The organism is Propionibacterium sp. (assembly GCF_047719395.1).
Lineage (GTDB): Bacteria > Actinomycetota > Actinomycetes > Propionibacteriales > Propionibacteriaceae > Propionibacterium.
Map to the genome: position 1 here is coordinate 1 of NZ_JBDNTB010000008.1, position 57,671 is coordinate 57,671.

Annotated in this window: 47 protein-coding genes and 1 pseudogene (1 of these 48 running past the window's edge); 39 read left to right on the forward strand and 9 right to left on the reverse strand. The window is 66.2% G+C overall.

All coding sequences use genetic code 11. The annotated features are described in order from the left end of the window. Positions 1-56: 56 nt before the first annotated feature. Positions 57-572 (forward strand): aldehyde dehydrogenase family protein, encoded by a 516-nt coding sequence (locus ABF648_RS02280; RefSeq protein ID WP_415630674.1) that lies wholly within the window; start codon positions 57-59, stop codon positions 570-572. Positions 573-667: 95 nt separating this feature from the next. Here ABF648_RS02280 and ABF648_RS02285 read toward each other — a convergent pair whose 3' ends face one another. Further along, positions 668-1,897: an MFS transporter gene (locus tag ABF648_RS02285; protein ID WP_415630675.1), complete on the reverse strand. Its 1,230-nt coding sequence runs from the start codon at positions 1,895-1,897 to the stop codon at positions 668-670. A gap of 295 nt (positions 1,898-2,192) precedes the next feature. Here ABF648_RS02285 and ABF648_RS02290 point away from each other — a divergent pair, with 295 nt between their 5' ends. From ABF648_RS02290 to ABF648_RS02315, 6 genes are all read left to right on the forward strand, one after another. Continuing rightward, on the forward strand, positions 2,193-2,609 hold the full coding sequence (locus ABF648_RS02290; protein WP_415630676.1) for a gamma-glutamylcyclotransferase: 417 nt from the start codon (positions 2,193-2,195) through the stop codon (positions 2,607-2,609). A 106-nt stretch (positions 2,610-2,715) separates the two neighbouring features. After that, on the forward strand, positions 2,716-3,804 hold the full coding sequence (locus tag ABF648_RS02295; RefSeq protein ID WP_415630677.1) for a glycosyltransferase family 1 protein: 1,089 nt from the start codon (positions 2,716-2,718) through the stop codon (positions 3,802-3,804). Between the two features lie 48 nt (positions 3,805-3,852). Continuing rightward, positions 3,853-5,694, forward strand: a complete 1,842-nt coding sequence (gene aspS, locus ABF648_RS02300; protein WP_415630678.1) for an aspartate--tRNA ligase — start codon at positions 3,853-3,855, stop codon at positions 5,692-5,694. A gap of 237 nt (positions 5,695-5,931) precedes the next feature. Next, positions 5,932-6,735, forward strand: coding sequence for a tyrosine-protein phosphatase (locus tag ABF648_RS02305; protein ID WP_415630679.1), 804 nt, complete (start codon positions 5,932-5,934; stop codon positions 6,733-6,735). A 54-nt stretch (positions 6,736-6,789) separates the two neighbouring features. Next, positions 6,790-8,166 (forward strand): replication-associated recombination protein A, encoded by a 1,377-nt coding sequence (locus ABF648_RS02310; protein ID WP_415630680.1) that lies wholly within the window; start codon positions 6,790-6,792, stop codon positions 8,164-8,166. 201 nt (positions 8,167-8,367) lie between these two features. Beyond that, positions 8,368-9,360 (forward strand): lactate/malate family dehydrogenase, encoded by a 993-nt coding sequence (locus ABF648_RS02315; RefSeq protein ID WP_415630681.1) that lies wholly within the window; start codon positions 8,368-8,370, stop codon positions 9,358-9,360. A 49-nt stretch (positions 9,361-9,409) separates the two neighbouring features. Here ABF648_RS02315 and ABF648_RS02320 read toward each other — a convergent pair whose 3' ends face one another. Then, entirely contained in the window at positions 9,410-10,366 is a 957-nt protein-coding gene (locus ABF648_RS02320) for a YihY/virulence factor BrkB family protein (protein WP_415630682.1), read from the reverse strand. A gap of 194 nt (positions 10,367-10,560) precedes the next feature. On the opposite strand from ABF648_RS02320, the gene alaS reads away from it, so the two are divergent. The 22 genes from alaS (at position 10,561) to ABF648_RS02430 (ending at position 36,427) form a co-directional block, all read left to right on the forward strand. Further along, positions 10,561-13,245 (forward strand): alanine--tRNA ligase, encoded by a 2,685-nt coding sequence (gene alaS, locus ABF648_RS02325; RefSeq protein WP_415630683.1) that lies wholly within the window; start codon positions 10,561-10,563, stop codon positions 13,243-13,245. Between the two features lie 58 nt (positions 13,246-13,303). Continuing rightward, positions 13,304-13,756, forward strand: coding sequence for a Holliday junction resolvase RuvX (gene ruvX, locus ABF648_RS02330; RefSeq protein WP_415630723.1), 453 nt, complete (start codon positions 13,304-13,306; stop codon positions 13,754-13,756). Between the two features lie 3 nt (positions 13,757-13,759). Continuing rightward, positions 13,760-14,989, forward strand: coding sequence for an endolytic transglycosylase MltG (gene mltG / locus ABF648_RS02335; protein WP_415630684.1), 1,230 nt, complete (start codon positions 13,760-13,762; stop codon positions 14,987-14,989). 32 nt (positions 14,990-15,021) lie between these two features. After that, positions 15,022-16,218: a chorismate synthase gene (gene aroC / locus ABF648_RS02340; protein WP_415630685.1), complete on the forward strand. Its 1,197-nt coding sequence runs from the start codon at positions 15,022-15,024 to the stop codon at positions 16,216-16,218. Then, the gene (locus ABF648_RS02345) at positions 16,215-16,823 is read left to right on the forward strand and encodes a shikimate kinase (protein WP_415630686.1); all 609 of its coding nucleotides are present in this window, start codon (positions 16,215-16,217) and stop codon (positions 16,821-16,823) included. The genes aroC and ABF648_RS02345 overlap by 4 nt, the downstream gene beginning before the upstream one ends. Then, positions 16,820-17,929 carry a 3-dehydroquinate synthase gene (gene aroB / locus ABF648_RS02350; RefSeq protein WP_415630687.1) on the forward strand — a complete coding sequence of 370 codons (1,110 nt, stop codon included), beginning with the start codon at positions 16,820-16,822 and terminating at the stop codon, positions 17,927-17,929. Before ABF648_RS02345 ends, aroB begins: the two co-directional genes overlap by 4 nt. 102 nt (positions 17,930-18,031) lie before the next feature. After that, the gene (locus ABF648_RS02355; protein WP_415630688.1) at positions 18,032-18,721 is read left to right on the forward strand and encodes an FMN-binding negative transcriptional regulator; all 690 of its coding nucleotides are present in this window, start codon (positions 18,032-18,034) and stop codon (positions 18,719-18,721) included. Positions 18,722-18,873: 152 nt separating this feature from the next. Beyond that, complete coding sequence (gene efp, locus ABF648_RS02360; RefSeq protein WP_415630689.1) at positions 18,874-19,431, forward strand: elongation factor P; 558 nt, start codon at positions 18,874-18,876, stop codon at positions 19,429-19,431. Continuing rightward, the gene (nusB, locus tag ABF648_RS02365) at positions 19,428-19,934 is read left to right on the forward strand and encodes a transcription antitermination factor NusB (protein ID WP_415630690.1); all 507 of its coding nucleotides are present in this window, start codon (positions 19,428-19,430) and stop codon (positions 19,932-19,934) included. The genes efp and nusB overlap by 4 nt, the downstream gene beginning before the upstream one ends. A 147-nt stretch (positions 19,935-20,081) precedes the next feature. Then, on the forward strand, positions 20,082-21,266 hold the full coding sequence (gene carA / locus ABF648_RS02370; RefSeq protein WP_415630691.1) for a glutamine-hydrolyzing carbamoyl-phosphate synthase small subunit: 1,185 nt from the start codon (positions 20,082-20,084) through the stop codon (positions 21,264-21,266). Continuing rightward, positions 21,266-24,610, forward strand: coding sequence for a carbamoyl-phosphate synthase large subunit (gene carB, locus ABF648_RS02375; protein WP_415630692.1), 3,345 nt, complete (start codon positions 21,266-21,268; stop codon positions 24,608-24,610). Before carA ends, carB begins: the two co-directional genes overlap by 1 nt. Before the next feature lie 43 nt (positions 24,611-24,653). Beyond that, positions 24,654-25,757 carry a quinone-dependent dihydroorotate dehydrogenase gene (locus ABF648_RS02380; RefSeq protein WP_415630693.1) on the forward strand — a complete coding sequence of 368 codons (1,104 nt, stop codon included), beginning with the start codon at positions 24,654-24,656 and terminating at the stop codon, positions 25,755-25,757. Continuing rightward, the gene (gene pyrF / locus ABF648_RS02385; protein ID WP_415630694.1) at positions 25,754-26,581 is read left to right on the forward strand and encodes an orotidine-5'-phosphate decarboxylase; all 828 of its coding nucleotides are present in this window, start codon (positions 25,754-25,756) and stop codon (positions 26,579-26,581) included. Before ABF648_RS02380 ends, pyrF begins: the two co-directional genes overlap by 4 nt. Before the next feature lie 219 nt (positions 26,582-26,800). Further along, on the forward strand, positions 26,801-27,112 hold the full coding sequence (gene mihF, locus ABF648_RS02390) for an integration host factor, actinobacterial type (RefSeq protein WP_415630695.1): 312 nt from the start codon (positions 26,801-26,803) through the stop codon (positions 27,110-27,112). A 4-nt stretch (positions 27,113-27,116) separates the two neighbouring features. Continuing rightward, on the forward strand, positions 27,117-27,773 hold the full coding sequence (gmk, locus tag ABF648_RS02395) for a guanylate kinase (RefSeq protein ID WP_415630696.1): 657 nt from the start codon (positions 27,117-27,119) through the stop codon (positions 27,771-27,773). 161 nt (positions 27,774-27,934) lie between these two features. Continuing rightward, a complete protein-coding gene (gene rpoZ, locus ABF648_RS02400) occupies positions 27,935-28,276 on the forward strand; it encodes a DNA-directed RNA polymerase subunit omega (RefSeq protein ID WP_415630697.1) in 342 nt (113 codons plus the stop codon). 80 nt (positions 28,277-28,356) lie between these two features. Beyond that, complete coding sequence (metK, locus tag ABF648_RS02405; RefSeq protein WP_415630698.1) at positions 28,357-29,547, forward strand: methionine adenosyltransferase; 1,191 nt, start codon at positions 28,357-28,359, stop codon at positions 29,545-29,547. Positions 29,548-29,719: 172 nt separating this feature from the next. Continuing rightward, positions 29,720-31,816 (forward strand): primosomal protein N', encoded by a 2,097-nt coding sequence (locus tag ABF648_RS02410; protein WP_415630699.1) that lies wholly within the window; start codon positions 29,720-29,722, stop codon positions 31,814-31,816. A 66-nt stretch (positions 31,817-31,882) separates the two neighbouring features. Continuing rightward, complete coding sequence (gene fmt / locus ABF648_RS02415) at positions 31,883-32,827, forward strand: methionyl-tRNA formyltransferase (RefSeq protein WP_415630700.1); 945 nt, start codon at positions 31,883-31,885, stop codon at positions 32,825-32,827. Then, the gene (locus ABF648_RS02420) at positions 32,824-34,233 is read left to right on the forward strand and encodes an RsmB/NOP family class I SAM-dependent RNA methyltransferase (RefSeq protein WP_415630701.1); all 1,410 of its coding nucleotides are present in this window, start codon (positions 32,824-32,826) and stop codon (positions 34,231-34,233) included. The genes fmt and ABF648_RS02420 overlap by 4 nt, the downstream gene beginning before the upstream one ends. Positions 34,234-34,314: 81 nt before the next feature. After that, complete coding sequence (rpe, locus tag ABF648_RS02425) at positions 34,315-34,995, forward strand: ribulose-phosphate 3-epimerase (protein ID WP_415630702.1); 681 nt, start codon at positions 34,315-34,317, stop codon at positions 34,993-34,995. Positions 34,996-35,095: 100 nt separating this feature from the next. After that, positions 35,096-36,427, forward strand: coding sequence for an aminopeptidase C (locus ABF648_RS02430; RefSeq protein WP_415630703.1), 1,332 nt, complete (start codon positions 35,096-35,098; stop codon positions 36,425-36,427). A 13-nt stretch (positions 36,428-36,440) separates the two neighbouring features. Here ABF648_RS02430 and ABF648_RS02435 read toward each other — a convergent pair whose 3' ends face one another. Continuing rightward, a complete protein-coding gene (locus ABF648_RS02435; RefSeq protein ID WP_415630704.1) occupies positions 36,441-37,271 on the reverse strand; it encodes a PAC2 family protein in 831 nt (276 codons plus the stop codon). Between the two features lie 259 nt (positions 37,272-37,530). Here ABF648_RS02435 and metH point away from each other — a divergent pair, with 259 nt between their 5' ends. The 9 genes and pseudogenes from metH (at position 37,531) to ABF648_RS02480 (ending at position 51,383) form a co-directional block, all read left to right on the forward strand. Next, a complete protein-coding gene (metH, locus tag ABF648_RS02440; protein ID WP_415630705.1) occupies positions 37,531-41,025 on the forward strand; it encodes a methionine synthase in 3,495 nt (1,164 codons plus the stop codon). Positions 41,026-41,158: 133 nt separating this feature from the next. Then, a pseudogene (locus ABF648_RS02445) lies at positions 41,159-42,112 on the forward strand (tRNA (adenine-N1)-methyltransferase); the annotation flags it as partial. Between the two features lie 53 nt (positions 42,113-42,165). Then, positions 42,166-43,032: a proteasome subunit beta gene (prcB, locus tag ABF648_RS02450; RefSeq protein WP_415630706.1), complete on the forward strand. Its 867-nt coding sequence runs from the start codon at positions 42,166-42,168 to the stop codon at positions 43,030-43,032. Continuing rightward, complete coding sequence (gene prcA / locus ABF648_RS02455) at positions 43,029-43,715, forward strand: proteasome subunit alpha (protein ID WP_415630707.1); 687 nt, start codon at positions 43,029-43,031, stop codon at positions 43,713-43,715. The genes prcB and prcA overlap by 4 nt, the downstream gene beginning before the upstream one ends. Position 43,716: 1 nt before the next feature. Continuing rightward, entirely contained in the window at positions 43,717-44,847 is a 1,131-nt protein-coding gene (locus ABF648_RS02460) for a prephenate dehydrogenase (RefSeq protein WP_415630708.1), read from the forward strand. Between the two features lie 58 nt (positions 44,848-44,905). After that, complete coding sequence (gene cmk / locus ABF648_RS02465) at positions 44,906-45,577, forward strand: (d)CMP kinase (RefSeq protein ID WP_415630709.1); 672 nt, start codon at positions 44,906-44,908, stop codon at positions 45,575-45,577. A 47-nt stretch (positions 45,578-45,624) separates the two neighbouring features. Next, positions 45,625-46,974, forward strand: a complete 1,350-nt coding sequence (der, locus tag ABF648_RS02470; RefSeq protein ID WP_415630710.1) for a ribosome biogenesis GTPase Der — start codon at positions 45,625-45,627, stop codon at positions 46,972-46,974. A gap of 132 nt (positions 46,975-47,106) precedes the next feature. Further along, complete coding sequence (locus tag ABF648_RS02475) at positions 47,107-48,612, forward strand: MFS transporter (protein WP_415630711.1); 1,506 nt, start codon at positions 47,107-47,109, stop codon at positions 48,610-48,612. 35 nt (positions 48,613-48,647) lie between these two features. Then, positions 48,648-51,383 carry a cation-translocating P-type ATPase gene (locus tag ABF648_RS02480; RefSeq protein ID WP_415630712.1) on the forward strand — a complete coding sequence of 912 codons (2,736 nt, stop codon included), beginning with the start codon at positions 48,648-48,650 and terminating at the stop codon, positions 51,381-51,383. Between the two features lie 30 nt (positions 51,384-51,413). Here ABF648_RS02480 and ABF648_RS02485 read toward each other — a convergent pair whose 3' ends face one another. From ABF648_RS02485 to ABF648_RS02505, 5 genes are all read right to left on the reverse strand, one after another. After that, positions 51,414-52,514, reverse strand: coding sequence for an ATP-binding cassette domain-containing protein (locus ABF648_RS02485; RefSeq protein ID WP_415630713.1), 1,101 nt, complete (start codon positions 52,512-52,514; stop codon positions 51,414-51,416). Continuing rightward, positions 52,511-53,203, reverse strand: coding sequence for a GTP-binding protein (locus ABF648_RS02490; RefSeq protein WP_415630714.1), 693 nt, complete (start codon positions 53,201-53,203; stop codon positions 52,511-52,513). The genes ABF648_RS02485 and ABF648_RS02490 overlap by 4 nt, the downstream gene beginning before the upstream one ends. Position 53,204: 1 nt before the next feature. Next, on the reverse strand, positions 53,205-54,224 hold the full coding sequence (locus ABF648_RS02495; RefSeq protein WP_415630724.1) for an ABC transporter substrate-binding protein: 1,020 nt from the start codon (positions 54,222-54,224) through the stop codon (positions 53,205-53,207). 485 nt (positions 54,225-54,709) lie between these two features. Continuing rightward, positions 54,710-55,201, reverse strand: coding sequence for an SRPBCC domain-containing protein (locus ABF648_RS02500; protein ID WP_415630715.1), 492 nt, complete (start codon positions 55,199-55,201; stop codon positions 54,710-54,712). A gap of 122 nt (positions 55,202-55,323) precedes the next feature. Beyond that, the gene (locus tag ABF648_RS02505) at positions 55,324-56,289 is read right to left on the reverse strand and encodes a metallophosphoesterase (protein ID WP_415630716.1); all 966 of its coding nucleotides are present in this window, start codon (positions 56,287-56,289) and stop codon (positions 55,324-55,326) included. Positions 56,290-56,415: 126 nt separating this feature from the next. On the opposite strand from ABF648_RS02505, the gene ABF648_RS02510 reads away from it, so the two are divergent. Beyond that, positions 56,416-57,222 carry an HAD-IIB family hydrolase gene (locus ABF648_RS02510; RefSeq protein ID WP_415630717.1) on the forward strand — a complete coding sequence of 269 codons (807 nt, stop codon included), beginning with the start codon at positions 56,416-56,418 and terminating at the stop codon, positions 57,220-57,222. A gap of 27 nt (positions 57,223-57,249) precedes the next feature. Here the strand turns inward: ABF648_RS02510 and ABF648_RS02515 are convergent, their stop codons facing one another. Further along, on the reverse strand, positions 57,250-57,671 hold the 3' end of the coding sequence (locus ABF648_RS02515) for a LysR family transcriptional regulator (RefSeq protein WP_415630718.1). Its footprint extends 475 nt past the window's final position; 422 of the gene's 897 nt are visible here — the last part of the coding sequence; its start codon lies off the right edge, out of view — the gene reads right to left on this strand; its stop codon occupies positions 57,250-57,252.

The following is a 57,671-nucleotide window of genomic DNA, read 5'->3' on the forward strand; positions in this document are numbered from 1 at the left end:
TCCCCCTCCCCCCGCCGTCCCACGTGACGCGGGTTCCCGAACTTGGCTAGCCGGGGGTGGCGGGGGGGGGGGGGGGGGGGGGGGGGGGCGCGGCGCGCCCCGACCTCGGTCCGTTGTTCTACGAACCGACCATTCTCACCGGCGTCACGCCGGACATGACGCTGTGCAGCCATGAGACCTTCGGCCCGGTTGTTTCGGTGTACCCCTACAAGGACGTCGAGGGCGCCATCGAGATGGCCAATGATTCGCCGTACGGTCTCAACGCCAGCGTGTGGGGACGCAACGGCATGCGCGCCCGGGCAGTCGCCGCGCGCGTCCACGCCGGTTCGGTCAACGTGAACGAGGCCTTCGCAGCCACCTGGGGCAGCATCGATGCGCCGATGGGTGGCGTGGGGGACTCCGGCCTGGGACGCCGGCACGGCTCGGACGGCATCCTCAAGTACACCGAGGCACAGACCATCGCCCAGCAACGGCTGCACAATCTCGGTCTTCCTACTGGTTCCCCGGCCCAGCCCTGGACACGGACGGTGACCCGTGGACTGAAACTGCTCAGAGCGTTCACCGCCCGATAGGGCTGGGGCTTCAGGCGCAAACCGTGCGGTTTCGGTCATGACACCGGTTGCACGGCGTCAGCCGACCCACCCGAACCATCCTGATGGACCGGAGATCAGTGCTGCTCCTGGTGCCTGTCCGGCAGACAGGTCGTGAGCGCCCAGATTCCTGCGAACACGGCCAGGCCCGCGACCATGGTCACCAGCCCCGGCCAGCCGAGATGCAACCAGGCAATGCCACCGAGAAAGCCGAACAGGCTGGAGCCGATGTAGTACCAGGAGTTGTACAACGACGCCGATTGGGAGCGGTTGCGGGTTGCCCTCGCCCCTGCCCATCCCGAGGCGATGGAATGCGCCCCGAAGAAACCGGCGGTGAAGATCACCAGGCCGATGATGATCACCGGAAGTGACATCGACAATGTCACCAGTATTCCGATGATCATCAGCCCGGTGGAGCCGAGCAGTACAGGACCTCGTCCCCACCTGCTTGCCAAGTCGCCGGCAACTCGGGAAGTCACCGTTCCGGCCAGATATGCCAAGAAGAGCAGACTGGTGAGCCCTACAGGCATGTGGAAAGGGGCCCTTTCCAGACGGAATGCCAAGTAGTTGTAGGTGGCGACAAAACCTCCCATCAGCAGAAATCCCTGGCCGTACAACACGAGCAGCCCGGGATTTCGCATGTGGCCGCCAATGGCGTGCGCCACCTGTCCCACTGACACCGGGCGCGGCGTGAAACCCCGCGGCGGCGGAGTGATGAAGAAGAACACCGATGTCGCGATCGCCGCGATGATCGCGACCGTGAAGGTGCCGATCCGCCAATTGAATTCATCGGCGATGGGCGCAGCGACCAGCCTGCCGAGCAGTCCGCCGAGTGAAGTTCCGGAAACATAGGTGCCGGCTGCCACGGCTGCATGGGCCATATGGATCTCTTCGCTGAGATAGGTGACCGCGACGCCGGGAATGCCGCCGAGGGCCGCACCCTCCAGGACACGGATGACCATGAGAAAACCGAACGACTGGCTCCAGGGCATGATCAGCCCGAAGACAGTGGCGGCGACCAGTGCGATCCGCATCGCGCGGATCCGCCCGATCCGGTCGGCCACCAGCGACCAGGGCAGCGCTGCCAGCGCCAGGCCGAAGGTGGCCGCCGAGACAACTAGGCTCGACTGAGAAGCATTGATGCGCAGATCTGTGGCGAGCCGGGGAAGAATTCCCTGCGGCGAGTAGAGCTGCGCGAAGGTGGCGATGCCAGCACCCAACAGGGCCACAAGGATGCGCCGGTACTCCCTGGATCCCTTGCGATGCCCCATCCATGCGAGCTGGTCCGGCTGACTGGGCGTGATCAATCCTCCTCCGCGCAATTGCGTCTCGACAGTAGGGCGGGTTCGGTGCGCGGGCAATGCCGCTTCTTCGGGCGTCTCCCCGAACGGCTCGACTCGGTCCCGCATGCAAGTGCGACACGACGTGATCCATGGACGGGCCCGGACTGAACGCCGCCGACAGATCTGGGCGTGTTCAACGTGTTCTCACCTGCGTTGGCCGAGCGCGCGCCCGTGGTGGTAGCTTTGCCGGTCGGCCCGGTGGGGATTGCACGAACCTGTGTGCAATTGCGTCGAAATCGGAGCTGCGACAACACGCGAAGTGAAGGAAGACGTAGTGAAGCTGAGGATGTTCGTCGACGGGCAAGCCACCACCGGCGGCTCGATGAATCAGATTTTGCTGGACAGCGGGGCGGTTCTGGTTGCAAAGACGCAGACTGCGCCCAAATATCGGTTCTACTCTGTTCGCGACGAATTCCCGGGTCTCTACTACGTCGGTGACGGCGGTTTCGCCGTGCCCGGTGAGCTCTATGAAATGACCTACGAGCTCCTCAGGGACGTCCAGCTGCCAGACGAGCCCAGTGAATTGGAATTGTGTCTCATCGAAATGGCCGATGGGTCTGCCAGCCTCTGCATGCGGATGCGCGACGAGGCCCTGTCGCTTCCGGGTGTCAAGGACATCAGCGACCAGGGCGGATGGCACGCCTATCTGGAGAAGGCAGGGCTTCCGCTCACCTGACGCGGACGGTCTCGTCCCGGCTGACAAGCTGTGATGTGCTCGATATTGTGGCCCCAACAGACGCCTGCGGAGTTGGTTCGCAGGCGCCGGGGACAACGGAGTTCACATGACAATTGCCATCAAGTACGGGGCGCTCGTGGACGAGCCGCTCGTCGACGACAACGGGACTTTGGCTATCCATGGCGGAGCGGGTGCCATCGTCGAGCGGCTGCTCAAGATCTTCCCCGGAGCCTGCCTCGTCGGCTTCGAGCAGGAACACTGCACCGATGTGGAGATCAAACGTCTGGTCGACCTGGACGCCGAGAACGATCTCGTCATCAATCTCGACGTGATGGATTCGGTGGGGGTCTTCCAGACGCTGCACCGTCGAGGTGCCGAGCCATTGATCATGAACCTGCAGTGGCTGCCCCCGCGGCACTATCACCACCGAGTCAATTTCGCTGCCATGGGCCTGAGCTATGCGCTCTTCCCCACCCTGTGTTCGGGAGAGAGAACGGCCACCGAGGTGGCAGAGGTGGCGCACCGCTGGGCCATAGCCCCCCTGGCCAACGAGGCCAAGATCGCCTGGTTCCAGCCCGGCATCCGGGACGACCTGCTGCAACCGCGCAAACCGGCAGAGCTGCCGGTGGTGCTGTACCCGACCATCCATGTCAGTGCTGACAAGCAGCCAAAGGTCTTCATGTCGATCATGAGCAGGGTGGCCGCGAACGTGCCGCTGCAGATGGAGGCGCACCTGGGGCCGCGCGACCTGGTCACCCTGCAGGCGGTGAAGATGTCCTCGCCGCGCTGGGCGAAGGTGGGCCCGCTGTCGGCAGAACGAGACACTTACTGGGAGTCGCTGGCCCATGTGACCGCGTTCCTGTCCACCTCCCAGCAGGAGGCCTACGGCCTTGAATACTTGGAGGCCCTGCTCGCAGGGGCCGTCGGCGTGCTGCCGAAAGCCCCCTGGGCCACAGCACTTCTTCCGCCCGAGTACCCCTATCTCTATGACTCGGAGCGCGAAGCGGCCGAGATGCTGGAGCAGATTCTGCGCGATCCGCCGGCCGCCCAGGCCAAACTCGATGCCTGCGCCGATGGTTCGATCACACAATGGATTCTCAGCCACCATGCCCGTGCCACCGGCAACGATGCCATCGTGCAGCAGATCGAGAGCTGGTTCCCGAACCAGGCTTTGACGCAGTCCGTGAAACAATGACCTTCGGTCCGAGCACTGTCGATGCCCGGACAAGAAGGGAATAGCACTGTGATCCGAACCCACGAAGCCGGAACGCTGCGGGCGTCCGACGAAGGCAAGACTGTGACCCTGGCGGGATGGGTGGCCCACCGCCGAGATCATGGTGGAGTTGCCTTCATCGATCTGCGGGATGCCAGCGGCATCGCACAAGTGGTGATCCGCGACGAGGTGCTTGCCTCCTCCGGCGCCCACGATCTGCGCAATGAGTTCTGCATCGCCGTGACCGGAGTGGTCGAGCCGCGCCCGGAGGGCAACGCGAACCCTGACATGGCGACCGGTGAGATCGAGGTCAACATCAGCGAGTTGGACGTGCTCAACCGCGCTGCCCCGCTGCCCTTCCCGGTGGACGAGCACACCACGGTCGGTGAGGATGCCCGGCTGAAGTACCGCTACCTCGACCTGCGCCGTCCCCGGATGCACAATGCCCTGGTGCTGCGGTCCAAGGTGAGCACCGCAGCCCGCAAGGTGCTGGACGCACACAACTTCGTCGAGATCGAAACCCCGACGCTGACCCGGTCGACGCCAGAAGGTGCCCGTGACTTCCTGGTACCGGCCCGGCTGTCGCCGGGCAGCTGGTACGCCCTTCCGCAGAGCCCCCAGCTGTTCAAGCAGTTGCTCATGGTGGCCGGCATGGAGCGCTACTACCAGATCGCCCGCTGCTACCGCGACGAGGACTTCCGCGCCGATCGCCAGCCCGAGTTCACCCAGCTCGATGTGGAGATGAGCTTCGTCGACCAGGATGATGTCATCGCACTCGGCGAGGAACTGATGTCGGCCTGCTGGAAGCTCATCGGCGTCGACCTGCCGCTTCCTCTGCCACGCATCAGCTGGCAGGACGCCATGGACCACTACGGCTCCGACAAGCCCGATCTGCGCTTCGAACTGCAGATCACCGAGGTCACAGAGTTCTTCGCCAACACCCCCTTCCGGGTCTTCCAGAATCCCTATGTCGGGGCCGTCGTCATGCCCGGCGGGGCGTCCCTGCCGCGCCGCCAGTTCGACGCCTGGCAGGAATGGGCCAAGCAGCGCGGTGCGAAGGGTCTGGCCTACATCACCCTCGGCGAGGACGGCACACCTGCCGGGCCGGTCGCCAAGAACATCTCCGACACCGAGCGCGCCGGAATCGCCGAGCTGGTCGGGGCGAAGCCGGGAGATGCGATCTTCTTCGCCGCCGGTGCCCGCACCGCATCTCAGGAGCTGCTCGGCGCAGCACGTCTGGAGATCGGGCGTCGCTGCAATCTGTACGACCCCAAGGGCTGGGCCTTCTGCTGGGTGGTGGACGCTCCGCTGTTCAAGCCCACCAGCGAGGCTGTCGCCGAGGGTGACGTGGCCGTCGGAGCAGGCGCCTGGACCGCCGTGCACCACGCCTTCACCTCGCCGAAGCCGGACTGCATGGACACCTTCGACACCGACCCGGGTTCGGCGCTGGCGTACGCCTACGACTTCGTCTGCAATGGCAACGAGGTGGGCGGCGGGTCCATCCGTATCCACCGCCGTGACATCCAGGAGCGCGTCTTCAATGTGATGGGCATCGGCCCCGAGGAAGCCCAGCGCAAGTTCGGCTTCCTGCTCGACGCCTTCAAATTCGGCGCCCCGCCGCACGGCGGCATCGCCTTCGGCTGGGACCGGCTCGTCATGCTGCTCGGTGGTTTCGACTCGATCCGAGATGTCATCGCCTTCCCGAAGACCGGCAACGGCTTCGACCCGCTCACCTCGGCACCTGCCCCCATAACCAAGGCGCAGCGCCGCGAGGCCGGTGTGGACTTCAAGCCCGCACCCAAGAAGAAGGACGGCGAAGCCAAGAACTCGAAGTCCGGCTCCTCCAAGGACAGCGTCCCGGCCAAGAACTGAGGAGCAAGCCGAGTCATTCCCCAGGCTTTCGCCGAGATGGACTGCGATGCTGGCTGTGCCGTGTACCGGTCAGGATCGCAGTCCATCTGCACATCGGCGCACACCGGCGCGGATGTGGGGTGAAAGTGCTGGTGGGATGGTGCCCGGCCCTGCTCCAGGAGTCGTCAGGTGACCAGAGCTGTGTCCGCGACGCGAGTGCGGCTTGGGGCCTGCTGGCAGATTCCGTAGGCTGGCGCCATGTATGCGGAGCCGTACACCCCCCACTGGATCGATCTCGAGGGCGTCTGCAACCTGCGCGGTCTCTGCGGACTGCCCGCGGCGGGTGGCCGCACGATCGCGCCGCGCACCCTGCTGCGAAGCGACAATCTGTCGGACCTGACGCCCGGCTCGACCGTCATCCTGCGCGACGAATACGGGCTCACCGATGTCGTCGACCTGCGTACCGACATGGAGATCCACGAGACGGGGCAGGGGCCGCTGTCGGACGACCCTGGGGTGAGCTTCCATGACTTCTCGCTCTACCCCAAAGAGGTGCCCGGCCAGACCATTCCGCCATGGATGAAGGACAAGAATCTGCACACGGTCGGCACGCCGGTGCCCCGGGCGCAGGCGCTGTCCATCCACTACATGCACTATCTGTCCGGGCGCCCCGACAGCGTCACCTCCGCGATGCGCACCATCGCCACGGCGCAAGGCGCCACGCTGGTGAACTGCGCCGCTGGCAAGGATCGCACAGGCACGGTCATCGCGGTGGTGCTCAGTGCGGTGGGCGTCGACCGGGAGACCATCGTCGCCGACTACGAGGCCAGCAACCTGCGGGTCCTCAAGATCATCGACCGTCTTGGCTGCCGCATCGCAGACGCGGGAAGCGTGCACCGCAACGACAACCTCACCGTGCACGGCCAGTCCACCCCGGCCGAGGCGATGCAGGGCCTGTTCGCCCTTGTGGACGACCACTACGGCTCGATGAATGATTATCTGGACCGTGCCGGATGGACCGCGGACGACCAGCAGGCGCTGGAGACCAAACTGCTCGGCTGACCCTGCTCGGTGCGCCGGCTCGCGGGTCCTGTCAGCCTCCGGCGCTAGGCTGCCATGGTGGCTGAGGACCTGTTCGGCAATCTCGACGAGGAGCCAGAGCCGGCCGGGACCGGCGGCTCACTCGGCGGCGTCCCCGCTGGCATGGCACCCCTGGCAGTGCGCATGCGTCCGCGCGCCCTGGACGAGATCGTCGGCCAGAAGCACCTTCTCGGCCCCGGTTCGCCACTGAGACGGCTGGCCGAGGGCAGCACGGCGATGAGCGTTTTCCTGTGGGGCCCGCCCGGAGTCGGCAAGACCACCATCGCATCGGTCGTCTCGCACGCCACCAACCGTCGGTTCGTCGAACTGTCGGCCGTCACCGCAGGCGTGAAGGATGTCCGCCGCGAACTCGACATGGCACGGCGCGAATTGGCCCATGGACGTCCCACCGTGCTGTTCATCGACGAGGTGCACCGCTTCTCCAAGGCCCAGCAGGATGTGCTGCTGCCCGCCGTGGAGAACCGCCTGATCACGCTCATCGCCGCCACCACCGAGAATCCCTCCTTCTCCGTGATCTCGCCACTGCTCTCCCGCTCCCTGCTGCTCACCCTGAAATCGCTCAGCGACGAGGACATCGGCGAGCTCATCGGCCGCGCGCTGCACGACGAACGCGGCCTGCGCACGCCCGGGGGCAGCGAATACGAGCTGGAATCCGAGGCACGCGAGGACTTGGTGCGGCTGGCAGCAGGTGACGCCCGGCGGGCGCTGAGCTATCTGGAGGAGGCCGCTGCGGGAGCCAGCGCAGCCGGCGGCTCATCGATCCGGCCCGAGGATGTGGCCCGGGCGGTGGACCGGGCGGCGGTGCGCTACGACCGGCAGGGTGACCAGCACTACGACGTGATCAGCGCATTCATCAAGTCGGTGCGCGGTTCTGATGTGGACGCCGCGCTGCACTACCTTGCCCGGATGATCGAGGCAGGGGAGGATCCCCGCTTCATCGCGCGCCGCCTCATCGTGCTGGCCAGCGAAGACATCGGCATGGCAGCACCCTCGGTGCTGCAGACCGCCGTGGCAGCCGCCCAGGCCGTGCAGCTGATCGGCATGCCCGAGGCCCGCATCAACCTGGCCCACGCCACCATCGCCGCGGCCACCGCCCCCAAGTCCAATGCCGTCATCGCTGCCATCAACAGTGCCCAGAAAGATGTGGCGGCGGGCAAGGGCAGCACGGTGCCAGCCCACCTCAGGGACGCCCACTACGCCAGCGCCGCCGATCTGGGCCACGGCGTGGGCTACCGCTACGCCCACGACTGGCCGCACGGGGTGGCCCCGCAGCAATACCTGCCCGATGATCTGGTGGGCACCCGCTACTACCAACCCAGCGAGCACGGCAACGAAGCCACGGTCGCCGAGCGGCTGGAATTGATCCGCCGTATCCTGGCTGAGCCCGAATGAGTTCCGAATTCGAGTGGAGACTGGATCCGAGTGAGTGCGTCGTGAGGTCAATCGATCCATCGGTGCACCCGGTGGAACAAGAGCGCATGAGGACGCGCATCGCCAACCCGCAGCGCGCCACTGATGATCAGCTATCGGGGCCATGCCGCGGCGGATTCGAGATCACCGGTCATCGGCTCGGAAAGGATCGGAAGGAAGCCCATGAAACCCACCAAGTTGGTCGTCACCGGAGCCGGCCACGTCGGTTCCTATGTGCTGGCAGATGCCATGAAAGCCGGCCTGTTCGCAGAAATCGCCGTCATCGACGCTGACGATGGCGTGGCGCGCGGCGAGGCGATGGACCAGCTGCACGCCACCGCGCTGCCCTCGCTCACCAGCGTCGACGTGCATCCGGGCACACCCGGGGACTACACCGACGCGGACATCATCATCTGCGCCGCCGGCCAGAGCATCGTCAAGGATCCCGAGCATCCCGATGCCGAACCCGATCGCACCCTGCTGACCGACGTGAGCTCACGGGTGATCAGGCAGGTGATGGCCGATATCGCTTCGCACACCCACGACGCGATCGTCATCCTCATCACCAACCCGCTGGACACCATGGTCTACATCGCCGAGAACGAATTCGGCTATCCCAGCGGCAGGGTCCTCGGCACTGGCACCATGCTTGATTCCGCCAGGCTGCGCCAGGCCATCGCCGCCCGGCTGGGTATCAGCCCGAGCAGCGTCAGCGGCTACATGATGGGCGAGCACGGCGCCACGGCATTCCCGGTGCTCAGCAGGGTCAGCATCGGCGGCCTGCGTTGGGACGAGCTGCCCAGCGCGTTCCCGGATTTCGCGCCCATCACACCCGAGCAGGTGCGCCGCCAGGTGGTCAAGGCGGCATTCGACCTGCTCAACGCCAAGGGCTGGACCAATGCCGGTGTCGCGCAATCCGCAGTGCTGCTGGCCCGTGCCGTGGTGCTCGATGAGCAGGCGATCTGGCCGGCCAGCTCCACGCTGCACGGCGAATACGGTCACGACGGCGATGTGGCGCTGTCCATGCCCTCGGTGATCGGGCGTGGTGGGCTGGAGCGCCGCATCCCTGTCACGCTGGATGACTGGGAGAGCGCACAACTGCAGATTTCCATCGACTACGTCCAGCAGACCATTGCCGCGGCGGGTGCGGGGAATGCAGCCCTGGTCGGTCACTGAAATTGTCGGCTCACCCATGCGACAAGGTCGGTTGAGAGCGTCGGTGCGCTCAACCGAGCTTGGTGTCGGTCTGGCCGCCTCCCGGCAAGGCCTTGGTGCGTTCATCGTCGATGAGCACACCGACGAGCAGCACCGTCGAGACGATCCAGATGAGCAGCAGGGCGATGATGACACCGGCCAGCGCGCCATAGGTCTTCTGGTAGTTGCCGAACATCGACACATAGAAGTTGAAGCCGACCACCGCGAGCAGCGAGACGATGATCGCCGTCACCGAACCCCTGCTGATCAAGGGCACCTTCCTGCCAATGTTGTCCGGGGCGAACCGGAACAGCGCCGAGACCATGATGATCATCAGGACGAAGATGACTGGCCAGCGCAGCCAGGTCCAGATGGCGCCGAAGCTCTCTGCGGCTTGGCCCAGCGCCAGCATGTTGGCGAGCCAGCGGACCAGCGGCCCTGCGCTGAATGCCACGACCATGACGATCATGAATACCACCATCATCGCCGTGAGGGCCAGCTGCTGGGCCTTCAGCTTGACGAAACCCCTGCTCTCCTCGACATCGTGCAGGCTGTTGGCGGCCCTGGCGAAGGCGCCGACATAGCCCGAGGCGGACCACAGGGCCAGCAGAATGCCGATGACCAGACCGAGACCGGCACCACCGGAATCAAGGAAGCCCTGGACCACCTCGGTGAGAGTGGTCGCCATCGCCTGGTCCGGCACCGATTTCGCGATGAACTGATCCATGATCGGTTGGACACGGCCGTCCTGGCCCACCAGTTTCAGCACCGAGATGAGCGCGATGAGCATCGGGAACGCGGAGAACACCGTGTAGTAGGTGAGCGCGGCGGCCTGATCGGTGATCCGATCCTTGCCGATCCGCTGCACGAAGGCCTTCATCCGCTGCAGCTTCGTCGCAGGCGGCTCCGCCGTGAAGACATTGCCCTGATCGGTGGCCTCATCTGCATTGACCGACGACTTGCCACTGGTCTTCTCGCTCTCGACCATGATGAGCTCCTGGTTGGCTTGCCTTTACTCCCGTACTCTCGCGTCGCTGCCAGGTCGCATGCTGCGATACCGCTCCCGATGCGGCGATGACAAGGTGCGAATTGGGTTTCGTCTGGGAACTCTAGCTCTCGCGCTAGTCTTGGGAACCGGTTTGCGCGCAGGGCGCAGATGGCATCAGCGGGAGATCACGACACATGAAAGCAGCCGAAATCGGCCGACGCTACCAAGACTTCTTCGTGTCCAGAGGGCACACCGCAGTGCCCAGTGCCTCGCTGCTGTACAACGATCCCACGCTGCTGTTCGTCAATGCTGGCATGGTGCCCTTCAAGCCCTATCTGATGGGCGAGCAGGTCTCGCCGTGGAAGCGCGCCACCAGCATCCAGAAGTGCGTGCGCACCCTTGACATCGAAGAGGTGGGCAAGACCACCCGGCATGGTACCTTCTTCCAGATGCTGGGAAATTTCAGCTTCGGCGACTACTTCAAGACAGAGGCCATCACCTGGGCCTGGGAGCTGGTCACCACCGAGCAGCCCAAGGGCGGTTTCGGATTCGACCCCGACAAGGTGTGGGTCACCGTCCTCGGGCCGGGCTACCACCCCGACTACCCAGAGGGCGATGTCGAGGCCAGAGAAACATGGCTGAAGGTGGGCGTGCCCCCCGAGCACATCCAGGGCCGCTCGCTGAAGGACAACTACTGGCACATGGGCGTCCCCGGCCCCGGCGGCCCCTGCTCGGAGATCTACATCGACCGTGGCCCGCAGTACGGTCCAGACGGCGGTCCGGTCGTCGACGAGGACCGTTTCCTGGAGATCTGGAATCTGGTCTTCGAGACCGAGGAACTCGGCACCGTGCGGGCCAAGGACGACTTCGACATCGTCGGGCCGATGAAGATGCGCAACATCGACACGGGCGCCGGCCTGGAGCGGATCGCCTATCTGCTGCAAGGCGTGGACAACATGTACGAGACCGATGAGGTCTTTCCCGTCATCGCCCGCGCCTCCGAGCTCGCCGGGCGACGCTACGGCGCCGACCACACCGACGACGTGCGGCTGCGCGTGGTGGGCGACCACATCCGCTCCTCCCTCATGCTCATGACCGACGGCGTGACGCCCAGCAATGAGGCGCGCGGCTATGTGCTGCGCCGGCTGATGCGGCGCTCCATCCGGTCCATGAGGCTGCTCGGCGTGCACGACCCCTGCCTGGTCGAACTGCTCGGGGTGAGCCGGGAGTGCATGCACACCACCTACCCCGACATTGACACCCAGTGGGACAGGATCAAGGACTCCGCCGAAACCGAAGAGGCGAACTTCGCACGCACTCTCAACTCCGGCATCCAGCTGTTCGACATGGCCGTGGCGCAGACCCGAGCACAGGGCGGCACGGTGCTCGGCGGTGACAAGGCCTTCCAGCTGCACGACACCTATGGCTTCCCGATCGACCTGACGCTGGAGATGGCCGACGAGCAGGGGCTGAGCGTCGACGAGGCTGCCTTCCGCTCCCTGATGGACGCCCAGCGCGCCCGGGCCAAGGCAGATGCCAAGGCCAAGAAGACCGGTGGGCAGGCCACCACTGCCTACAAGGCCCTCCGAGAAATGGGCGAGATCCCCTTCGTCGGGTACACCGACCTCGACATCCCCACCACCGTGCGAGGGCTCATCGTGGACGGCCACAGCGTCGACCGCGTGGAGCCGGGCCAGACCGCCGAGGTCATCCTCGATGAGACGCCCTTCTACGCCGAGATGGGCGGCCAGGACGCCGATGCGGGCATCATCTCCGCACCCAGCGGAAACTTCGACGTGCTCGATGTGCAGCGCCCGGTGCCGGGCCTGATCGTGCACACCATCAAGGGCAGTGGCGAGATTGCCGTCGGAGAATCGGTTGAGGCCGTTGTGGACGCCGCCAACCGTCAGGGTGCCTGTCAGGCGCACTCCGCCACGCATGTTCTGCATGCTGCGCTGCGCGAGCTCGTCGGGCCCACCGCCACCCAGGCCGGCTCGTACAACAAACCCGGCTACCTGCGCTTCGACTTCAGCTCCGCCAAGGGACTCTCACCCGAGCTCAAGGCAGAGATCGAGGCTCGCTGCAATGTCGCCGTGCGTGACGACCTCGCGGTGAGCGCCTCCCAGATGCCACTGGCCGAGGCCAAGAAGATGGGCGCGATGGCGATGTTCGGGGAGAAGTATCCCGAGATCGTCCGCGTCGTCGAGATGGGCGGTCCGTGGAGCCGTGAGCTGTGTGGCGGCACCCACGTTGAGCGTGCCTCCCAGATCGGCATGGTGACGCTGCTGTCCGAGCAGTCTGTGGGTGCGGGCACCCGCCGTGTCGAGGCGCTGGTCAGCACCGATGCCTTTGCACACATGGCGGGGGAGCGGGCCCTGGTGAATGAGCTCACCGGCATGCTCAAGGTGCAGCCAGAGCAGCTCACCGAACGGGTCTCTTCCCTGGTGGCAGAGCTGAAGGATGCCGAGAAGCGCATCGCCGCGCTGAAGACCGGCCAGCTGCTGGCCCAGGCGGGCCAGATCGCCGACGCAGCGGTCGACGTGAACCAGGTGCTGTTCGCCGGGCGCAGCCTCGACGGCACGGATGCGGGCTCGCTGCGCACCCTGGCCGGCCAGATTCGCGACAAACTCGAGGGCCGCACAGGTGTGGTCGCTCTGGTCGGCGGATCCGCGGCTAAGCCTGCATTGGTCATCGCGACCACCAAGCAGGCACGTGACAAAGGACTTCGGGCAGGAGAACTCGTCCGTCTGGGCGCAGCCGAGCTCGGTGGGCGTGGCGGAGGCAAGGACGATCTGGCGCAGGGCGGTGGATCGGATGCGTCCAAAGCAGCCCAGGCTCTGCAGGCCGTCAAGAATGACCTCGGGCGCGCTCGTGGCTGAAGCCCCCGGTGGTCCTGAGCTCCCCGATGACCTCGGGCCCACGGGCTGGCGGGTGGGGGTGCGGATCTGCGTCGACTGGGGCAAGGCCCGTATCGGCGTGGCCGCCTGCGATCGTGAGGGACTGCTGGCCTATCCGGTGGAGACGGTGCCGAACAACTCCGGTGCGCTGCCCAGGCTCAAGGAGATCGCCGCCGAGTACGAGCCGCTGGAAATCGTGCTGGGCATGCCGATAGACCTGCGCGGACGACGCGGCATTGCCGCCACCACGATGCTCGACGTGGGCGCCAGCATCGCCCAGGCCCTGGGCATGGATGTGAGGCTGATCGACGAGCGGCTCAGCACGGCCAGTGCCGCCAAGCAGCTCGCCGAAACCGGGCACCACGCCCGCACGCGGAAGGCCATCATCGACCAGGCCGCCGCTGTGGCGATCCTCGAACAGGCCATCGAGATGGAGAAGCGCACCGGATGTGCTCCTGGGAATCTGATTCCCGCCACTGGAAGAGAGGTGTGAGGCGTGGCTGCCAAGAGACGCGCCGATGACGACGGTCTGGACGGTCTGCTGGGTACTCCTGGGCGGCAGGCCGCACCGAGCCGGGCACGCCGGGACACCCAGCACACCCACGCAGAGAAGCGGGGCGCCAGGAAGACTCGCCGTCAATCCTCGGGGGGGCGTACACGCCGCACCTGGCCTCGCACGCTGCTGGTGGTGATGGTCTCGCTGGCCGTGCTGGTGGGTGGCGGCATGTTCGCCTATCACAAGATCGGCGAGGCCTGGCGCGCCTACCAGGGCGCTGACTACGGGGGCGAAGGAACCGGCCAGGTTCTGGTGGACATCGATGCCGGGCAATCGGTCGGGCAGATGGGCGATCTGCTGGTGTCCCAGGACGTGGTGGCGTCCTCGCGCGCCTTCATGCGTGCGGCACGTTCGGATCCGAGAACCAACTCCATCCACTCCGGCACCTATCGCCTGAAGAAGCAGATGTCGGCCAAGGCAGCCGTCACCGCCCTGGTCGACCCCGCGAACATCATCACGCAGCAGGTCACCCTCCCTGAGGGGCTGCGCAACACCGAGGTCTTCGCCAAGGTCCATGACTCCACAGGTATTCCTGTCGCCCAATTCGACGCGATCGCCGCCAACCCCACTGGTCTGGGCCTTCCGGGCTACGCGAAGGGCAATACCGAGGGTTTCCTCTTCCCGAACACCTACACCTTCAACAGCCAGTCGACGGCGCGCACCTTGATGGGGGACATGGTCAAGCAGTTCAACACGGTGGCCGCGCAGGACGGCCTCGAGTCACGTGCCGAGGCCATTCACCGTTCCCCGCTGGATGTGGTGATCGTGGCCAGCATCATCGAGCGCGAGACGGTGAAACCCCAGTACGGGCCGCAGATGGCAGAGGTCTTCTACAACCGGCTCGACAAGGGCATGAAGCTGCAGTCCGACGCCACCGTGCACTATGCGACCAATACCTCCGGCACGGTCACCACGACTGACGCCGAAAGGGCTGTGAACTCGCCCTACAACACCTATCTGGTGGACGGTCTTCCGCCCGGGCCGATCTCGAACCCGGGGCGCCAGGCCCTGGATGCCGCCATGCATCCGGCCAGCGGGGATCTGCTCTACTTCGTCACCGTCAACCCCGACACCGGCGAGACGAATTTTGCGGCCAATGGGGAGGACCACGAGAAGAATGTCCAGCAGTTCCAGGCATGGTGCCAGGACCACGCCGGGCGCTGCGGCTGAGCGCGACTGCGAAGGCTGAGATACTAGGGCCCATGCTTCGTTACCTCACCGCCGGGGAGTCCCATGGGTGCGCACTGGTGGCCACCCTCGACGGAATCCCCGCCCACGTCAAAGTCTCCAGCGATGACATCGCTGAGGCGCTCGCCCGTCGCCGGCTCGGAGCCGGCCGGGGCGCCAGAATGTCCTTCGAGGCGGACTCGGTGACCCTGACGGCGGGTTTCCGTCACGGTGAGACGCTGGGCTCCCCGATCGCGATCACGGTTGCCAACACGGAGTGGCCCAAGTGGCAGAAGGTCATGAGCGCCGACGAGGTCGACCCGACCGAACTGGAGGGTCTGGCCCGCAATGCCAAGCTGACCCGCCCCAGGCCGGGTCACGCGGACCTCGCCGGCATGCAGAAGTACGACTGGGACGAGGCGCGCCCGCTGCTCGAGAGGGCCAGCGCCCGCGAGACTGCTGCCAGGGTTGCCATCGGCCAGGTGGCCAAGAATTTCCTCGCACAGGCCTTCGGGATCACGGTGCTCAGCCATGTCGTCGAACTGGCCGGAATCCCTGCCCACGTCGACGAACTGCCCAGGATGGCCGATCTCGACCTCATCGACGCCGACCCGGTGCGCTGCTTCGATCCGCGGGCCTCCCAGCTGATCCAGGCCGAGATCGCGGCATGCCAGAAGGACGGCGACACCCTCGGTGGTGTCGTGGAGGTGGTTGCCTGGGGATGTCCCCCCGGGTTGGGTGCCATGCGTGAGGGAGACACCCGGCTGGACGGCAAGCTTGCAGGTGCGCTGATGGGCATCCAGGCCATCAAGGGCGTCGAGGTGGGCGATGGTTTCGAGCTGGCGAAGGTGCGTGGCTCGAAGGCGCACGACGAGATCGTCGGCTCACCTGAAGGTATCCGGCGCGTGACAAGGCATTCCGGAGGTATCGAGGGTGGCATGAGTACCGGCGAGGTGATCCGGGTGCGGGCTGCGATGAAGCCGATCGCCACGATCCCCAGGCCGCTGCGCACCATCGATGTCACCACCGGGGAAGCTGCCGTGGCGCATCACCAGCGCTCCGATGTCTGCGCGGTCCCGGCAGCAGGAGTGGTGGCGGAGGCGATGGTCGCCCTGGTGCTGGCCGAAGTCTGCCTGGACAAGTTCGGCGGGGACTCGCTGGCCGAATGCCGGCGCAACCACCGCGGTTATCTGGCCAGGGTGGCAGAACGCGGTCTCTCGGAGGCCCTGTGATCGTGCAGCAGGGCGGCGATCCGTGCCCGGCAGCTCAGCCGTCGCCAGTGCGCGGTGGTGACGTCGGTGCCGCCCAGGTGGTGCTCGTGGGGCCGCCCGGGGTGGGCAAGAGTTCGGTCGGGCAGGCGCTCGCTGCGCGTCACGGCCTGGCCTTCGTGGACGCGGACCGCTTCCTGGAGGAGCGCGAGGGGCGCGCCGTGACCGAGATATTCGCATCCCAGGGGGAGGCGGGTTTCCGGGCGCTTGAGCTGGAGGTCACCCGCGAGCTGCTGGAGCGCGATGGCATTGTGGCGCTCGGCGGTGGAGCCGTGACGAACCCGGCGGTCCGTGACCTGCTGTCCGGCCACCAGGTCGTGTGGCTGGACATGTCGGTGGAGGAGGGCGTGCGCCGGATCGCCGATTCCACGCACCGTCCCCTGCTGCGCGGTGATGTGGCCGGGAAGCTCGCCACACTCATCGCCGAGCGCGAGGCGCTCTATCGTGAGGTGGCCGTCTTCCGGGTCTGCACCGATGGCCTGGCGACCCATGAGGTGGCCGCCGCAGTGTCCGAGATGCTCGGCTGGCCGGTCGAACAGATGTCCCCAATCGTGGAGGAGAATCGATGAGCACGGCGCACTTCGCGACCGATCATCCCTATGACGCCATCATCGAACCGGGCGCGCTCGAACGGCTCCCGGAATTCGTCGGCGGGGCCGCGAAGGTGGCCATCCTGCATCCGCAGGTGCTGTCCGGGAAGGCCCAGCTCGCCGCCGATCTGGTGCGCGGCGCGGGTGCGGAACCGGTGCTCATCGAGGTGCCTGACGGGGAGCACGCCAAGACTTCGCAAGTGCTGGCCGAGTGCTGGTCCAGGCTCGCACTGGCAGGGCTGACCCGGACCGACCTGGTGGTCGGCATCGGAGGCGGCGCAACCACCGACCTGGCTGGCTTCGTGGCCGCCACCTGGCTGCGCGGGGTGCGCTGGATCAGTGTGCCCACCACTGTGCTGGCCATGGTGGACGCAGCGATCGGCGGCAAGACCGGCGCCGATCTACCCGAGGGCAAGAATCTGATCGGTGCCTTCTGGGAGCCGATCGTCGTGCTGGAGGACCCACTGCTGCTGGTCGGGCTGCCCGAGCGCGAGGTGCGCAGCGGCCTCGCCGAGGTGATCAAGCACGGCTTCATCGCCGACGAACGGACGCTGGAGCTGGTCGAGCAGAATCCGGCCGAGGCCCTGGACGTGTCGGGCGAGCGCGTTCATGAGCTCATTGCCCGCTCGGTGGCGGTGAAGGCGAAGGTCGTCTCGGCCGATCTGCGCGAGGCGACCTCGGTGGGTGAGCACATCGGGCGTGAGCAGCTGAACTACGGCCACACCCTCGGCCATGCCATCGAGGCTTCCGAGCACTTCGCTCGCCGGCACGGCGAATGCGTGGCTCTTGGCATGGTCTTCGTGGCGGAACTGGCCCATCGGGCACTCGGCCTGGACGCCTCAGTCGTCGAGCGGCATCGCCGGGTACTCGGCTCGGTCGGGCTCGCCACCCAGTACCCTGATTCGCAATCCGGCGGCACCGGCTGGGCGACCCTGCGCGAGCTGATGAGCCGGGACAAGAAGACCCGCGGCAACACGCTGCGCTTCGTCGGGCTGCGCGAACAGGGTCATGTCGCGATGATCGTCGATCCTCCCGAGCAGCAGATGGTGGACGCATTCCGGGCTCTGGTCGGCCAGCACAGCTGATCGCCGCCCGCCCTTGCTGGACACGCCTCCACTTGGAGGTGCGAGGATCATGGACGCATTCGACCAAGCCGGCCTCATGCAGCCGCAGAACAGGACCTGATCATGTACGTGGCACAGCACTTCGGCTATTCCGCTGAGCAGCTGGGCGCGATGCTGAGCCGGGTGCGCGTCGCCGACCTGGTGACAGTGGGCCCCGACGGGCCGGAGGCCACCCTGGTGCCGTGGACCTTCCATCCCGATGAGGGCGAGCACGGAGTGTTGCACGCCCACTTGTCCCGGGTGAACAGGCAGTGGCACCAGGTGGGCCCCGCGCTTGTCGTGCTGCACGGCCCGGACAGCTATGTCGATCCCAGCGATGTTCCCGAACCGGCCGCCGTACCCACCTGGGACTACATCACGATGCACGTGCGGGGCCGGATGATCGCCCACGACGACCCCGAGTGGGTCCAGATGGCGATGGCAGAGATGGTCGCCGCGCAGCACTCCGGTTTCGACTTCCGGGAACTGCCCACCAGGATGCTCGACGGCCTGGTCCGCTCGGCCGTGGGAGTCGAGATCGTCATCGAGTCGGTCACCGGCAAGGCAAAGATGAGCCAGAACCAGTCCTCCGGGAACATCCTCGGCATCGCGGACGCCCTGGCCGATCGTGCCGCTGACCCGGCCAAGAACTTCCAGGGCACAGCCCCCGACGAGGTCGTCGAATTCCTCCGCACCGAGTCCCTGGCCCATGCGAGGGCTCGGGAAGCACTCGTGGACGATGCCCGTGAGGCCCATGAGGCAGGCGCCGAATAGGGTCTCGGCAACAGCTGAGCACCTCATCGGACGGCACTCGCGGGAGGCGGACCTCCGGGGCCGCTAGTATGGTTGATCGCGGCTCGAAGACCCCGCTCGGCGGGTGCTTCGTGCTGCCTTTCGGACTACCAGTCACTGTGAAAGGCGAACACGTGGCAACGACCAACGACATCAAGAACGGCACAGTCCTCAACCTGGACGGCCAGCTGTGGCAGGTCCAGTGGTTCCAGCACCACAAGCCCGGCAAGGGCAACACCGTCGTGCGCACCAAGATCAAGAATGTGCTGAACGGCAAGGTCGTTGATCGTACCTTCCCCGCCGACACCAAGATCGAGATGGCCCAGGTGGACCGGCAGGACATGCAATACCTCTACGCCGATGCGTCGGGTTTCGTCGTCATGGACACCGGCACCTACGAGCAGCTCACCATCCCCGAGGACGTGGTGGGTGATGCCAAGGACTTCATGCTCGAGGGCATGACGGTGACGGTGGCAACCAATGAGGGGAACCCGCTCTACCTCGACCTGCCCGCCTCGGTGGAACTCGAAGTGACCTACACCGAACCCGGCCTGCAGGGCGATCGCTCCACCGGCGGCACCAAGCCTGCCACGCTGGAGACCGGGAAGCAGGTGCAGGTGCCGCTGTTCATCTCCACCGGCGAGAAGATCAAGGTCAGCACCGAAGACGGCAGCTATCTCGGACGCGCATGAGCCCGGAGCACGACGACACACCCATTCCGCTGGCCCCCGGGGAACATCCCCCGGTGCCTGGCGCGCTGAAGGTGTCCAGCACCGACTACGCGGGCGCCCGGCACTCGTCGCGCACCAAGTCGCGCAAGCAGGCACTCGACATTCTCTTCGAGGCTGAACTGCGCGACGAAAGCATCGACTCGGTCCTGGAACGCCGTATGCAGGAGGGCGACACCGGTGTGCGCGAGTACACCCGCGAGATCATCGACGGCTACAAGGAGCACGGCCGCGCGGTGGACGACCGGATCGCCGATTCGCTGGCAGGGGATTGGACCCTGGGGCGGATGCCGCGGATCGACCGCAATCTGGCCCGCATCGCAGTGTGGGAGATCGACTACACCGAGATCCCCACCCACGCCGTGATCAGCGAAGCCCTTGAGCTCGCCAACGAACTGAGCACCGACGAGTCGGTGACATTTCTCAACGGGATGCTGTCCAAGGCCGCCAGCGCGCGGGACAGCTGAACTTCGTAACCGTCCGGCCGGTACCCCGGGCACCAGTACGTCATTTTCGGATCTGCTGCGGCGCCGGACGGCTGATAAGCTCGCCGGAGGCTTCCGGTCTCGGTCTGCACACGTGAGAGCCCGCCCGTGCGGCGGGGAAGGATGGTCATGAGCGCGAACGAAAAGAGCGCGATTCTGATTCTTGAGGACGGCCGGACATTTCGTGGCCGGGCCTTCGGGGCCGTGGGGGAGACTTTCGGCGAGGCGGTCTTCGCCACCGGTATGACCGGCTACCAGGAGACCCTCACCGATCCGAGCTACTACGGCCAGGTGGTCATCGCCACCGCCCCGCACATCGGCAACACCGGTTGGAACGACGAGGACGACGAGTCCTCACGCATCTGGGTGTCCGGCTATGTGGTCCGCGATCCCTCCCGGATCGCCTCCAACTGGCGCTCCCGGCGCTCCCTCGACGATGAGCTCGAAGCCCAGCACATCGTCGGTATCTCCCACATCGACACCCGCGAGCTGACCCGTCACCTGCGCGAACTCGGCGTGATGAGGGTGGGCATCAGCTCGCTGGACGACGACCCCGAGAAACTGCTCGCCAAGGTGCTGGCCACTCCCACGATGACCGGCGCGAATCTGGTCGGCCATGTCACCACCGACCACGCCGTGGTGGTGCCCGCGATCGGCGAGAAGCTCTTCACGGTGGCCGCCATCGACCTCGGCATCAAATCCATGACCCCGCACCGGATGGCTGAGCGCGGCATGGAGGTGCACGTGCTGCCCGCCGACGCCTCCTGGGCTGATGTGCAGGCCACTGGCGCCGACGGGCTGTTCTTCTCCAACGGCCCCGGTGATCCCGCGACCGTCACCACGGCGGTCGACCTCACCCGCAAGGCTCTTGCCGAGAAGCTGCCGGTCTTCGGCATCTGCCTGGGCAACCAGGTCTTCGGCCAGGCCTTGGGACTGGGCACCTACAAGCTGAAATACGGCCACCGCGGCATCAACCAGCCGGTGCTGGACCGGACAACAGGCAAGGTCGCGATCACCGCGCAGAATCACGGATTCGCCGTGGACGCCTCCGCCGGAGAACCGATCAGCACCGAATACGGCACGGTCGAGGTGTCCCACATCTCCCTCAACGACAATGTGGTCGAGGGCCTGCGGCTCACCCGGGATGGCACGCTGGCCGGCTTCTCGGTGCAATACCATCCAGAGGCTGCGGCAGGCCCGCACGATGCCAGCTATCTGTTCGACAGCTTCGCGCAGATGATGGCAGCGCACCGCGGGGATCCCGGGGCGGGCACCAGCACGAACGACCACGACACCGCGAGGGAGCAGGCCTGATGCCCAAGCGCACGGACATCTCATCGATCCTGGTCATCGGCTCCGGACCGATCGTCATCGGCCAGGCAGCCGAATTCGACTATTCCGGCACCCAGGCCTGCCGCGTGCTCCGCGAGGAGGGCTACCGGGTGATCCTGGTGAACTCCAACCCGGCCACGATCATGACCGATCCGCAGTTCGCCGACGCCACCTATGTGGAGCCGATCACCCCGGAATACGTCGAGAAGGTCATCGCCAAGGAACGCCCGGACGCCTTGCTGCCCACGCTGGGTGGCCAGACCGCGCTGAACACCGCGATCGCCCTCTACGACTCCGGTGCACTGGCCCGCTACAACGTGGAACTGATCGGCGCCGATGTCGACGCCATCCAGCGCGGCGAGAACCGCGAGCAGTTCAAGGAGATCGTCGAGGGCCTCGGCGCCTTCCCCGGCGGCACCCCCGAAGTGGCCAGGTCGAGGATCTGCCACACCGTCGAGGAGATCCTGTCGGCTGCCGAGGAGCTGAACTATCCGCTGGTGCTGCGTCCCAGCTACACCATGGGCGGTGTGGGTTCCGGCATCGCGCGCGACCGTGACGAACTCATCAAGATGGCCCACATCGGTCTGGACGCCTCCCCGGTCACCGAGGTGCTCGCCGAGGAATCGATCCTCGGCTGGAAGGAGTACGAGCTGGAGGTGATGCGCGACAAGGTCGACAATGTCGTCATCGTCTGCTCCATCGAGAACTTCGACCCGGTGGGCGTGCACACCGGCGACTCCATCACCGTCGCCCCGGCCATGACGCTCACTGACCGCGAGTACCAGTGGATGCGCGATGTGGGCATCGCCATCATCCGGGCGGTCGGTGTCGACACCGGCGGCTGCAACATCCAGTTCGCCATCAACCCCGCCACCGGGCGGATGATCGTCATCGAGATGAATCCGCGCGTCTCGCGTTCCTCGGCGCTGGCGTCGAAGGCCACCGGTTTCCCGATCGCCAAGATCGCCGCGAAGGTGGCCGTCGGATACACCCTCGATGAGATCCCCAACGACATCACCCAGCAGACCCCCGCCAGCTTCGAGCCCACTCTCGACTATGTCGTGGTGAAGGTTCCCCGCTTCGCCTTCGAGAAATTCCCCTCCGCTGACGCGACGCTGACCACCCACATGAAGTCGGTCGGCGAGGCCATGGCGATCGGCCGCAACTTCACCGAGGCCCTGGGCAAGGCCCTGCGCTCAACCGAGCAGGGCAGCAATTTCTGGCTCGGCGAGAATCCTTTCGGCGACGACCTGGACGCCCTGCTCGCCGACATCGCCCGGCCCCATGATGGCCGAATCTTCGAAATCGAGTGGGCCCTGCAGCGCGGTGTGAGCTTCGAGAAGCTGTTCGAGCTGACCGCCATCGACCCCTGGTTCCTCGACCAGCTCGTCCAGATCCACGAGATCGGCGAGCAGGTGCGCGCCGCCGGCGAACTCGACGCCGAGGTATTGCGCGAGGCCAAGCAGAACGGCATCTCGGACCGTCAGATCGCCGCTCTGCGGGGGATCGACGCCGAGCAGGTGCGCGCACGCCGCTGGGAGCTGGGAGTGCGGCCGGTCTACAAGACCGTCGACACCTGCGCCGCCGAGTTCGCCGCTCGTACGCCCTACCACTATTCCAGTTACGACGAAGAGACCGAGGTGGAGCCCCGTGACAAGCCTGCCGTGCTCATTCTCGGTTCGGGCCCCAACCGGATCGGCCAGGGCATCGAGTTCGACTATTCGTGCGTGCATGCCGCCCAGGCGCTGTCGGCCAACGGCTACGCCTCGGTGATGGTCAACTGCAATCCCGAGACGGTCTCCACCGACTACGACACCTCCGATCGGCTCTACTTCGAGCCGCTCACCCTGGAGGACGTGCTGGAGGTCTACCACGCCGAGACCCAGGCCGGGCCTGTCGCCGGGGTCATCGTCCAGCTGGGCGGGCAGACCCCGCTGCGGTTGTCGCAGCAGCTCAAGGACGCCGGTGTTCCGATCGTCGGTACATCCCCCGAGGCGATCTTCCTCGCCGAGGACCGCGAGGCCTTCGAGCGGGTGCTCGACGACGCCTCATTGCCGGCCCCCAAGTACGGTATGGCGTCCTCCTTCGAGGAGGCCTCTCAGGTAGCGGTCGGGATCGGTTACCCGGTGCTGGTGCGTCCCAGCTATGTACTCGGCGGACGCGGCATGGAGATCGTCTACGACGAACCGGCACTGAGCTCCTACATCGAGAACTCCACCCTGATCGGCCCCGAATCACCGGTGCTCGTGGACCGCTTCCTCGACGACGCCATCGAGATTGACGTGGACGCCCTCTACGACGGCCACGAGCTGTATCTCGGCGGCATCATGGAGCACATCGAGGAGGCCGGTATCCACTCCGGCGACTCAGCCTGCTCACTGCCGCCGGCCACCCTCGGCGACGAGGTGATCGACCGGATCCGCAAGAGCACCGATGCGATCGCTGCCGGTGTCGGGGTGCGCGGCCTGATCAACATCCAGTACGCGCTGGCCGCCGACACCCTCTATGTTCTCGAGGCCAATCCGCGGGCCTCTCGCACCGTGCCCTTCGTGTCCAAGGCCACCAACACCCAGCTCGCCAAGGCGGCCGCGCTCATCATGCTCGGCTCCACCATCGGCCAGCTGCGCGATTCAGGGATGCTGCGCACATGCCAGGACGGTGCGGCCCGCTGGGGCGGCATGCCGGTGGCGGTGAAGGAGGCTGTGATGCCCTTCAACCGTTTCCTCACCTCGTCCGGCAACAGCGTCGACACCCTGCTGGGGCCCGAGATGCGTTCCACCGGCGAGGTGATGGGCATCGACGGCTCCTTCGGAGTCGCCTTCGCCAAGGCACAGGCTGCTGTGTACGGGGCACTGCCCACCAAGGGCACGATCTTCGTCTCGGCGGCGAATCGTGACAAGCGACACATCATCCTGCCGCTGAGGGAATTGTCCGACATGGGATTCAAGATCCTCGCGACCCAGGGCACTGCCAGCATGCTGCGGATGCACGACATGGAGGTCACGGCGGTGCGCAAGTTCACCGAGGGTACCGGGCCCGACGGCGAGCCCACCATCGTGGATCTCATCGAGTCCGACAAGGTCAATCTCATCTTCAACACGCCCTCCGGGGAGACCCGCGGGGGCAGCCCCCGCGTCGACGGTTACGAGATCCGCACTGCGGCGATCCTGCATGGCGTGCCCTCCATCACCACCGTGCAGGGTCTGGAATCGGCAGTGCAGGGCATCCAGGCAGTGCGCCGGGGCGACGTGCAGGTGAAGTCCCTGCAGGATTGGGGCCTGGACATGACCAAGCATTTCGAGGTCACCCAGGACGCCAGCAGATGAGGTGCCAAGCAATGAGGGACCGAACGATGAGAGGGATGGGGCAGTGAACCTGGACGAGATCTACGTGCGCGCGCTGCGCGCCGGGTACTGCGGGTGTGTTCGTCCCGTGCTGTTCACCATGCGTGGCGGTGATCCGGAGAAGATCCACGGGCAGATGATCGGGATTCTCGGTCACATGCCCGAGACCTTGATGGCCGTGGCGCAATGGATGCTCGATCGGGACAAGAACCCGGTCGAGGTGGCCGGCATCCAGTTCCCGGGCCGAGTGGGCGTGGCCGCCGGGCTGGACAAGGACGGTGTCGCTGCGGCTGCCTGGGCTCCACTCGGCTTCGGCTTCGCCGAACTGGGCACCGTCACCGCACACGCCCAGCCGGGCAATCCCCGCCCGAGGGTGTTCCGGCTGATCCGTTCCGGGGCGATCATCAACCGGATGGGATTCAACAACAACGGCGCCGAGGCGCTGGCCGCACGGCTGACCGGCGCGGGGGTGGCACGCGGCAACAATGCGCTCGGCTGTCCCGTCGGCATCTCGATCGGCAAGACCAAACGCGTCCCTCTCGACGGGGCGGTCGGGGACTATCTGTTCAGCCTTGAAACACTGGCGCCGTACGCCGACTACGTGGCCATCAATGTGTCCAGCCCCAACACTCCTGGGCTGCGCAGCCTGCAGAGCCAGCAGGAACTCGAACAGCTCACCTCGGCGATGACCGGCAGGGCCCGGGAGCTGAACCCTGACAATCCGCTGCCCATCTTCGTCAAGCTGGCGCCCGACCTGTCCCGCGGCGAGCTCCACGAATTGCTCAGCGTGTGCGAGGACACCGGTATTGCCGGCATCATCGCGACCAACACGACCATCGAACGCGGTGGCCTGGATCCCCACGATGAGCGGCTGTCCGGCCAGGCAGGCGGCCTGTCGGGCAGCCCGCTCACCGCGATGGCCCTCGACAGGGTGAGCTGGATCGCGAGCAACACCGATCTACCCCTGATGGCGGTCGGCGGCATCATGAGCCCCGGCGATGCGCAGGCCATGTTCGACGCCGGCGCGGCGCTGGTGCAGGTCTACACCGGCTTCATCTTCGAGGGCCCCGCCCTGGTGCTCGGCATCAACAAGCTGTGTCACCCTGGCGCTGGGAAGATCATCGCATGAGTGCCCGGAGCATGGGCGTCGAGGGTTTCGGAGCCAGGATCGAAGCGATCACCGCTGCCCGCGGCCGGCTGTGCGTCGGCATCGATCCGCACGAGAAGCTGGTGCGCGGCTGGGGCCTCGACTACGATCCCGACGGTGTGGAGCGGTTCTGCCGTACCACCGTGGAGGCTCTGGGCACCCAGGTGGCGGTCTTCAAGCCGCAGAGCGCCTTCTTCGAGGTCTTCGGCACCCGAGGGCTGACGGTGCTCACCCGGGTGCTGCACGATGTGCGCGAGGCCGGGGCTCTCTCCATCCTCGATGCCAAACGCGGCGATATCGGCTCCACGATGACCGCCTATGCGCGCGCCTATCTGTCCGACGATGCCGAGTTGGCGGCCGATGCCCTCACCGTGAGCCCCTATCTCGGTTTCGAGGCGCTGCGCCCGGCGCTCGACCTGGCCCACGACACGGGCCGCGGCCTGTTCGTGCTGTGTCGCACCAGCAATCCCGACGGTGAAGGCGTCCAATTCGCTGAGTCCCAGGGCCGTACCGTGGCCCAGCAGATGGTGGATGCCGCCAACGCGGAGAACAGTGCGCACGGCCTGGGTGATACGGGTCTGGTCATCGGTGCCACGCACGATTCGGCGGGAGCCGACCTGACCGGCTTCCAGGGTTGGGTACTGGCGCCCGGCATCGGCGCGCAGGGCGGCACCATCGACGGTCTGGCCGGAATCTTCGGTGATGCGGTGGCCCACGTGCTGCCATCTGCCTCCCGCGGTGTGCTCTCGGCCGGCCCGAACCCCTCCGGCCTGCAGCGGGCTGCGGCCTCCCTCGTGCTGCACTGATGTGGGTGCTGCACCCGCTGGGCGCTGTGCTACCGATTCGCGACTGCGCAGATCGGGTGCTGGGCCGAGCTGGAGGTGCGCCCCTCCAGGTCTTCCGTGTGATGCCGTCCACATTTTCGACGGGCTTGGCACGGCGCATGAAATGGGTAGTGAGGGCGTTGTACCTTAAGAACATCGCCGGACAACTTGGCGTCCGGTCGACATGATTGGAGTACGACAGTGGCCATCCCGACGTTGTCACCAGAACAGCTCCGGTCCGCTCGTGACGCTGCCACCCAGGCGCGCAGGGCACGGGCGGAATTCAAGGAAAAGGTGCGCAGTGGTGAGCTGAGCCTGAGCGAAGCCCTCGACATCGCAGCCGAGGACGAAGTGTTGGCCCATGTGAAGGTGGTGGACCTCCTCAAGGCGCTCCCCAGAGTGGGTGAGAAGAGGGCAGCCGATATCATGGAACGCCTCGACATCGCCCCCAACCGACGAGTGCGCGGACTAGGCCGCCACCAGATCGCGGGTCTCAAGACGGAGTTCCAGTAGATAGATGAGCGACACCGCACCGGCTCCCTCTGTCAGCGAAACTGCTTGTGCCACTGAAACTGCGCGCAGCGACGACACCACCTCAGCTGCACAGGGGCGGGCGGCGGGCGCCGGAGGGCGGGTGTTCGTCATCTCAGGACCTACTGCTGTCGGCAAGGGCACAGTGGTCACCCGGATTCACCAGCTTCACCCTGAAGTCTTTGTATCCGTCTCGGCGACGACTCGATCACCGCGCCCCGGCGAAGTGGACGGGGTGTCCTACAGATTCGTCGACGATGAGCGGTTCGACCAGCTGCTGGCCAGCGGGGGTCTGCTCGAGTGGGCCACCGTGCACGGCAGCGCACGCTACGGCACGCCGCGCGGCCCAGTCGAAGAGGCAGTCGCCCGGCACCGCACTGTGATTCTGGAGATCGATCTCCAGGGTGCGCGTCAGGTGCGCAAGAGCTGTCCCCGCGCCTGCCAGATCTTCCTGGCCCCGCCGAGCTGGGAAGAACTCGTCCGGCGGCTGCGCGGTCGTGGCACCGAAACCCCAGCTCAGCAGGAACGCAGGCTGCGCACCGCACGAGAAGAACTGGCGGCTGAGGCGGAATTCGACCATGTGGTCGTCAACGACGAAGTCGAGGGCACGGCCCGGCGGCTGGTACAGTTGATGGGAGTGTGAGTCCACGGCATTGTGCTGTGGACTCCTTTCCATGATTTCCGTCATCTCGACCGGCCCGAAACCGGTGCGAGTGGGTTCGGCAAAATCCGTCTTGGCGGGACAGAGCAACTCCTCGCGTCAGCGAGGTATCAAGGGCAACAACGAGTAAAGGGTGCAGTTACGTGACCAGCGTTCCTACCGAAGGCATCATCAATCCTCCCGTCGACGACCTGCTTGAGCACGTCGATTCGAAGTACCGGCTGGTGCTTTTCGCCGCGAAGCGCGCTCGCCAGATCAACGCCTACTACTCCCAGCTCGGCGAGGGCCTGCTGGAGAATGTCGGGCCGCTGGTCGAGACCAATGTGCAGGAGAAGCCGCTGTCCATCGCGATGCGGGAGATCCAGGCCGGGGTTCTCGAGTACACCGAAGTCGATCCCGAGGCAGAGGCCCAGGCTCGCGCCGAGGCTGCCAAGGATCCCGAGTTCGATCTCGAGACATCCCTGGGTGATATCGACCCCGCCTGACCGGCGCCGCCACCCGAGGTTGCCCTGGTCGGACAGCCGACCGCTGAGCCCCGACCCGTGGTCGGGAAGAAAGACTGGGAATGAGCAGACTCTTCACGTCCGAATCGGTCACCGAAGGTCATCCGGACAAGGTCGCGGATGCCGTCGCGGATTCAATCCTCGACGAAATGCTGCGCCAGGACCCGAACTCGCACACCGCCATCGAGGTGCTGGTGAGCAATGGCGTCGCCGTGGTCGCCGGCGAGGCCACCACCGAGTCCTATGTGGACATCGCCGACGTGGCCCGGGCCCGGATGCTTGAGATCGGCTACGACTCCTTCGACAAGGGTCTGGACGGCGCAACCTGCGGTGTCATGGTGGCCCTGAACAACCAGTCCCCGGACATCGCCCAGGGGGTGCAGCACTCCTGGGAGGAGCGCCATGCTCTCGCCGTGGACGAGGCGGACCGTCAGGGCGCCGGTGACCAGGGGCTGATGTTCGGCTATGCCTGCACAGAAACCCCCGAGCTGATGCCACTGCCGGTGCATCTCTCGCACCGTCTTTCGCAGCGTCTGGCCCAGGTGAGGCGCGACGGGATGCTCGACATCCTGGCTCCTGATGGCAAGACGCAGGTCACCATCGAGTATGAAGACCATGTGCCGGTGAAGGTGCTCAATCTGGTGATTTCCACCCAGCATGCGCCCGGTGTGGATCTGGAGACCACGCTCGCCCCCGCGGTGCGCCGCGAGGTGATCGACCCGGTACTGGGGGAGTACGACATCGACTCCTCGGACGTGTCTGTGCTGGTGAATCCCTCCGGCAAGTTCGTCATCGGCGGCCCGCAGGGCGACGCCGGGCTCACCGGCCGCAAGATCATCGTGGACACCTATGGCGGCATGGCCCGTCATGGTGGCGGTGCCTTCAGCGGCAAGGATCCCTCCAAGGTGGACCGGTCGGCCAGCTATGCTGCGCGCTGGGTGGCCAAGAACATCGTGGCAGCCGGGCTCGCCGATCGCTGCGAGGTGCAGGTGAGCTATGCCATCGGCCGGGCTCGCCCCACCAGCCTGTTCGTGGATTCCTTCGGAACCGGGCAGGTGCCCGACGAGCAACTGGTGGCAGCTGTGGATTCGGTCTTCGACCTTCGTCCCAGGCCGATCATCGCCCAGCTCGACCTGCTGCGCCCGATCTACCAGCGGTTCACCAACTACGGTCATTTCGGCCGGGAGCTGCCGGAGGCCACCTGGGAGCGCACCGACAGGGCCGAGGCGCTCGCGAAGGCTGTTCGCGGCTGATCCTGCTGCCGGTTCGGTTCGAACCACGGCGCCCAGTGATGGTCCGGGTGCGGATGGACCGAGCCGAAGGGCATAGAGAAGTTGCCTCCGTGTGTTCACGCTGGCGCTCCGGCTTCGGGCAGCTCCTCATCGCACCTCAAAAATGTCGGTGGGCACTTCTAGGCTTGCAGGCATGGTGGAGACAGCGGGGCCGCATGGGGCGGCTGGGAAACGGGCGGCCGGGGACGTCGCAGGGCAGGACGCCCTGGTGACTCCCGCTGTCGCGCCGAAGCCCGCTCCACCGGGCGATGCCCCCGCCATCGCCCGGGTGGCGCTCGATGTCTACCTGCCGCATCTGGACCGTTTCTTCGACTATTCGGTCCCGCCGCGGATGACAGCTGAGATTGCCGTCGGATGCAGGGTGCGGGTACGGTTCGCCGGGCGGATGGCTGCAGGTTTCGTGGTCGAACTTCCGGATCACTCCGAGGTCGAGAATCTCTCGCCGCTCACCACCCTGGTGTCGCCCGAGCCCGTGCTGCTCCCCGGACAGGTGCGGCTGCTGCGGGCAGTCGCAGACCACTACGCAGGCACCTTCGCCGATGTGCTGCGGCTGGCCGTGCCTCCCCGCCATGGCGCCACCGAGGCTGCCGAGCAACGCCCCTGGCCGGCGCCGAAGCTCGGTGACATGCCTGGTGGGGGCCTGTATGACGATGCAGGCGGCGAGCGATTCCTCCAGATGATCGCCGCCGGTGAATCCGTGCGCGCGCACTGGGCGGTGCCGCCACGCTGGCGGCGCGACCAGGCCGGCGCCGACGACTGGACCCGCGGTATGTTCCAGGCTGCGCAAGCCTGCCTGGGCTCGGGGCGAGGAGTGCTGGTCGTTGTGCCCGATGTCACCGAAGCACGCAGGGTGCGCGATGTGCTCGGTGAAGTACTCGGTCTGGGCTGCATCGCGGAGCTGCACTTCGAACTCGGCCCGGCTGCTCGCTACCGGAACTATCTGGCAGCCGCACGGGGTGAAGCCCGCGTGCTGGTCGGCACCCGGGGCGCGGTCTTCGCCCCGGTGCACGACCTGGGGCTCATCTGTGTCTGGGACGACGGCGACGATCTGCTCAGCGAACCTCGCGCGCCCTATTCGCATGCCCGCGATGTCGCAGCAATTCGCGCCTCCCAACTGCCCTGCGGGCTGCTGATCGGTTCTTACGGCCGCACAGCAGAGGTGCAGAGCTGGGTGGAACGCGGCTGGCTGGCACAGATCGACTCGCCCCCCTCGCTCACCAGACACCGCTGCGCACCGGTGCGTGTTGCTGCCGACTCCGACGAGGCCCTCCGCCGGGATCCCCTGGCGCGTGCCACCCGGCTGCCGTCGGTGGCCTTCGAGACCATGCGCACAGGCCTGGCGGCCGGGCCGGTGCTCGTGCAGGTGCCGCGTTCGGGATATCTGGTGGCGCTCAGCTGCCAGTCCTGCCGCACCCCGGTGCGCTGCCCGCACTGTCACGGCTCGGTGAGGGCAGATCGGCTCGCCGATGGCCATCGCCGCTTGTCCTGCCGGTGGTGCGGGCGCACCATCACCGACTGGGTCTGCCCGGTGTGCGGAAGCCACGAACTGCGGGCACCGATGGTCGGCTCGCGGCGCACCGCAGAGGAACTGGCCCGCGCCATTCCCGGCGTGCGGCTGATTGACTCGTCCGGTGACAGGGTGGTGCAAGAGGTCGGCACGTCTCCCGCGCTGGTGGTGGCCACTCCCGGGGCAGAGCCCAGGCCCGAACAGGGGTACGCTGCCGCGGTGCTGCTCGATGCAGCGATCATGCTCGGGCGTTCCGACCTGCGCGCTGCCGAGGAATCGTTGCGCCGCTGGCTGGCGGCCGTGGCACTGGTGCGCTCCGGCGAAGAGGGCGGCACCATCTGCATGGTGGGTCCCTCGCAGGACCGCGCCGTGCAGGCCCTGGTGCGAATGGATCCGGCAGGCTTCGCGGAAAGGGAACTCCAGGATCGCGCCGAGGCGGGTTTCCCGCCTGCCGTGACCATGCTCGTGGCCGACGGCACTCGGGGCGCGCTGGAGTCCTTCGAATCGGCCGCACAATGGCCGCCGGACGCACAAGAACTCGGGTTTACCCCCATACCGGCCACCGAACCAGGGCAGGACGAGCTCTGGCGCGTCATGGTCCGGGCACCGCGTTCACGGGGCAGCGCGCTGGCCGAGGCGGGCAAGCATGCCCTCGCGGTGCGCACCGCGCACAAGAAACCGGGAAGTGTGCGCCTGCAGATCGATCCTGTCAACCTGTCCTGAACCCCGCAGCCCGGTAGGCTGTGGGCGCATATGTCGCGTCGTCATGGGCGCCACCGGGAGGGAACAATGCGGATTGCCTTTGCGGGCACACCGGCGATGGCAGTCCCGAGTCTCAAGGCTCTCATCGCCGCAGGTCACGAGGTCGTGGCCGTGGTGACACGGCCGGATGCACCGCTGGGGCGCTCCAAGAAGCTGGTCGCATCACCCGTCGCGCAGGCGGCCGGCGAGTTGGGAGTGCCGGTCCTGAAACCGGAGCGCCCACGCGATCCGGATTTCGTCGCCCGGCTCACCGAGATCTGCCCTGAGGCCTGTGCCGTGGTGGCATATGGTGCGCTGCTGCCCCAAAAGGTGCTCGACATCCCCGTGCACGGATGGATCAACCTGCACTTCTCGCTGTTGCCCAGATGGCGTGGCGCCGCACCCGTGCAGCGTGCCCTGATGGCCGGTGACACCGTGACGGGCACCACCACCTTCAGGATCGTCAAGCAGCTCGATGCCGGTCCCATCTTTCGCCAAGACGAGGTGGAGGTGACGGCGGACGAGACCGCTGGGGAGCTCCTCGAGCGCCTGGCGGTCAGCGGCGCTGATCAGCTGGTGGGCACGTTCGACGACATCTCCGCTGGTAGCCAGCCCATCGCCCAGCCCGACGACGGCATCACGGTTGCCCACAAGGTGAGCGTGCAGGATGCCCACATTGACTGGAAACTCCCTGCTGAGGACCTGGCGCGGCTCATTCGTGGCACCAGTCCCTCGCCCGGGGCGTGGAGCACCTTCGAACAGCGCAGGTTCAAGATCCTCGCCGCGCGTGTTGCAGCATCCAGCGGTGACGACGCTGCGCTGGCTCCCGGTGAATTGGCCGCCAGTGCCCACACACTGCTGGCCGGAACCGGGCAGGGCAATCTCGAACTGATCCGGGTGCAGGCCTTCGGCAAAAAGGCGATGAACGGCGCCGATTGGGCGCGCGGCGCCAAACCAGGGCCGGGGGAGCGTCTGGACGAGGGGGACGCATGAATCCGGGAACCGAGCGCAACAACCGGCCCGATCCGCGCCGCGGGCGCCTCGATCGCCCGCGCCCCGACCGCACGCGCAGGCGGTTGGACCGTCCCCGCCGCACCGCCCTGGAAGCACTGCGCGACATCGACCGCAACGGCGCCTATGCCAATCTCGCCTGCCACCACGTCATCGAGGAGCAGGAACTCAGCGGCCGGGACGCGGCCTTCGTCACGGAACTTGTCTTCGGCACCTGCCGGATGATCGGCAGCTATGACGACATCCTCGAAACAGCCTCAGGGCGGGCTCTGGACAGTTTGCAGCCCGATGTGCTCGACGTGCTGCGGCTCGGCACCCACCAGCTGCTCGGCATGCGGGTGCCCGCGCGGGCAGCAGTGGACACCTCCGTGGCGCTGGCTGGCAATGTGGTGGGGGAGCGCGTCACCGGCCTGGTCAATGCGGTGCTCCGCAAAGTCTCCCAGCGTGACCTCGAGGGCTGGGCCGGCAAGCTCGCCGGCGGCGACGAGCAGCGGTACAGGTCGCTGGTGACCGGTCATCCGCAGTGGATCATCGACGCCTTCGCCGATGTGCTGCCCGCCGGCGAACTGGACGACCTGCTGGCGGCGGACAACGCGCCCGCCGAGCCGACTCTGGTGGTGCGGCCGGGCCTGTGCGAACGCCAAGAACTGCTCGACACCGGCGCGGAAGCCACCCGCTGGTCACCCTGGGGCGCAGTGCGACCCGGCAATCCTGCCGAGCTTCCCTCGGTGCGATCGGGCCGCGCCGGCGTGCAGGACGAGGGCAGCCAGCTCGTCTGCCTGGCCGTCTCGCGGGTCCCCGAACTGACCGGTGGCCGATGGTTGGACCTGTGCGCCGGCCCGGGCGGGAAGAGCGCCCTGCTGCGCGGCATCGCCCCTGATCACGACGCCTATCTGGTGGCAAACGAGGCCCAGCCGCACCGCGCGCGCCTGGTTTCTCTGGCGCTGCGCCGCTACCACTACAGCGGTCACCGGGTGGTCACCGGCGATGGCACCGATCTGCCTTTCGACGCTGGATCTTTTTCACTCGTGCTGGCCGATGTGCCCTGCTCGGGGCTGGGGGCCCTTCGCCGCCGCCCGGAGTCGCGCTGGCGCCGCTGGCCGGAAGACATTCCCGAGTTGGTCGAACTCCAGCGCGAGCTGCTCGCTTCAGCACTGCGGGTCTGCGCACCCGGTGGGATCGTCGCCTATGTCACCTGCTCACCGCACCGCGACGAGACGATCGGGGTGGTCTCCGGGGCCGAATCCGATGTGGAGATCCTCGATGCTCCGGCGCTGCTGCCCGAGGTCCCCGATTGCGCCGCGTCCACGGATCCCCGATTCGTGCAGCTGTGGCCGCATCGCCACGGCACCGATGCGATGTTCCTTGCGCTTCTGCGCAAAAACTGAACAGTGAATGCAGCGTGCGCAGATGCTCAACCTCAACCGGCGGCGGGTTTCCTCCGCAGGCTCACCCCTACACTGTGACCCGTGCCATGTTGCATCACGCCCAGCATCCTCAACTCCGACCTCGCCGATCTGGCAGGACAGCTGAAACGCATCCACGGCGCCGACTCCGTGCACGTGGACGTCATGGACAACCATTTCGTCCCGAACCTCACCCTCGGGCTGCCGGTGGTTGAGTCGCTTCGCCGTCACACAGACCTGCCCTTCGACATCCATCTCATGATCGAGGACCCGGACCGTTGGGCACCCCAGTACGCCGAGGCGGGCTGCGAATCCGTGACCTTCCACGTCGAGGCGGCCACGGCACCCATCAGACTCGCCCGCGAATTGCACAGGCTCGGCTCCCGTGCGTCCATGGCCCTTCGGCCGGCCACCCCGATCGAGCCCTATGCCGATCTGGTCACCGAACTCGACCAGGTGTTGCTCATGACGGTCGAGCCCGGATTCGGCGGCCAGAAGTTCCTCGACCTGGTGCTGCCCAAGATCGCCCGCACCCGCGAGATCGTGCGCCGCACCGGGCAGCAGATCGGCATCCAGGTGGATGGCGGGGTCAACCTCGACACCATCGTGCGGTGCGCCGAGGCAGGGGCCGATGTCTTCGTGGCCGGCACCGCGGTCTTCGGCGCCGATGATCCGGAGGCGATGGTGGAGGCGCTGCGCCAGAAGGCCTCATCCTGCGAGTTCTCGGGATGCGCCGGCCGTTAGTCCGCTGGGCAGGAACTCGTCCATGTCCCGGAAGGTCCGCATTCTGAATGCGGTTTCCTTGCCGCCCCGGGTATTTCGGGCGCGGCTAGCCTAGGGACCCGTGAACACTGTGAGCACCGCCCTGGACCAGGCCACCCTCAATTCGTTGTCCGAGCGATTCGCCTCCGATCCGGCGGCACGGGTCGCGCAGAATGCCGTCACCACGACCAGTGTCGACAAGCTGAGCCTGGACCGCGGCATCGTCACGTCCATCGACATCTCGATGTCCAACAAGGTGGACACCTGGAAGGCCGCCAACCAGAAGCAGAGCGGGAGATGCTGGCTGTTCAGCGGGTTGAATTTCCTGCGCGGCCAGGTGATCGGGAAGCTCAAGCTCGACGACGGCTTCGAGTTCAGCCAGAACTACCAGCACTACTGGGACAAGCTCGAGAAGGCCAACTGGTTCCTCACCGCCATGACCGAGCTCGCCGACCGCGATCTCGACGACCGCACCGTTCACCAGCTGCTCGCCGACCCGATCGGCGACGGCGGACAGTGGGACATGTTCGTCTCGTTGGTCAAGAAGTACGGCGTGGTGCCGAAGTACGCGATGCCGGAGACCGAGTCCAGCTCGAACACGCGCGCCATGAACAAGCAGCTCGCCGCGATCTTGCGCCGCGGAGCCCTTCTGGTGCGCGACGGCGCCACCCGCGGTGCGGCCGACGAGGCCAGGCTGGCTGTGCTGGAGCAGATCCACCGGGTGCTCACCATCCATCTCGGCACACCGCCGACGAGCTTCTGCTGGCAATACCGCGACAAGGACAAGAACTTCGTGAGCGGCGGCGAACTGACCCCGCTTGAGTTCGCCAAGCAGGTGCTCACCGTCGACGTGGCCGACTATGTCTGCCTGGTCAACGATCCTCGTCCCAGCTCGGAATACCTCAAGACCTACACCGTCGATCAGCTCGGCAATGTCGTCGGCGGGCGCCCGATCCTGTACCTCAACACCGAGATCTCCCAACTCAAGAAGATCGTCGCCGACATCATCTGCGCCGGGCGTCCGGTCTGGTTCGGCTGCGACACCGTGCAGCAGTCCGATCGCGAGCGCGGTATCTGGGATGCTGCGCTGCACGACTACGAAGGTCTCTACGGCATCGAAATGGGCACCACCAAGGCAGACCGGATGCTCACCGGGGAATCCCTGATGACCCATGCGATGCTGTTCACCGGCGTCGACCTCGTGGATGGGACGCCGCGCCGCTGGCGGGTGGAGAATTCCTGGGGCGATGACAAGGCCGACAAGGGCTTCTTCACGATGAACGACTCCTGGTTCGACCAGTACGTCTTCGAAGTGGCGGTGCCGAAGCCTGCGCTGAGCGCCGAGCAACTGGCGGCATTGGACATCGAGCCTCGCGTGCTGCCGCTGTGGGATCCGCTGGGCGCCCTGGCCTGAACGGGGCCCGGGTTCATTTCTCGTTGCGGCGTCTCAGATAACGCTGGAACTCCGCGGCGAGGGTGTCACCGGTGCTGCCGGGCAGGCCCTGGGAGTCCTGCTGCTCCTCCAGGCTCTGGATGTACTCGGCGACCTCGGGATCGTCCTCGGCCAGCTCGTCCACCCCGCGCTGCCACGCCTTCGTGAGCTCCGGCAGTTCGCCGGGGTCCAGTGCCTCGTCGATGAGGTCCTCCACACGGGTGAGCAGCGCCAGCGTGGCTTTTGGGTTCGGCGGGCTCGCCACATAGTGCGGCACCGAGGCCCACAGTGTGATGCATTCCAGCTTCGCACGGTGGCAGGATTCCGCCAGTACACCGATGATGCCGGTCGGACCTTCGTAGTTGCTCGGTTCGATACCGATTTCGGAGATCAGCCGCTCGTCGGTGCTGGATGCGCTCACCGGAAGCGGTCTGGTGTGCGGGGTGTCGGTGAGCATCGCGCCGAGCAGGATCACCGCTGAGGGCCGCACCGTGCGGAACGAGGAGACCAGCGCCGAGCAGAAGCCGCGCCAGCGCAGATTCGGCTCGGGGCCGGCCACCAGCACCAGATCACGATGGGCGAGATGGCAGACCGAGACCCGCGTGCTCGGCCAGCGGAGCTGGCGCCCGTCTTCGGTGAGTTCGATGCGCGGACGGGTGGTCTGGAAGTCGTAGTAGTCCTCGCTGTCGAGTTCCCAGGCCATGTCGGTGGAGTGGGTCTGAGCCAGATGGTTGACCACTTCCGTGGCAGCGTCCGCTGCGTCATTCCAGCCTTCGAATGCGGCGATGACTACGGGATCACGCAAGTTCCCAAGATCCGCTGTCATGGGCACAGATTACCGATCCGTGGCCTGGCCACCTACCGACTCACCTTGCAGCGGAATGGTCGCACCAGCTCCGTGCTGACGCAGCGCTTCACGCTGATGGATGTGCGAACATACGCCGACCACGAGTCACCGCATACGCAGATGCGTCTGGGACACAGCGAGCACCTGCTGTTCGCGCGTGCCTGCGCTGGCCTGCACGAGATTCCCGCCAGTACGCGAGAAAATGCGTCCTTGTGCCGCTACGCCTACTCTTGGGCGCGTGCAGAACACGGGTCTTCGTCAACGTCTGGGTCATGAGGTACTGATCGGGGACGGTGCGATGGGTACCATGCTGCAGCAGCATGACCTCACCCTCGATGATTTCCAGGGCTACGACGGCTGCAACGAGATCCTCAACATCACCCACCCGGAGATCGTCGCCGGAATCCATCGTGCCTACCTGGAGGCGGGTTCGGACTGGGTCGAGACGAACACCTTCGGCGCGAATTTCGCAGCGCTCAACGAGTACGGGATCGTCGACCGGCTCGAGGAGGTTGCCGAGGCCGGTGCCCGCATCGCCCGTGAGGAGGTCGACGCTGCGCCCGGCGAGCACTGGGTCTTCGGCTCGGTCGGCCCGGGTACGAAGCTGCCCACACTGGGCCAGGTGGGTTTCGTCACGGTGCGCGACGCCTTCCAGCAGCAGATCGCCGCGATGATCCGCGGCGGCATCGATGCCGTCCAGATCGAGACCTGCCAGGACCTGCTGCAGGCCAAGGCCGCCGTCATCGCCGCGAAACGCGCCCGCGAACAGGCCGGGGTGGATCTTCCGATCATCGTCTCGGTGACTGTGGAGACCACTGGCACGATGCTGGTGGGAAGCGAGATCGGTGCGGCGCTGACCACCTTGGCGCCGCTGGGCATCGACGTCATCGGACTGAACTGCGCCACCGGTCCGGCGGAGATGAGTGAGCACCTGCGCTATCTGGCATCCCACGCCGAGTGCGCGCTGATGGCCATGCCCAACGCCGGGCTGCCGCAGATCACCGCCGAGGGCGCGGTCTATCCGCTCACACCGGACGAGTTCGCGGCAGCGCTGCAGGACTATGCCGAGCGCGACGGGCTGGCCTCGCTGGCCGGCTGCTGCGGCACCACGCCAGAACACATCGCCACGCTCCGCCGGGTCATCGGTGAGCATCGCCCGGTGGTGGCGCGCACCCCGGAGCATCTGAATGCGGTGAGCTCCTTGTACTCCGAGGTGCCGCTGCACCAGGACACCAGCTACCTCACCGTGGGGGAGCGCACCAACGCCAACGGCTCCAAGGCCTTCCGCGAGGCCATGCTGGAGGGCCGTATCGACGACTGCGTCGACCTTGCGCGCGCCCAGAGCCGTGAGGGTGCTCACGTCATCGATCTGTGCGTTGACTACGTGGGACGCGATGGCAGCGCGGACATGGCCACTCTTTCGTCGCGTTTCGCCACTGCCAGTACCCTGCCAGTGATGTTGGACTCCACCGAACCGGCGGTGATCCAGTCCGGCCTGGAACACCTGCCCGGCCGCTGCATCATCAACTCCGTCAACTTCGAGGACGGCGACGGTCCCACCTCGCGTTTCCAGCGGGTGATGCCCGTCGTCGCGGAGCACGGCGCCGCGGTGGTCGCCCTGACCATCGACGAGGAGGGCCAGGCCCGCACCGCCGAATGGAAGCTGCGGGTGGCCGAGCGGCTGCTCGACACGTTGACCAACCAGTGGGGCATGGATGAGGCCGACATCCTGGTGGACTGCCTCACCTTTCCGATCGCCACCGGCCAGGAGGAGACTCGCCGCGACGGCGTGGAGACCCTCAACGCGATCCGTGAACTGAAGAAGCGTCACCCCCGGGTGGGCACCACACTGGGCTTGTCCAACATCTCCTTCGGGCTCAACCCGGCCGCCCGGGTGGTGCTCAACTCGGTCTTCCTGCACGAGGCGGTGGAGGCCGGGCTCGACTCGGCCATCGTGCGCGCCGCGAAGATCATGCCGATGGACAGGATTCCCGAAGAGCAGCGTCAGGTGGCCCTGGATCTGGTCTACGACCGCCGCCGCGAGGGATACGACCCCCTCACCAAGCTGCTCGAGCTGTTCGAGGGTGTCACCGCCGCCGAGATGAGGGCCGGAAGGGCCGCTGAGCTGGCTGCGCTGCCGCTGAACGAGCGTTTGCAGCGCCGCATCATCGACGGTGAGACGAAGGGTCTGGAGGCCGACCTCGACGAGGCGCTGGAAACAAGGCAGGCCCTGGACATCATCAACACCGATCTGCTGGCCGGGATGAAGGTGGTCGGCGAGCTGTTCGGATCCGGCCAGATGCAGCTGCCCTTCGTGCTGCAGTCGGCGCAGACCATGAAGATGGCAGTGAGCCATCTGGAGCCCTTCATGGAGGCCACCGACGAGGCCGGCAAGGGCACCCTCGTGCTGGCCACGGTCGCCGGCGATGTGCACGACATCGGTAAAAATCTGGTGGACATCATCGTGTCCAACAACGGCTACAAGGTGGTGAACCTCGGCATCAAGCAGCCGATCTCCACCATCGCGTCGGCGGCGGAGGAGAACAACGCCGATGTCATCGGGATGAGCGGGCTGCTGGTCAAGTCCACCATGGTGATGAAGGACAATCTCGCCGAATTGGACCGCCTCGGCCTCTCGGAGAAATATCCTGTGCTGCTCGGTGGTGCCGCGTTGACGAGGGCTTTCGTCGAGCAGGACCTGCAGGGCCAGTTCGGCGGCACGGTGCGCTATGCCAAGGATGCCTTCGAGGGTCTGGCCCTGATGGATGCTGTGATGGCCGTCAAGCATGGCGTGCCGGGGGCGCATCTGCCTGCTCCGCGTACCCGCAGACTGCGCCGTACGGCGTCACTGTCCGACACTGGAAATGACCAGGAGCAGGTCCGCTCCGAGGTGGCGCGCCCGGTGCCCGGCAGTGTCGAGGTGCCCACCGCACCCTTCTGGGGTACGAAAGTCTCCAAGGGCATACCACTCGGCGAGATCGCGGCATGGCTGGACGAGCGTGCGCTGTTCGTCAGCCAGTGGGGTCTCAAGGCGGTGCATGGCGGCGAGTCCTCCGAAGAGCTGCTGGCGCACGAGGGCACGCCCCGGCTGCGCGGCTGGCTGGACCGGGTCCAGGCCGAGGGACTCGCCGTGCCCGGCGTCGTCTACGGCTATTTCCCCTGCTTCTCGCAGGGCAATGAACTGGTGGTGCTCGATCCCGAGCACCCGGACGATCTGGACACCAGCGTCGCAACGATGAGCTTTCCCCGCCAGCGGGCGCAGCGCCGGCTGTGCATCCCCGACTTCTTCCGCGACCGCGGCGAAGCCGAACAATGGGGCCCCGATGTGCTGCCCCTGCAACTGGTGACGATGGGTGACAAGCTGACCAAGGCAACGGGCACGCTGTTCGAGGCCAACGAGTACCGCGACTACCTGGAACTGCACGGGCTGTCGGTGCAGCTGGCCGAAGCACTCGCCGAGCTGTGGCACCACCGGATCCGCGAAGAACTGGGCGTGGCCGGCGAGGACGGCGACCTCAAGGGGATGCTGCGTGACCAGGCCTATCGGGGAAGCCGCTACAGCTTCGGCTATGCGGCCTGCCCTGACCTGGAGCAGCGTGCGATCATGGTGAATCTGCTGCGCCCCGAACGCATCGGTGTGGAGATCAGCGAGGAATACCAGCTGCATCCCGAGCAGTCCACCGATGCATTCCTCGTGATGCATCCGGAGGCCAAGTATTTCAATGCTCGATGAGCGCCATACGGGCTCAGGTGAGAGACTGGGCAGCCGTGACCTGCGGCAAGCTGAAGCACGCCCGCGCAGCGGAACGCACAAAGGAGACGCGTTGAGCGAGATGGACCCGGCGGCCTGGTCAGGCGTCACCACCGGCGTGCTGCGCGAGGGCGAGCGCGTCACCCTGGCCGACATGAAGGGCCACCGGCATTCCCTGGTGCTCCAGGCCGGCAAGACCTTCCACACCACCAAGGGCGGCATGTCGCACGATGACATCATCGGCGAGCCCGAGGGGATCGTGGTGAAGACCGTGGGCGGCACCGAATTCACAGTCTTCCGACCGCTGCTGAACGAATACACCGTGGCCATGCCGCGCGAGGCGGCCGTCATCTATCCCAAGGACGCCGCGCAGATCCTCATGTGGGCAGACATCTTCCCAGGTGCCAGGGTGCTGGAGGCCGGTGTCGGCTCAGGGGCGCTGAGCCTGTACCTGCTGCGCGCCATCGGGCCGGCGGGCCACCTGCACAGCTACGAGCGCCGCCCCGAATTCGCCGAAGTGGCACAGCGGAATGTGGCCGAATTCCTCGGTCACGGGCATCCGGGCTGGCAGGTCACGGTCGGCGACCTCGTGGAGAACATCTCCGATGAGCCGATCGATCGCGCCATCCTCGATATGCTGCGCCCCTGGGAGTGCATCGACGTGGTGGGCGAGCACCTCCAGCCCGGCGGGATGCTGTGCTGCTATGTCACCACGACCACGCAGATGGGACGCATCGCGGACCAGCTGCGCGCCCACGGCGGCTTCACCGAACCGAAGCTCACCGAGACCACCGTGCGAGAGTGGCATGCCGAGGGGCTGGCCATCCGGCCCGGGCACGGCACCAGCGCGCACACGGGATTCCTGGTGATGAGCCGGCGGATGGCTCCCGGTGTGCTCGCCCCGGTGAAGCGCCGCCGTCCAGCACCCGGTGCCTACGGCGCCGACTACCACGGGCCGCTGCCGCGCAATGTCGCCCCCGAACATCTGGAGGCCAACAGGGCACGCGACGAGGACGACTCCCAGCAGATCGCGCCCGCGGTCCGCAAGGCCTTGCGCAGGACGCGATGACAGCTCCCGGCACGGCTGCCGGGCCGCCCACCTGGATGGGTAGTCTGGGCCCGATGATTGACCCGATCCGGCGCACCGGCGTCCAGGCCAGCCGCACTGTGGGCGGCGCCTTCAATGCCGCGTTGCTGTCGGCATCCGGCTCGTCCTTCCTCGACCTGGCGCACACCGTGGAGCCCCGGATCCTTCCCCCGGACTCGGTGGCTGTGCCCGCATCGGCCCTCGGTCCCCAGGCCACCACGATCGTCGCGTTGCGCCACCCGGGCGGCGTGGTGATGGCCGGGGATCGACGCGCCACGCAGGGCCACGAGATAGCCCAACGTGACATCGAGAAGGTCTTTCCCGCCGACGACCACTCGCTGGTCGGTATCGCCGGGGCAGCCGGGTTCGCCGTTGATCTGGCCAAGCTGTTCGCCGTGGAGCTGTCCCACTACGAGAAGATCGAGGGTGCGCCGCTCAGTTTCGACGGCAAGGCAAACCGGCTCGGCACGCTGGTGCGCGAACACCTGGGACTGGCCATGCAGGGCTTCGTGGTCGTTCCGCTGTTCGCCGGCTGGGACACCAGAGCGGCAGCAGGTCGGATCATCGGCTATGACGCCACCGGCGGGCACTACGCGGAGACCGCCTTTGCTGCCACCGGCTCGGGTGCGTCCTTTGCACGCGGGTCACTGAAGAAGCTGTATCGCGCCGACTTCGACGAGGAGCGTGCCGCGCTGGCCTGCATCCAAGCGCTGTTCGACGCAGCCGACGAGGACTCCGCAACCGGTGGTCCCGACATCGCGCGTGGCCTGTATCCGGTGGTGATCGGTGCTGGGGCCGGTGGCATCCGCCGGTGGACCTCCGAAGAGGTGGCCGAGCTGTCCGCGCGGCTCATCGAGGCCCGCATGGTGCGTCCCGACGGCCCGGAGGCACCGCTGCCATGAGCATGCCCTTCTACGTTTCCCCTGACCAGCTGATGAAGGACAGGGCAGAGTTCGCCCGCAAGGGCATCGCCCGCGGCCGCTCGGTGGTGACCGCCCGATACCGCGACGGCATCGTCTTCGTGGCCGCCAATGCCTCCCGCAGCCTGCACAAGATCTCCGAGATCTACGACCAGATCGGCTTCGGTGCGGTGGGCCGTTACCACGAGTTCGAGAGCCTCAGGGTCACCGGGGTGCGCTACGCCGACCTGCGCGGCTACGCCTATGACCGGTCCGATGTCGCCGCCCGTGGGCTGGTGAATTCCTACGCCCAACTGCTCGGCGCTGCCTTCAGCTCCGGCGGCGACAAACCACTCGAGGTGGAACTCGTCGTGGCAGAGGTCGGACTGGAAGCCGCAGACGACACCATCTTCCGGATCAGTTTCGACGGCACGGTCGCCGAGAGTGAGGATCTACTGGTGATCGGTGGTTCAGCGGAGACCCTTGAACACGCCCTCTCCGCTCACCACGACCCCGAGGCATCCCTCGGCACGGTGCTGCGCGAGGCCGTCACCGGCCTGCTCGGTGAAACTCCCGATCCGGGCGACATCGAAGCGGCGGTGCTGGATCGTACCCGTGTCCAACCCCGCAAATTCGCCCGGCTCAGCACAGACGCCGTCGCCCAGCTGATGGGCGGTCAGGACTGAGATGGTCGATCAGGAGAATCTCCGCACCATGGTCACTGCCCCGACACCACCGGGCACTGACCAGCGAGCAGAGGCCTTGGGTCCGGTCGTCGTCATCGGGGCCGGTCTGGTCGGTGCTTCGGTGGGATGTGCGCTCACCCGCGCCGGAGCCACCGTGCACCTGCGGGACCGGCGGCGTTCCCATGCCCTGGTCGCAGCGGGCATCGGCGCCGGAACCGTCACGCCGCCGGCAGCTCGCGAGGTGAAACTGGTCGTCGTGGCCGTGCCGCCCGACGCCGTACCGGAGGTCGTGGAGCGGGCGCTGAAGCACTACCGCCACGCAGTGGTGACCGATGTGGCTTCCGTCAAGACGCCGGTCGTCGAGGCCTTGCGTGCCCGTGAACTGAATCTTGACCGCTACGTGGGCTCCCATCCAATGGCCGGTTCGCAGTATTCCGGTCCGCTCACCGCCACCCCGCAGCTTTTCGTCGATCGGCGCTGGGTCATCGCCGACGGCACCGGAACCCCCGATGCGGTCAGCACGGTGGAAAGCCTCGTCGCGGTCTGCGGCGCGCGCCTGATCCACCTCAGCCCGGCCGACCACGACAGGGCCGTCGCCGAGGTGAGCCATGTGCCGCAGATCATGAGTTCACTCACCGCCGCCCGGCTGCGCGATGTGCCCTCGGGAGATCTGCTGCTGGCCGGTCAGGGGGTCCGCGATGTCACGCGGGTTGCCGGTTCGGATCCCGTGCTGTGGGGTCAGATCATCACCGCAAACCACGAGCAGATCGCCGCCCAGCTGCGCAGAGTACGAGACGATCTCGACCGCATGCTGGAAGCGATCCAAGCGCAGGAACCCGCCGGCGTGGGAGAGGTCATAGCAGAGGGTCAGCAGGGCGTCGCGGCGCTGCCAGGAAAGCACGGCCGATCCACCACCAACCTGGACACCGTCGTGGTCGAAATTCCCGACGCCCCCGGCGCGCTGGCAAGGCTGTTCGCCGACATCCAGGCGCAGGGCGTCAACATTGAGGATTTGTCCATCGAGCACGACATCGCCAAACCCGCCGGTTATCTGTCGGTGGCAGTCGGCGCCGACCGTGCCGCGGATCTGCGTGCGGCGATGAGCTCCGCCGGCTGGGGCCTGAGATCCTGAGGCCATGAGCATCCGCATCGCCGAAACCGGCGCGACCGAACCCATGAGGAGCACATCAATGTCCGACAAGCCCGAACTCGTGGTCGCCATCGACGGCCCCAGCGGGGCCGGTAAGTCCAGCACTGCGCGCGGGGTCGCATGCCGGATGGGAATGGCCTTCCTGGACACCGGTGCGATGTACCGGGCGATCTCGTGGGCATGCCAGACCGACGGCATCGATCCCAATGACCAGGCCGCACTGCTCGTGAGGGCCGAGACGGCCGACCTGCAGGTCGGAGTCGATCCACAGCATCCCACCGTCGTGCTCGACGGCCACGACATCACCCGTGAGATCCGTCGGCCGGAGGTGTCGGCCAATGTGAGCACGGTGGCCGTCATCCCGCAGGTGCGTCAGCTGCTCACCGCTCAGATGCGCCAGACCATCGTGTCCTGCCGCAGGATCGTGGTGGAGGGCCGCGACATCACCACGGTGGTGTGGCCGCAGGCGGCGGTCCGGGTGCTGCTGATCGCCGATTCGGAGATCCGGATTGCACGCAGGGCCGCGGAAGTGCGGGGACGCCCAGGCCACGGCGAGGTCAGGGGCTCCATCGTCGACCGCGACCGCAAGGACGCCACAGTGAGCCAATTCGAGATCCCCGCGCCCGGTGTCGAGCTCATCGACTCCACGCTGCTGGATCTCGGTCAGGTCATCGACCAGGTGATCGCGCTGGTGCCCGAGAAGCTGCGCTGAATCCCGGCACAAGGCCGGATCCATCGTGATCGACTAGCGTGGGCATCATGTCCTCCGCCGATGCTCCCGCAATGCCCCCACGTCCCGTCGTCGCGGTGGTCGGGCGCCCGAATGTCGGCAAGTCCACCCTGGTCAACCGCATCCTCGGCCGGCGCGAGGCCGTCGTGCAGGACACCCCGGGCGTCACCCGGGATCGGGTGAGTTACGACGCCGAATGGGCCGGCCATGATTTCGTGCTCGTGGACACCGGTGGCTGGATCTCCGATGCCTCGGGGATGGCCGCCCAGATCGCAGAGCAGGCCGAGACCGCCATCCAGCTGGCCGATTCGGTGCTGTTCGTCGTGGACGCCACAGTCGGCACCACCGACGAGGACGAGGCTGTGGTGCGGGTGCTGCGCCGATCCAAGCGTCCGGTTGTGCTCGCTGCCAACAAGGTGGACGACCCCCGTTTCGAGGCCGATGCCGCGTCGATGTGGAATCTGGGTCTCGGCGAGCCCCATGTCGTCTCTGCCCTGCACGGTCGCGGATCAGGTGATCTGCTCGACGCCCTGGTGGCGACCTTTCCCGCCCACCCAGGGGGCAGCTACGACGACGCGAACCGCGGCCCGCACCGGGTGGCCATTGTCGGCAAGCCCAATGTGGGCAAGAGCTCGCTGCTCAACCGGCTCGCCGGGTCCACCCGCTCGGTGGTCAGCGATGTGTCCGGTACCACCGTCGACCCGGTGGACGAGCTGGTGCAGATCGGGGGAGAGGCCTTTCGGCTCATCGACACCGCGGGCATCCGCAAGCGCGTCAAGGAAGCCTCCGGTTCGGAGTACTACGCCTGGCTGCGCACCCAGGCGGCCATCGAACGCGCCGAGATCTGCGTCGTGGTGATCGACGCCGCCGAGCCGGTCAGCGAGCAGGATCTCAAGATCCTGTCCGGAGTCGAGGAGGCCGGCCGCGGCATGGTGCTGGCCTTCAACAAGTGGGATCTCACCGACGAGGAGCGCCAGCGCTATCTGCGACGTGAGGTGGAACGCGATCTGCAGGCCTGGTCGTGGGCCCCGTCGGTGAACATCTCTGCGCTCACCGGGCGCAATGTCGACCGGCTCGCCAAGGCGATCAACATTTCCATCGGCGGCTGGACCACCCGCATCACCACCGGCAAGTTGAACGCCTTCCTGGGCAGGATCGTCGCGTCCAACCCGCATCCGCTGCGCGGCGGCAAGCAGCCCCGCATCCTCTTCGGCACCCAGGCCCAGGACTGCCCGCCCACGTTCGCGCTGTTCACCAGCGGTCAGCTCGACCCCGGCTATGTGCGCTTCGTGGAGCGCCGGTTGCGTGAGGAATTCGGCTTTGTCGGCTCGCCGATCCATATCCAGATCCGGGCCCGTGCCAAGCGCAAGGACCGCTGAATCCGGGGTTGTTGGTGCGGGCCGATAGGCTCGCAAGGTATTTGCATCGCTGTCCGGAGCGTGTGCGGGCGCTGCCCGGTTGCTGCGGCGCAGCCCTGCCTGAAAGTCCTCGATGCAGATGAAGGAGCTCGTGTGGCCGTCGCCAAGACCGATCTACTGGGAGCCACAGTGACAGGACGGGCTCCGGCGCCCCGGCGCACCGGGCCTGCGCTCGCCGTGCTGCTGGCCGGGGCATTCATGGCACTGCTCGACACCACCATCGTCAATGTGGCGCTGGCCCCGATCAGGCAGTCCCTCACCGCCTCGGAGTCCACGCTGTCGTGGATCGTGTCCGGATACGCCCTCACCTTCGGGCTCGCGCTCATCCCGGCAGGGCGCATCGGCGACCGGATCGGCCACAAGTGGATCTACCTGGTAGGCATCGCGCTGTTCACTCTCGGTTCGCTGGCATGCTTCCTCGCCACTGACAGCACACAGCTGGTCATGGCCCGTGTCGTGCAGGGCCTGGGAGGCGGCATCTTCTTCACCACGGTCACCGCACTCATCCAGCTGATGTACCAAGGCCCCGCCCGTGGCAAGGCCTTCGCCCTGCTCGGCATGGTCATCGGGGTGTCCACCGCACTGGGCCCACTGATCGGCGGGTTGATCATCCAGGCCTTCGGTGAGACCGATGGCTGGCGTCTCATCTTCGCCGTGAACCTGCCCATCGGCGTGGCCACCATCATCGCCGGACTCATCGTGCTGCCGAGGCGTGGCACCCATGGTGCGTCGACGTCCGGATCCTCCGGGCTGGACTGGTTCGGCCTGGTACTGGTCTCGGCCGGCCTGGTGGGCCTGCTCGTGCCACTCATCGAAGGCCAGGAGCAGGGCTGGCCGGTGTGGACCTTCGCCAGCCTGGCCGCAGGTGTGGTGCTGCTCGTGGTGTTCGCGCTGTGGGAGCGCCATGCCGAGCACAACGGGGGTAGCCCATTGGTGCCACCGCATCTGTTCATGCACCGCTCGTTCACCTGGGGAAATGTGCTGGCGATGGTCTTCTTCGCGGCCTTCACCAGCATCTTCTTCGTGCTGGCCCTGTTGTGGCAGGCCGGCCTCGGCCATTCCGCGCTGAATGCCGGGTTCATGACGCTGCCCTTCGCCGTCGGCAGCTTCGTCGGATCCGCACTGAGCCACCGCTTGGCGGCCCGTTACGGACGCGGCGTCCTGATGGTGGGCCTGGGAATGGTCGTGGTCGGTCTCGCTGCCACTCTGGTGTTGCTGTGGCGGGTGCCGCCGCTGGACCTCACCATCTGGATGCTGGCGGCCCCCTTCCTGGTCGGCGGCCTGGGCAGCGGCATATTCATCGCGCCCAACCAGCAATTCGTGGTGGCCACTGTCGATCCGAGGGACGCAGGGGCGGCCAGCGGCGTGCTCAACACCGCCCAGCGCATTGGCGCAGCCATCGGCATCGCCGCAGTGGGTTCGGTGATGTTCGGCACCTTGAATGTGGGGCATGGCAGCCGCGCCGAACTGGCGTCCGGTTTCGCGTACTCCGCCACCCTGGCCATGTCGGTGAGCGTCGCCCTGTCGATCATCGCCTTCGGACTGGTCTTCACCCTGCCGCGCCGCCCACGAGTAACCGCACTGACACCTGAAAGCTAAGCACCTACGCCGAGAAGAGCACAGGAGACAGACTCATGAGCAGCACCGAAGTGGCCAAGAACACCGATCAGGCTGACACCGAGGATCGGTCCGCCGTCTGGGCGATGCCACCCGACGAGGTACTGGGCGTGGTTGAGGCCTCTCCGCAGGGTCTTGAGGACGACGAGGCGGCCAGCCGCCATGAACAACAGGGCCCGAATCTGCTCGAGCAGCGCGCACCTGAGCCCTGGTGGCGCAAGGTGGCTCGCCAGTTCAACGATGTGCTCATCTACGTGCTGCTCATCGCGGCCCTGCTGAAGGCGGTGATGGGGGAATGGGTCGATTTCGCGGTCATCATGGCCGTCACCGTCATCAACACCGCGATCGGCGTCATCCAGGAGGGGCGTGCGGAAAAGGCGCTCGACGCCATCAAGGGGATGCTCTCCACCGAGGCACACGTGCGACGGGACGGCGAATGGGTCAGCGTGGACGCCGAGCAGCTGGTGGTGGGCGACATCGTGCGGCTGCGGCCAGGGGACAGGATCCCGGCCGACATGCGAGTGCTGGAGAGCTCCGGGGCCCGGGCCGAGGAATCCGCACTCACCGGTGAGTCAGTGCCTGCGGAGAAGGACGCCAGGTCGGTCGAGGCGGGCGCCGGTATCGGGGATCGCTCCTCGATGTTGTTCTCGGGCACCATCCTGTCGGCGGGTTCTGCCACCGGCGTGGTCGTCGCCATCGGCAAGGACACCGAACTCGGCCGCATCCAAACCATGGTCTCCGAGGTCGAGCCCTTGGAGACTCCGCTGTCACGTTCGCTGGGCCGGCTCGGCAAGACGATCGTCTGGGGCATCATGATCGTCACCATCATCATGGGGATCATCGGTCATGTCATCCACCACATGAGCCCGGGTGATCTGCTGTCCGCGACCATCGGAATGGCTGTCGCTGCCGTCCCCGAGGGTCTTCCCGCCCTCGTCACCATCACCTTGGCCCTCGGTGTTCAGCAGATGGCCAAGCGCAAGGCGATCACCCGCAGGCTGCCCGCTGTCGAGACGCTCGGCTCGGTCACCACGATCTGCTCGGACAAGACGGGCACCCTCACCCAGAATGAGATGACCGCCGAGGTGATTCGCACCGCCGGCCGAGAACTCGATGTGAGTGGTCTGGGTTATTCCCCAGAAGGCGAATTCACCGAGAACGGCAAGCGGATCACCACCTCGGACCTTCCCGATGTCGCAGCGCTCGTCGAAATCTCGGCGCTGTGCAATGACGCCACCGTGCGCCGCGACGACGAAGGCCACTGGACGCTGCTGGGCGAGCCCACCGAAGGCGCGCTGCACGTCATGGCGCGCAAGGCAGGTTTCGACACCGAGTCGTGGAAACGGGACGGCGAGATCCCCTTCGACTCCGAACACAAGTACATGGCCGTGTTGGTGGGCGCCCACAGCGGTGGCGAGCGCAGCATTCTCGTGAAGGGTGCGCCCGACCGGGTGATTGCCCGATGCTCCAGCCAGCTCGACGCCGGCGGCGAGGACCAGCCCCTCGACGGGGACTTCTGGGCCGCCCAGATCGACGAGCTGGGCGGGCGAGGTCTTCGGGTGCTGGCCACGGCGCGGACCACCGCGGCTGACGATGCCGATTCCCTGGCAGACTCCGATGTCGCCGAGGGTCTGCAGATGGTGGGCCTGATCGGCATCATCGACCCGCCCCGCCCGGAGGCCATCGACGCCATCGCCCAATGCCGCGCGGCAGGTATCAGGGTGAAGATGATCACCGGCGACCACGCGGGCACCGCGGTGGCGATCGCCCACGACATGGGCATCCTCGACGGCCCGGATGACCGTGTGCTCACCGGTGCAGAGCTGGAGGCCATGACCACCGAGCAGCTCCAGATGGCCGCTCCCGACGTCGACGTGTACGCCCGCACCAGCCCCGAGCACAAGATCCGCATCGTCAAGGCGCTGCAGCATCATCACGAGGTCGTCTCCATGACCGGTGACGGCGTCAACGACGCCCCAGCCCTCACCCAGGCCGATGTCGGAGTGGCGATGGGTGTCAAGGGCACCGAGGCCACCAAGGAGGCCGCCGATGTGGTGCTCGCCGATGACAACTTCGCCACCATCGAACGCGCCGTCGAAGAGGGACGCCGGATCTACGCGAACATCCGCAAGTCCGTGCTGTTCCTGCTGCCCACCAATGGCGGTCAGGCCCTCGTCATCCTGGTGGCGGTCATCTTCGGCCTCACCATGCCGCTCGAGTCGGTGCAGGTGCTGTGGATCAATATGATCACCTCGGTCACGCTGTCCCTGGCGCTGGCAGGGGAACCCGCCGAACCCGACACGATGCGCAAACCGCCGCGCGACCAGCGGCAATCCATCCTCGACCGTGCCGGTCTGACAAGGGTGATCGCAGTCTCGTTGTTGATCGCAGCCGTCACGCTGGCGGTCTTCCTGTGGCAGAAGGACCACGGGGCACCGATCGACCAGGCCCAGACCACCGCTGTGACCACACTGGCGCTGGCCCAACTCGGCTATCTGTTCAACTGCCGATTCCTCGACTCCAGCTCCCTCACACCGCGGGTGCTGCGGGACAACCGGGTGCTGTGGTGGTCGGCCGGATCACTCATCGTGCTGCAGCTGCTGTTCGTCTATGTGCCATTCCTGAACGACCTGTTCGCCTCGGCGCCGATGAATTACGCGCAGTGGCTCTGGGCACTGGGCACCGCGGTCTTCGTCTTCCTGGTGGTGGAGGCGGGCAAAGCCATCACGATGCTGCGGCACCGCGGGGAGTGAGGTCCGGTCGAGCGAGGAGCAGGCCCTCGTTCAGCTCGCGCTCGACGAGGCTTGCGGCTGGTCCTGCCACTCGGCCCTGAGGTCGTCCTCGAAGCGTCCGCCGCTGCGAATTCGTTGCCGGAGGCCGTTGAGGAAGCCGTCCATCTGGCTGAGGAAGGCCAGATTGGCCCGCTCGCCGGGTGTGGTGTCGATGACATCGGCGATGCCGCCGTTCGCGATCACCACACGGCGGTCACCGAGCAGCGCCAGGATCGGGTCATGGGTGGACATCAGCACGATCTTGTCTGCGCTGACCAGCAGGTCCAGCGCCTGGCGGCGGTCGATGCCGGCATTCTCGATCTCGTCGATCAGCACGATCGGTGAACCCGACACCTGCGCGGTGTCGGCGATCATCAGGGCCCGCGACTGCCCGCCGGACAGCTGGGTGAGTGGAGTCTGCGGGTCGAAGGCCTCCCCGGCAAGCTCGTTCGCGCAGGCGATCACCTCCCTGGCGATCGCCTCCGGATCGTCCACCTGGCGGCTGCCGGCATGCAGGGTGATAAATTCCTGGGCAGGCAGGTCCATCACGAAGTTCATGTTCTGGGTGAGCTGGGCGACCAGCCGATGCCCCAGACGGAAACGCTGGTCGTCGGTGGGCAGCGCCGAATTGATGAGCACACTGCGCCCGGTGGGGGTGTCGCCCTGGGCGAGGGACTCGATGTCCTCCAGGAGCCTGGTCTTGCCTGCACCCGTCGGACCGACGATGCAGGTCACCTGGCCCGCCTGGATGGTCAGACCCTTTGCCTCGGGATTGCCGGACTTGTCATGGCCCGGCAGCAGGGTGATGCTCGTGATGGTCTGCTCGGGCTCGTCCTCCTGGGCGCTGACACGCTGCACAAAGTCCACGATGGCGCCGGCGAAGGAGGACTTGGTGAGCCCGTAGTCGGCGAAGTACTCGTCGGGTTGTTCGTCGAGCACCTCGACGACACTGCGCTGCGGCTCATCGGTCTCAAGGCGCACCGCAGAGAAGAAGTTCTCGATGTAGGGATGCTCTTCGAGCAGGTCGCCGATGCTGCGCTTCACCAGCACCTGCTCGGCCAGATCCATGTCCATCTCGGTGCCGCTGATACCAGGCGCCTCTGCCTGACTCATCGTTCCACGAACCTGATCCGGCGCAGATTGCCCGAGGCGAAGCTCTCATCGATCTTGGTCTGCCCGATGCAGTAGGAGCACAGCGCCGAGGGCATCGAGAAACGCAGGAAGTTGCCGATCAGGGTGTCGGTGTCCGGCTGCTCGGCAAACACCCTGCTCAGCGCGAAGGCGCCCTGCCCGGTGATGCCATTGACCGGCATGACCCTGGCAAGCCTGTTCACCTTGTTGATGCGGTCGTAGAAGACTTCGCGCTCGGCCTGGGAGACGATGTCTCCCTTGGTGACCGCGATGACGTCGGCGAAACGCAGCATCGGGCCGATCTTGTCGGGTGTGTTGATGCCCGACAGATTGTCGATCACACACACCGCCAGCACATGCCGCACATGCGGTGAGCAGCGCGAGCACAGACCGGCTGATTCGCTGATCAACAGGTCGAAGCCCTGCTTGCGGCCCCATTGCAGGGCTTCTTCGACATTGGTGATGAAGAAGTGGTCCGGGCACAGGCTGCCGGCAAGTCCCACCTGCACCGTCACATCGTGACGCCGGTATACAGAAGCGTCCGAGGTGGACAGGCAGTCGAACTTGATCACACCCACCTTGAGGCCCTTGGAGCGCAGGTGATCGATCGTCGCGAGGATGACCGAGGTCTTGCCCGCCGAGGGCGGCCCGGCGACAGTGACGAAACGCATCTCAGCAGGAGTTCTGGTGGTGGAAACGGGCGAAACGCAGGCCGAATTCGGCGTCCAGCGTCGGCTGGATGCCGGAGAGCACGTGGTCCCAGCCCAGCCAACGCACCTTCGCGCCCTCGGGCATGCCGTTGTCGGTGCCGGGGCGGGTGGAGGGGATCTGGTTGTCGGCGAAGACCTGGGCCATCGTGTCCGACAGCACGAAGTCGAGCAGCGCGTTGTTCTTCTCCGCGCGATCCCGCTTCACCATGAGGATGACGGGGTTGCAGTTCGCGCCGTCCTCGGGCCACACCAGATCGACCCTGCCCGGGCGAGCGGCGCCACGCGCGAAGACCCACGGGATCATGTACACGGCGGCCTGCGGGGTTCCGTGTCCGGCGCTCCGCGCGACCGTCGGGCCATTCATCGCGGTGCAGGCATTGCGTTCCAGAGCTGCCAGGCCGTCCTCACCGAAACGCTGCCAGACGGCAGTGGGGAGCCTCGTACCGATGGTCTGGTGGTTGTCCGGGAGACAGACGCTCGACTCCCACATCGGATCGAGAATGTCCTCGAATGAATGCGGTGCCGGACGGCCGTTGAGAGCCCGGGTGTCCACGAGCATGACCTCGGGATTCAAAGCCAAGATGTTGTATGCACCGTAGGAGTCGGTGAACCGATCCGCGGCAATGAGAAAAGGCGTGTTCGACACGTCGATGACCTTGTCGAACACGCCCTTGGACACGAAGCGGTCCACCATCGCGGGGGAGCCGAAAGGCCCCGATGCGAAATCGATGCAGATGTCGGGCAGCTGGTCGGGATCGGTCATGGCAGCCAGGTCACGAATGGTGCCGGTGCCGTCGACGTGCTCACCGCACGCATTGGGGACGAAGCTGTAGAAACGCTCACCGGTCGCCATCAGATGATCCCGCTCGAACTGGTCGAACGCTGCCTGGAAGCGGTTCTTCATCGGGCACGGAACTTCGACCTTGAAGTCGATCTTGTGCGGGGTGGAGTGCTGCTTCAGCAGGTCCGGAATACCGATCATCTGGGTCACTGGAGGGCTCCTTCAACGCACAGGACAGCAAGGGGTTCGATTCCAGTTGCCAGAATATGGTCCGGCCCAAGGGAACACCGGTTCGTCTCGGGCGGTTAACAGAAGTGTTACGCGGTTGTGCACGTGCACAACCGCGTGCAGCCGGGAGAACTGTGCGAGATCGTGGGAATAGAAGGCGCCGATTTCGCGCTGCACGACTCGGACAGCGCGTTCCCACCACGCACTACCTTCACACGTCTTGCACGGTGGCTTGTTCTCTTGTCGACCAGGTCATGCTGTCCGTGCCCTGCCCCCCATCGGGGCAGGGCAAAATCCGGCCTCGCAGTCGACGGTGGGTCCGGATGCGGGATGGTTTTCCGCAAAAAGTTAGGTTAACCTAACTTCACAGGGTTGCCACGACCCACGTGCTGAAAGCGCCCCCGGTTCATGCCCGGGGGCGCTTGTGCATCCCATGTCAGCGTCGCGTTGGCTGAGTCCTAGTGCACCAGTTCGAGATAGTCCGTGGCCATCGACATGTAGTCGCTCTCGAATTCGTCCATCGTCGGCAGGCTGACGCCGGCGCAGGCGGCGACGAAGCGATCCAGGTACCACTCCCAGGCCGGCCCGAGGGAGGGCAGCGCCTCAGCGTCCAGATTGGTCTGGCTGAACTCGATCTGTGTGCAGTTCATGCGGCCTCGCAGACGCACCGTGACGAGACATTCCTGCTCGTCCTCCCCGGTCCGCACAGACAGCAAGGAGGGTTTCTCAAGGGCCAGGATGTCGTGGCGCAACTGCATTGCGTCAGGGGTATCGGTATCCATCGAGACCATGACATGGCCTCTTGAGGGGTATCCGGACCACCGTCCGTACCACATGGCGAGCCGGTCTGGGCTGGTCAGCCAAGCCCATGCCTGCTCGATGGGGATGTCGACCTGTCGGACCAGAGTGAGAGTGCGGGTGTCGTCCGCCAGAGTTCCAGTGAGATCCATGGATGGGGCTCCTTTGCCTTCACCGATGTCGTCGTTCGCTCATTGTTGCGCAATCACGCTTCGTCCGCACCGTGCCATCCTCGTCACAGTGAGTCCTCTTCGGGGGTCTCGTGACGCTGGCGTCATGACTCAGCCGCAGCTCGCTCCTGTGGCGTGGCACCGATTCTTTCCGACAGCGCCTCCACCTGCTCGGGTGAGAGCGACGTCAATGTGGCTGCCGGAGTGAGGGTGAGCGGCAGCACCCGTATGTGGGCCTGCCTCCCGGAGGTTTCGTCAATGGTGCCAATGGTCTGGTCCGCCACATCCAGTTCGACCAGATTCGCGCCGCTGGCTGCCAGCGCCAATTCACTGCCGGCGGGTGCCAGCACCTGATTCTGGTTGATGATTCCTGCCGACACCAGCACGGGGATTCTTCCCCGTCGGCCGGCCATCGACTCCATCAGGGCGTGGTGATAGTGCCCCGAGAGGATCACTTGGACGTCACTGCGGCCCACCACAGCCGCGAGCTTGCTGGCGTTGAGCAGGCCGATGTCCTGGTGGATCGGGGTGACGGGCGCCACAGGCGGGTGATGGACGACCAGGACGGTGCCCGCGCCAGAATCCGTGGAAAGCACATCTGCCAGCCAGTCCAGCTGCTCACTGTCGACCACACCGTGGCTACGGCCTGGCACGGAACTGTCAAGGGTCACGATCCGGAAATCGCCCGCTGTGCTGATTCCGTAGGCCGGCCGGTCGTCCGGGTGCGCATCGGTCACCTCACCGAATGGGAAGTGCCCGTTGCCCAGTACCTGATGGAAGCCCGGGCGGCGGTCGTGATTGCCGGGCACGAGCACCATGGCGGCAGCGGCCCCGTCGCGTCCGTGACGAGCCGCGAAGCCGCCGAGCATCTCACGGGCATGGTCATAGGAAGCAACCGAGCCATCGTCGGAGACATCTCCGACAACCGCGAGCAGATCGATGGGCCCAACATTCTCAAGAATCTCGAGGGCCGCATGCAAGGTGGGATTCGGATCGACTCCATCCACGGTCAATCCGCCATCACCACGCAGATGCGTGTCCCCGATGTGAAGAATACGTAACGATGCCATTCGGACCCTTCTCGAAGAATGCTCAGTCAATCCCCGTGCCAGTGAATCACCGGCTTCCCCCACTGGGCGACCCGGTTGACGCTTTCCCGCGAATCGTGTTTTCCAAGGCCGTGACAAGATCGAGAGGTGAGTTCTTTGCGCGCAGTTTTCCTGGATTTCGACGGCACTCTCGCGGATGGCGGGAGGGTGCCCGATGCGCACGTCGAAGCGGTGCGCGCGGCGCGGAAGAACAATCGCGTGCTGCTGTGCACCGGTCGGCCCAAGGCGATGCTCAAGCAGGTGCTGCCGATTGGTTTCGACGGGATCGTCGCATCGGCTGGGGGTTATGTGGAGGTCAATGGCGAAGTGCTGTTGGATCGACGTTGGTCCGCGCCGTTGGCGAAGCGAGGAATCCAGGTCCTGGACGAGCACGACGTCGCCTATCTGCTGGAATCGCCCGAGTCGGTGCTCGGGCGTCCCGGCGTCGACGAACGAATCATCCGCCGGTTGGACCTGAGCGGCATCGACCCCGAGAAATTGGTGCCCGGTCTTGACATCCAGATGACTGATGATCTGTCGGGAGCCTCGTTCGCCAAGGTCAGCTGCTTCGACTCGGACGTTCCTGTTGACCAGCTCGCCGCCGAGATGGGCACTGAACTCGCCGCGGTTGAATCCTCGCTCCCGGGCGAGATGAAGAACAGCGGCGAGATCTACCTGAAGGATGTGCACAAGAACGACGGCGCAGCCATCGCGGCTGAAGCCCTGGGAGTGCCGCAGTCCGACGTGATTGCCGTGGGTGACGGCATCAATGATCTGGAACTCCTCGATTATGCGGGCCTCGGCGTGGCCATCGAAGGGGCAGACCCCAGGGTGCTCGCGGTGGCGCAGCGTCTCGCGCCACCGCCGAGTGAAGACGGTCTGGCAACGCTGTTCACTGAGTTGGGCCTGGTATAGCCGAGGGGATCACGGGTGCCACGGTGCTCAGCTCCCTTCGGGCAGCAATTCCTTGCGCATCAACTCGATGAGTGCTGCGGCGGCCCGGCGGGGTGGCCTCCTGCAGGGCACCGCGAACCACACCTCGAAGGGCGGGATGTGTTCCACCGGATGAAGCAGTGCGACACCGGGGGCATTGCGCGCGGCGAACTCCGGTAACAAGGCCAGGCCCAGACCGTGCAGTACGTACTCGGCGGCAGTGCCGATCTCGGCCACTTCCATGAGCACCCGGCGGGTCGTGCCGGATCGGGCGAAGGCGTCGTCGGTGATGCGCCGGGAGCCGTAACCGAGCGGTACATCGATGAATCCCTCGCCGTCGATCTCTGCCAGCGATACGCTGCCCTGCCCCGCGAGGTGATGGCTTTCCGGTACCACGAGCACGAAGGGCGAGGAGGCCACCACCTCGCCGC

What these genes read in the sequence shown, in the direction of transcription:
- ABF648_RS02490 (WP_415630714.1), bottom strand. Translation starts at nt 53,203, where the DNA reads ATGCGTTTCGTCACTGTCGCCGGGCCGCCCTCGGCGGGCAAGACCTCG.
- ABF648_RS02295 (WP_415630677.1), top strand. Translation starts at nt 2,716, where the DNA reads ATGACAATTGCCATCAAGTACGGGGCGCTCGTGGACGAGCCGCTCGTC.
- aroC (WP_415630685.1), top strand. Translation starts at nt 15,022, where the DNA reads ATGCTTCGTTACCTCACCGCCGGGGAGTCCCATGGGTGCGCACTGGTG.
- prcA (WP_415630707.1), top strand. Translation starts at nt 43,029, where the DNA reads ATGAGCATGCCCTTCTACGTTTCCCCTGACCAGCTGATGAAGGACAGG.
- ABF648_RS02320 (WP_415630682.1), bottom strand. Translation starts at nt 10,366, where the DNA reads ATGGTCGAGAGCGAGAAGACCAGTGGCAAGTCGTCGGTCAATGCAGAT.
- ABF648_RS02315 (WP_415630681.1), top strand. Translation starts at nt 8,368, where the DNA reads ATGAAACCCACCAAGTTGGTCGTCACCGGAGCCGGCCACGTCGGTTCC.
- pyrF (WP_415630694.1), top strand. Translation starts at nt 25,754, where the DNA reads ATGAGTGCCCGGAGCATGGGCGTCGAGGGTTTCGGAGCCAGGATCGAA.
- aroB (WP_415630687.1), top strand. Translation starts at nt 16,820, where the DNA reads ATGAGCACGGCGCACTTCGCGACCGATCATCCCTATGACGCCATCATC.
- ABF648_RS02480 (WP_415630712.1), top strand. Translation starts at nt 48,648, where the DNA reads ATGAGCAGCACCGAAGTGGCCAAGAACACCGATCAGGCTGACACCGAG.
- ABF648_RS02355 (WP_415630688.1), top strand. Translation starts at nt 18,032, where the DNA reads ATGTACGTGGCACAGCACTTCGGCTATTCCGCTGAGCAGCTGGGCGCG.
- alaS (WP_415630683.1), top strand. Translation starts at nt 10,561, where the DNA reads ATGAAAGCAGCCGAAATCGGCCGACGCTACCAAGACTTCTTCGTGTCC.
- nusB (WP_415630690.1), top strand. Translation starts at nt 19,428, where the DNA reads ATGAGCCCGGAGCACGACGACACACCCATTCCGCTGGCCCCCGGGGAA.
- carA (WP_415630691.1), top strand. Translation starts at nt 20,082, where the DNA reads ATGAGCGCGAACGAAAAGAGCGCGATTCTGATTCTTGAGGACGGCCGG.
- prcB (WP_415630706.1), top strand. Translation starts at nt 42,166, where the DNA reads ATGATTGACCCGATCCGGCGCACCGGCGTCCAGGCCAGCCGCACTGTG.
- ABF648_RS02485 (WP_415630713.1), bottom strand. Translation starts at nt 52,514, where the DNA reads ATGAGTCAGGCAGAGGCGCCTGGTATCAGCGGCACCGAGATGGACATG.
- ABF648_RS02505 (WP_415630716.1), bottom strand. Translation starts at nt 56,289, where the DNA reads ATGGCATCGTTACGTATTCTTCACATCGGGGACACGCATCTGCGTGGT.
- ABF648_RS02305 (WP_415630679.1), top strand. Translation starts at nt 5,932, where the DNA reads ATGTATGCGGAGCCGTACACCCCCCACTGGATCGATCTCGAGGGCGTC.
- ABF648_RS02500 (WP_415630715.1), bottom strand. Translation starts at nt 55,201, where the DNA reads ATGGATCTCACTGGAACTCTGGCGGACGACACCCGCACTCTCACTCTG.
- gmk (WP_415630696.1), top strand. Translation starts at nt 27,117, where the DNA reads ATGAGCGACACCGCACCGGCTCCCTCTGTCAGCGAAACTGCTTGTGCC.
- metK (WP_415630698.1), top strand. Translation starts at nt 28,357, where the DNA reads ATGAGCAGACTCTTCACGTCCGAATCGGTCACCGAAGGTCATCCGGAC.
- carB (WP_415630692.1), top strand. Translation starts at nt 21,266, where the DNA reads ATGCCCAAGCGCACGGACATCTCATCGATCCTGGTCATCGGCTCCGGA.
- der (WP_415630710.1), top strand. Translation starts at nt 45,625, where the DNA reads ATGTCCTCCGCCGATGCTCCCGCAATGCCCCCACGTCCCGTCGTCGCG.
- ABF648_RS02310 (WP_415630680.1), top strand. Translation starts at nt 6,790, where the DNA reads ATGGTGGCTGAGGACCTGTTCGGCAATCTCGACGAGGAGCCAGAGCCG.
- ABF648_RS02460 (WP_415630708.1), top strand. Translation starts at nt 43,717, where the DNA reads ATGGTCGATCAGGAGAATCTCCGCACCATGGTCACTGCCCCGACACCA.
- ABF648_RS02435 (WP_415630704.1), bottom strand. Translation starts at nt 37,271, where the DNA reads ATGACAGCGGATCTTGGGAACTTGCGTGATCCCGTAGTCATCGCCGCA.
- ABF648_RS02495 (WP_415630724.1), bottom strand. Translation starts at nt 54,224, where the DNA reads ATGATCGGTATTCCGGACCTGCTGAAGCAGCACTCCACCCCGCACAAG.
- cmk (WP_415630709.1), top strand. Translation starts at nt 44,906, where the DNA reads ATGTCCGACAAGCCCGAACTCGTGGTCGCCATCGACGGCCCCAGCGGG.
- ABF648_RS02410 (WP_415630699.1), top strand. Translation starts at nt 29,720, where the DNA reads ATGGTGGAGACAGCGGGGCCGCATGGGGCGGCTGGGAAACGGGCGGCC.
- fmt (WP_415630700.1), top strand. Translation starts at nt 31,883, where the DNA reads ATGCGGATTGCCTTTGCGGGCACACCGGCGATGGCAGTCCCGAGTCTC.
- ABF648_RS02420 (WP_415630701.1), top strand. Translation starts at nt 32,824, where the DNA reads ATGAATCCGGGAACCGAGCGCAACAACCGGCCCGATCCGCGCCGCGGG.